Below are 57,671 nucleotides of genomic sequence, written 5' to 3'. Positions count from 1 at the left end.
TTATAATGCAATAAATAAGGGAGCAGTCGGAGTTGATATGGGCAGGAATATATTTCAATCTGAAGACCCGGTTGCGATGATACAGGCGGTGAGGGCAATCGTGCACAAAAATGTAAGCGTAAATGAGGCATATGAGATATTTGAGGAAAAAAGAAGGAAAAGTTATAAGGGTTGAGGTTGAGATGCTGGTTTTTGCAGATTACTTAACCATTTAACCATAATGCGTGTTGCAGTTTACTACAACAATAAAGATATAAGAATAGAAGAAAGACCCATACCAGAGATTAAAGAAAACGAACTGCTGGTTAAGGTGATTGCCAGCGGGATATGTGGTAGTGATGTAATGGAGTGGTATCGGATAAAGAGTGCGCCAAGGGTCTTAGGGCATGAGATTGCCGGTGAGATTGTTAAAAAGGGCCGAGATGTTAAAGATTTTCAAATAGGAGATAGGGTTTTTGTATCCCATCATGTTCCCTGTAATGAATGCAGATATTGTATCAAAGGTTATCATACGGTCTGCGAGACACTCAAAAAGACCAACTTTGACCCCGGGGGGTTTGCTGAATACCTGCGCGTTCCGGAAATAAATGTAAAATTCGGAACATTTTTATTACCCGAACAAGTATCTTATGAAGAAGGGACATTCATTGAACCACTCGGTTGTGTAATAAGAGGTCAGAGGTTTGCGGAAATAAAAACAGATGATACCGTGCTGGTGATTGGCTCGGGCATTGCGGGTATATTACATATAAAACTTTTAAAGGCACGGGGCGTTAAAAGTATAATTGCAACAGATATAAATGAATACCGCCTTCAATTTGCAAAAAAGTGTGGGGCAGAGGTTGTCAATGCAAAAGATAATGTAATGGAAAAGGTGAAAGAATTAAATAATGGTCGTCTCGCAGATGTTGTGATTGTAAATACAACTGCGCTCAGTGCCTTTGAACAGGCGTTTTCATCTGTAGACCGTGCCGGCACGCTTTTGTTGTTTGCACCTACTGCCCCTGAAGTGCGTATTCCCCTTCCACTTTTTGACCTTTATTTTAAAGGGGTTAAGATTGTTTTTTCTTATGCAGCAGTTAAGCAGGATATAGTTGAAGCAATTGATTTATTAAAAAATAAGAAACTAAATGTTGATGATATGATTACACATAGATTTGGCTTGGATGAAATTCAAAAAGGATTTGAACTTGTAGAAAAGGCTGGCTATTCATTAAAAATATTAATAGAACCTCAAAGGTAGATATTAGTAAATAAATAAGGCAGCAATTTTTTCTCTTGACTTTTAAACCTAATAGATTATACTATTTATATTTGTAAATTAGAAATGGCCCCTGAAGGAGGTTTTTTTATGAAGATTTTAGTTCTGGACGATAAGGCAGAAAATAGAATTTTATTGAAGGAAATTTTAAAAGAGAAGGGGCACAATATAGTAGAAGTCAACAATTGTGTTGATGCATTTAAACTTCTTTTAGAAAATGGGTTTGATTTAATAATCAGCGGTATTTTACAGCCGGTTCTTGATGGATTGCAATTCTGTTATCGGGTAAAAACAAATGATAAGACAAAAGATATCCCAATGGTAATTTGTGTTCCTGGTGTTACTGATGAAAAAGGGCAGGAGTATTTAAAAAATCTCGGGGCGGATGCCGTTATGAATACTACTATGCAAAAAGAACAATTCGCTCATAAATTGAATGATTTTATAAGTGATATCGTTAGTGGTTCGATACAGACAAATAGGCCTTCATTGCATATAGACAAGTCAGTTTTGCAGACTTACAGCGCACATTTTTTACAAAAGTTACTTGGAATATCAACCAAATATCAGACGCTATTTGACAGTGCGGGTGATGGTATTATGATTCTAAAGGATTATAAATTTGTAGAATGTAATAAAAGAGCACTTGAGATTTTTGGTTGCGATGAAAAAGACATAATTGGGAAATACCCTTACGAACTTTCTCCTGCGTTCCAACCCGACGGAAGTAATTCAAATGAAAAGGCAATACAGATGATGAAGGAAGCACTTTACGGGAAACCTATGTTTTTTGAATGGCAGCACAGAAGAATTGATGGTTCGTTATTTGATACTGAAGTAAGTTTGAGAAGATTTGAATTGCCCGATGGTGTATATCTTCTTGCATTAGTAAGGGATATTACTGAGAAAAAAAGAATACAGGGGCAGTTAAAAGAGAATGAAGAATTGTTCCGGACAATATTTGAGTCAGCAAAGGATTGTATATTCATAAAAAATAAGGCATTGAGATATGTTATGGTCAATAAATGTACGGCTGAATTATTGGGAATGAAAACCGAAGAAATAATTGGTAAAACTGATTTTGATATTTTTGGTCCGGATACTGCTAATACAATTATTTCCGAAGACCGGAGAGTTCTAAACGGAGAGGTTATTGAAAATTTTTCGGAAAGAAATATAAGAGGAAAAAGATTTAAGTTCCATACGATTAAGGTTCCTCTCTATAATGCAAAAGGTGAGATTTGGGGACTTTGTGGTATCGCGCGGGATATTTCTGAACAAGAGACAACGAAAAGTGAATTAATAAAGAACCAGGAACGGCTGCAACTAATAACAGAGAATATAACTGAGGTTATTTTTATCCTTGATATGGATTTGAAGTTTACATTTATGAGCCCTTCTATAAAGATAATTGGTTATGATACGGATGAATTGTTAAATAACGGGGTTGAAAAACTATTAACCCGACATTCCTACTCAGATGCAATGAAGGTGTTGAAAGAAGAATTAGAAATTGAGAGCATACCTACTTTAAACAAAAATAGATACCGCTCATTATTGCTACAAATTAAAAAGCGTGATGGAATGGAAATATGGGCACAGACGACTTTTAAATTTATAAGAGATAAAGAAGGCAAACCAATCGGGATTCTTGGTGTGGCAAGGGATGTTAGTGATGCATATAATGCACACCAGGAATTGAAAAAAAGTTATGAACAACTCAATAGACTACTTGAAGGTGCAGTAACCGCCCTTGCCTCAGCAGTAGAAAAACGCGACCCTTATACTGCAGGCCATCAGCGCCGTGTTGCGGAATTGACCTGTACCATTGCTGAAGAAATGGGTCTTTCAAAGGAAATTATAAATTATCTTCGTATCGCCTCTCTCCTCCATGATGTTGGTAAGATATATGTGCCTGCAGAGATACTTGCCAAACCCACCACATTGACACCGGCAGAATTTGAGATAATAAAAACACATAGCCAGGTTGGTTATGAGATTCTTGCTCCGGTAAATTTCCCCTGGCCCATACCTGAGATTGTTCTTCAACACCATGAAAAAATGGACGGTTCTGGTTATCCAAAGGGTTTGAAAGGAGATGAGATTATGATTGAGGCAAAGATACTTTGTGTCGCAGATATTGTTGAGGCAATGATGTCCCATCGTCCATATCGTGAGGCATTGGGTCTTGACCAGGCACTTAATGATATAAGCAAAGGAAGGGGAATCAAATTTGAACCCGAGATTGTGGATATCTGTATAAAATTATTTAAAGAAAAAGGGTTCAGATTTTCTAAATAATTTCTTTATCTTTTTTTACCAGTGCATAAAGGACACCACCAATTCCAATCGTTACTGCAACATAAACTATTACAATCCCCAGGAGCCATATCAAAGTTCCAAAAAAGCCTGCATTTTTTAGTAGTATCCCAATTATCAGTATAATCATTATCCCGAGCCAGCCGGTTGAAAACAGACCGATTTTATTATCTATATTCCAGTTCAATCCTGTACATATCCTTTCGCCAAGGACAACCGAGAATCCAGAGATACCAAAGAGCATACCAATGAATAGTGCGAGGACAAAGGCTGGGATTATAGGAATGCCTATAATGGAAATAACAAAGAGTAGAATCAATGGGACAAAAAGTATTTCAATACCGATGCCGATAGCGATACAAGCCCAGATATTCTTTTTTATTTTGTTGCCTATTTTTTCTATCGCTTTAGGGAAAATCAAAAGCAAGAGGAGATTCAAAATATACATTACAATGATAAATGCGATTGATGTAACTATGTGCAATCCAGATCCCAATATGCACGGATTTTGCCTTAATCGTAACAACCTGCTGAGCCTTGGCATAATTTTGTCAATCTTACCGATATCAACGGTAGTTATCTGTCCTTCAACAACTGCGAAGTCAGAGCGGTCAACACTCCCACCAACGATTGCTATATCACCCATAACGACCGAACCTGAATCAAGAATGACTGTCCCGCCAGCAACAGCAATGTCGCCATCAATTGTTCCTTTATTTTTTACCGAGCCACCAGCAACTGCCGCATCACCGGTGATCTTACCATAATTTTCAATCTCACCACCAAATACTGCAACATCACCATCTATGGTCCCATTAACCGTTACTGAACCACCCATCACCGCAAGGTCGCCATCAATCACACCATCAATCATAGCATTCCCACTGCTCACCGAGACATCTTCTCTTAGTGTATCACCTGATTTTAAATGATAATCACCGGAAAATTTATATGCACAGGGCTCTGATTGATATTGAGTATCTACCGTTAACAATATAAGAATTGTTATAAATTCTATCATTATGCCTCCATCGTTAAAGATTTTTTCCAGATATTGTTAAACAGGAGCACGAGCATTCCCGTTCCGAAGAATAAAACAACAAGGCGCACCAGAAAACCGAGATATGGAATTAATGAGACCAGACTTATTATTATTATGCCGACAAGGAATGAGATGAATGGTGAAATAGTTCCTTCTTTTTTTATCAATTTGATAAGGAACTCACCAAATCCAGTGGCAAAGACTATACCTGATAAATACACAAGGGTCAAAAAGACAAATAGACAGAATACTGAAACTGGAATGCCAATAATGGTTATCAGTGTTATAGCCATTGCTACAGGAATGATAATTATTGTAAGGAAACCAAACCCGAGTGCTTTCCAGGTAGAATTTTTCAAGATTTCATTTGTTTTTATAATAAATCGCTTGAACAGGGCAATTAATATTATGCCAATGATTAACTTACTTATGAAAAATATAGTTTTTAGAGCCGTACCCAATCCGCCTTTTCTTTGTTTTGACTCTCTTCCTTCTGCCCTTTGGTAATCAATTTTGCCTAAAATCTGTGCATCAGGGGCAATATTGGGTTCCTGTTTACCTTTGATCAGCAGGTCTCCAATAACAATTGAGCCTGATTTAATATTAGCATTATTTGCTTCAATATCTGCACTGCCTATTTTGCCGCTTAGATTGAATCTCCCCATACCACCTTTTACTTTGCCCTTGACTTCACCGTCAATATTTATTTCTCCACCAAATGCGAACAGGTCTTTTTTAATTAAATTCGTTTTTTCAGTTTTGATCTGCCCACCGAAAAACAAAAGGTTATTTTCAACATTACCATCAGCCTCAAGGGAACCGCAGAATGCCCATAAACTCCTACAACTTTTTGCATTGATCCTTATTTCAGAACCGGCAGTATAAATAGAGCCATTTATTTCGCTTTTTATATGTACTTCCTGGGCAAAGGCAAATACATCGCCGTTAACCTTTCCTTCAATCTTTACTATTCTGCCCGCAGCGATTAAATCATCATCAATGACTTCGTCGGGGCCAATGATTATTTCGTTACCCCTTTTGAATACCAATGCACCCCCCGGGTTTGTTAAACCAATGATTAAAGCAAAGATAAAAATAATTTTTGGTGTTTTCATAATACCTCCCTGGTTTTTAATATTTTCCCAATGGTGTAAAATATAAACAAACTAAGCAAAAAGCCAGTAAAGATTACAACCTGGTTAAACTTTAAAAAAGATGAGGCAAGGAGAAATAATCCGTTTCCAAATGGCTTTATCTTGTCAAAAATATAAACAAGCCCAGGTAATGTTAGAATCAGTTTTGAAAATAGATAATTGGGAAGTGGGGTGAATAATAGAATAGCAAGTCCAATTAAATATATGCTTCCGAAAGCAGGAATTGCTTTATACCAGATTTTATGCCTTTTGATATTTATCGCGGAAATAATACGGGTATTGAAATCAACCCTTGGGAAGAATTCGGTCAAGTTGAAGATATCTTGCTTTATCCTTTCCATTTCAAGATAAAATTCCCTGCATTGGGAACATCTTCTTATATGCTCAAAGAGCTCTTTTTCTTCTTCTGTTGTTATCTCTTTATCCAGTCTCTTATGGATAAGCCTTTCTATCTCTTCATGCCTCATCAATAAGTAATACGCAAAATCCTCAAAAAAGTTTCACCCCAAATCAACCCCATTGATTTTTGGCAGAATATCTTTATTATTATATGTGGCATATACTGAAAAATTTGATATTATTGTGGTTGGGGGTGGGCATGCAGGTATTGAGGCATCCCTTGTTTCAGCCCGCAGTGGTTTTAATACCCTTCTTTTAACCTTAAATATAGATAATATTGGTCAAATGTCCTGTAATCCCTCAATCGGTGGTCTTGCCAAAGGGCATCTTGTGAAAGAGATTGATGCACTGGGTGGAGAGATTGGTTTTCTCGCTGATAAAACCATTGTTCAGTTCAGAATGCTTAATCGTTCAAAAGGTCCTGCCGTATGGTCTCCAAGGACGCAGAATGACCGGATAAGATATAAGCAAGAGGCACTTAACACGCTCGTTAATCAAAAGAATCTTACGATAAAACAGGAAGAAGTAATTGATATTTTGGTGGAAAAAAAAGAGATAGTAGGGGTCAGGACAGGCATTGGAAATGAATATCTTGCCAGGGCGGTTATCATTACAACAGGAACATTTTTAAATGGTCTGATGCATATAGGACTTGAAACCTATCCTGGGGGGAGGCTTGGTGAACCAAAATCAGGCAATTTGAGCCAGTCATTAATAAAATTGGGCTTTAATCTTGGTAGGTTGAAGACTGGGACATCCCCAAGGGTAGCAAAGAATTCAATAGATATATCAAAGATGGATATTCAGAATGGTGAAGAACCAATTGAACCATATTCATACAGAAGTTCTGAAATAAGGATTAAACAACTGCCATGTTATATCACAAGGACGAATGAAGAGACCCATAAAATTATAAATAAAAATCTTGATCGTTCACCACTCTACACAGGCAGAATTATCGGAATAGGACCAAGATACTGCCCATCAATAGAGACAAAGGTGGTAAGATTTTCAGACCGTAATTCCCATATTGTTTTCGTAGAACCCGAAGGATATGACTCGGGCGAATATTATCTTAATGGATTATCAACATCCCTTCCCTATGATGTTCAGATTGATATGCTCCATTCAATAAATGGACTGGAAAATGCAATAATCACCAGGCCCGGTTATGCTGTGGAGTATGATTTTGTCTATCCGATACAGTTATATCCAACACTGGAGACAAAGTTAATCAAAAACCTTTATTGTGCTGGGCAGATAAACGGCACATCAGGATATGAAGAGGCAGGAGCCCAGGGATTTATTGCCGGAATAAATGCAGTCTTGAAATTGCGGGGTAAATTACCTTTCATATTAAAAAGGTATGAGGCATATATTGGAGTATTGATTGATGACCTCGTTACAAAGAATACCATTGAGCCTTATCGGATGTTTACATCCCTCGCCGAACATAGATTGATATTGAGGATTGATAATGTGTATGATAGACTTATGCATTATGGGGTTGATTTTGGACTTATCAATATTGATTTTTATAAAGAAGTTCAAAGCGAAAGGGAAATGATTGATAGAACGATTGAGAAGTTAAAAAAGTCAATAATAAAGCCGGAAATTATGAATCCGCTTTTGATTGCAAAAAATGAAATGCCTGTTCCTGAAGAAGGGGGAGGGATAAGCTTATTACAGATTTTGAAGAGGCCCGGGATTTCCTGGCAGGATATATTTGCCTTTTTAAGTGAACAGGTTGCAGAAAAAATTGGTTTAAGGACCGAGATTGAAGTTAAATATGAGGGTTACATAAAACGCGAACAGGAAATGATTGAGAAACTTAAAAAAATTGAAAATATTGAAATACCCGAAGATTTTGACTACAATGCAATTAAAGGTTTATCAAATGAGGCAAAAAGTAAACTCAACCAAACCAAACCAAAGAATCTTGACCAGGCATCACGGATACAGGGAATAAGCCCGGTTGATATATTGACAATTTTAATAAATTTAAAAAACAAAAAGGGAGAAGAATAGAAAATGAACGAAGAGATAATGCACTTTCTTGAAAAGAAAATGTTTATTGTTGATACAGCACAGGGTGTACAGTTTATTGCGTTTTATGGCAAAATATACGAACCACTTGAGCAGACGATTGAAGAGATAAAAGATTTTTGTTCTCAGTATGACTGCACTCCTTTATTCAGCCAAGAAGGTATGTATCATAAAGTGACTATAGGTGTTTTTCCTAAAATTGTTGATAAACCTAAGATATGGCTGAATGTTTTGTTATTTGTAGCGACAATTTTTACTACACTTCTTGCTGGCTCATTCAACAGCGGGGGTAATCCCCTGACGAACTTTTCAGATATTTTTTTGGGTATTCCATTTTCATTCTCGCTTATGGCAATCCTTACCTGTCATGAACTTGGACATTATTTTATTTCAAGAAGATATGGGCTGGTTACGAGTCTGCCTTATTTCATTCCTGTTCCATTCCATTTTTTAGGCACATTCGGTGCCATCATTAGAATGAAATCAATCGTTCCTTCAAGAAAGGCATTGCTGAGAATTGGAATGGCAGGACCATTATCGGGATTTTTCGTTGCACTGATTGCCTCAATAATTGGTATCATGCTTTCTGAGGTTAAACAAGCGCCAGCTACTGGAACTTATTTAAGATTGGGCGATTCATTATTGTTTTTTGTCTTGGGGAGAATATTTCATCCTTCAATACCGGAAGGTATGGATATATTTTTACACCCAATGGCATTTGCAGGCTGGATTGGATTTCTGGTTACATCAATGAATCTAATGCCAATTGGTCAGCTTGATGGTGGTCATATAGCCTATAGTGTTTTATTGAAAAATCAGAAAAAACTCTATTTACCTCTTATTATTGTACTAATTGGATTTGGAATCCTCTGGCAGGGATGGATAATTTGGGGCTTGCTTGCTTTTATACTTGCCCGCAGAGAGCCTCTAATACAGGATGCGTTAACACCGCTTTCAAAGAAAGAAAAAATATATGCATTAATCGCATTGATTGTATTAATACTTACCTTTATCCCCCAGCCTTTTTCAATATTTTAAAGGGGATTATTCTTTTTTTCTTATTTCCCAGTATGTGCCGACTAAAAACCCAATTACTATCAAAAATAATATTAATAATGTACGCCAGAACCCAACCGTGGCTAAAAATATTCCAAAAACACCAGCGATAATTGCACCGAGTATGCCTTTGTTCAATCTCTCCATCATACGATATTCTATTCAAATTAACATAAATGTCAAGGTAGAATGTATCTGAGTTCTCTCCATCTCTTATACAATACTTTTTTCAGGTTCAATAAAATCTATTGAAATTTCGTAAAGCTGTAGTGGCAGACCTTGGTCTGCAATAAAGATTGTTGTGGCAGAGTTTACTCTGAAATAATCAATGTTGAGCAATCTCAACCACTACAGGATGTTGGAATGATTGATGGTATTTGCGGTCTGCCGCGTTTTATGACGGATTGGTCTGCAAATATTTAAAAGCGGAGTGAACTCGGCTTCTACATTAATAATCAATCGCAGTTTAAAACTAAAAATTATTTGAACAAAAGTTGACTAAGGAAATGTAGAAGAAGTTTTACTTGCTTAAATCATAAAGATATGCAGATGCACCTGATGTGGTAAATGATGCAACCTGATTGCCGATTAGATTTAAATAACTTAAAAATATTTTCTCTTCATTACCCCCTAAATGTGTAGCGATGTGTGAAAATATAAACCAGACCCTTCTGTTGCCTTTTAATTTTTCCAAATCGCGATAATATCCAGTCCAATCATTCCGCGATTCAATCCCCAATATATAATCCTCGTGAAAATCTGAAAATCTGGTCTGATAATATCTGAATGCATTTACTGCCCCATAATATACATAAATTTTATCCTGTTCTTTCCTATTCTTTAAGAGGTATTCCAACACCGATCTTAACTCTTCGGGTGCACGGGGTTTGATAAGATGATAGCATGAATTCAATGCTGGGTAAATAAACAATATCAAAGAGATTGATGTTGCAATTGGTGTTGAACTCTTTTTTACTATGTTGTACATTAAGGTAACACCAGCACTAACAAAGATTGATAAAATTGGTGCGATAAATAGTATCACCCGACCTTCAAATGGATAGAGTCTAAGAATAGAACAAAGGATAGTAATAATAAAGGGAATAATAATGATTAATGAGGCGATTTTTTTGTTTCTATAAAAATAAATAATACCAATTATGAAAAATAATATTGCAAGGAAGATATCGTAAATAGAAAAACCCCCAGGATTTTTAAAAATTCTGACCAACATATAAATTATTTGATATACTTCAGCTAATGACTTAGGTGGGAATGGAATAAAATCATTTTGCCAGAAATCCAGTAATTCTTTATGTGTTGTATAGTGGCGGAGACAAAGAAAATAATTTGAAGTAAGGCTTAAAAAACCAATCGCTCCAGCTAACATAATAATCAAGAATGCTTTGTAATCTTTATTTTTTATTATGTAAATTAACAGGATGATGCCAGTGCCAATGAATACAAAGACTGCAGGAAAAGAAAGCCAGATGGTGATGGCACCGATAATCCCATAGATTATCAACATTGCAATATTCAGGTTATCTCTAATTGTAATTAATACAAGAAAGATTAGTAATAGAGAAAAGAATACATCGCTTGAATATGGTTTTACTTCCGAAGAAAAATAGATTAAATAATCATTTAAGACAAAAAAGGCAAGACCAAAAAGTGTGATTTTATAGTCGCCAATTATTTTTAAAATTTTGTAAAAAAGGAAAAGGGCTAAAATGCCAACAATTAGCGGGAAGATTCGTAATGCATATTCATTATTGCCAAATATATTCACACACAATTTCTCTATATAAAGAAAACCGATCGGCGCTGCCTGGACATAATCAAGGGGTTTAATCAATGTTTGATAAGAGCGTTCTATAATATTCATTGCCAATGGTGCTTCACCTTCAGTGAGAGAGCGGTTGAAGATATATTGTGCGAGACGGAAAATGGAACCGATTGTAATTAAAATACAGGGTATAAATTTCTTATATTTTTCAAATTTAAAATCCATTGGAAATTATAGTTAATCATATAAATATGTCAATCTATTTGTGCCACTAAATGAGATTTAAAACGACCGCCACATGAATTATTGGATACCCTGCAAGAAGTTAAAATACTTTATTGACTTTCTTAGTTGAATGATTAATATTAAGATAATGATTAATGGACACTTTTTTTTGTGGTTTTTCTGCATACTATTGAAAGGACAGGACCCATTAGGAAACGATATCTCGGGTGACCAGCAAATAGGCATAGTGAATCAGTTTTTGCAAAAACCGGTTGTGGTCCGTGTTGTTGATGAAAAGGGCAGAGGGGTTGAGAATGCAAAAGTGATCTTTGCAGTTCTCAAAGAACCTTTAGAAAATAATCTTACAAGTAAATTTGCGGTTATACATCCTGAGACTACATACACTGATAAAGATGGTTTTGCAAAAACTTTTATAAAACTCGGGGGTGCCCGGGGTGATTACTACATACTTGTTAGAAATAATAACGACGCTCTTATATTCCATTTTACGGGTATGGAACAAGACTGGGTATTGGTAATGATAATTTCTATAATTGGAGGACTCGCTCTTTTTATATTTGCCCTGAGTTATGGTAGCAAAGGGTTGATTCGGGGGCTTGGTTCCAAGACGCGAGATCTATTATTCAATTTCACAAATCGTCGTCTGACTGCTCTGGTAAGCGGATTTTTTATTACGGCTATTTTTGGTTCCTGTACTGCAACTGCATCATTGTTGATAAAGTTTGCCTCAGCGGGTGTTGTTCCAGTGATGTCTGGACTTGCGGTAATGCTCGGTGCGAATGTGGGTGCCACAATAACAATTCAATTTCTTGCTTTCAATATTATGAACTATTCACTTTTAATAGTTACTGCTGGTGTGCTCCTAAGATTATTATTCCCAAACCTCCGAAATCTCGCTCAGTTTATTTTTGGTATCGGTTTATTATTCTTCTCATTAAAGATTATTTCTACAGGCATTGTAAATGTAAAATATCTATCAGGATTTACTAAATCAATTGTAAGTTTGAATAATGCCCCGATTCTTGCAGTTTTGATCGGCACATTGCTTTCGTTCATATTTCGTTCGAGCACGGCAATTATTGGTTTTATTCTTGTTCTTGTATTTGAATCCGCGATATCTACCATTTCTGCATTTAATCTGGTGCTGGGAGCAAATCTCGGAACAACGATACTTCACATGCTCATTGCAGATTCAGTTAATGCGAGAAGGATTGCTCTGGGAAACTTCATCTTTAAACTGGTTGGTGTTATAATATTCGTATTATTAATTGATTATATCGGATTTATATCCTTCGGTGGCAATAGTGCAAGACAGATTGCGAATTTCCATACGATCTTTAATATTTTTATTGCACTTATTTTTCTGCCTCTCCTCAGTCCATTTAATAAGTTGCTAAATTATCTTGTTATTGAAACAAAGCACGAAATTTTAAAAACTAAAAAACTTGATCAGACATTCCTTGATACACCATCAATTGCAATCAGTCAGGCATTGAAAGAAATTATGGATATGGGTGATAAAACGGTTAAGATGCTTGAGGATTCAATAAAGGTCTTTGAAAAGAGGGATATTGTTTTAAGGAAATCAATTATTGAGGCAGACGATGAGATCGATCGTATAGATGAATTGGTAACTCCTTATCTTTCCCGACTGAATCCTGAAGAGATGGACCAAGAACTTAGAAAAATGCAAATTGGTTTGCTCACTGTTACTTCAGAACTGGAACATATCGGCGATACAATTTCAAAAAATTTAATGAACTACGCAAAAAAGCAGATAGATGAAGGCATGGAATTTTCTCAAGAGGGGTTGGCGCAAATCAAAGAATTCCACAAATTTGTTCTGGATACTTTGAGAATGTCAATTTCCAGTATGGCAACCAGGGATCGGAAATTTGCTCAGGAAGTTTTCTCAAGACGCGATAAAGGATTAAAAATGGCTAAGGAATTTGAGATAAAACATATTGAGAGATTACACCGCGGATTGAAAGAAAGTCTTGAAACTTCAACTATCCATCTTGATATATTAAGCGACCTCGAAAGAATCAACTTTCATGCAACTGAAATTGCTAACGCAGTTATGGGTATTTTATGAATACTAAAAACTATCTTTTAATGGCATTTATTTTGCTCTGTTTATTGGGCATATTTCTGATTTTCAGCATAATAAACAACCAGCGCACTATGCTTGCTTTTTTCAAAGACGAAGCCCGTTCATTTTTAACACTGATTGCACTTGCTCAGGAGCACTCCATCTTTGCGGAGGCAGAACTTGAAGATAAAATTACTGATAATCTCATTAGCATAATAAATTATCTCAACGAAATTGGTCTAAAAAAAGACAACCTTGATAAAGTACGACAGAATTTTAATCTAAGTTCAATAGTGATTTATGATTCAATAAGGAAAAAGGATTTATTAAAGTCGGGCAATCCATACGAAATTGATTACAAAAGTTTTAAGGAAGGGGATAGGATTAAATATTATTATTTCACAATACTTAACGAAAAATTTATTCGTTTTATTTATAAAACTGAAAGGGTTGTATTCCAGATTGAGTTATCCGCCGAGGAGATAAAAAAATTCAGTCAGGAGTATGGTATCGGCAAGATTCTCAATCAAATGGCAATAAATCCAATTATCAATTATGTTGCGCTTCAAGATTTACAGGGAATTATTTTTGCTACACCCAATGTTAAAGTAATGCCCAGGATACAGAGCGATTCATTATTATTGAAGGCATTTCAAAATGGAAAAGAAATATCACGTATAACAAATTTTGAAAACAAGAAAGTGCTTGAAATTGTCACCCCGTTTATCGTTGAAAAGGAAATTATTGGACTTCTACGCATCGGTATGAATTTAGATAATTATTATCAGTATCTTAATAGTACCTATATTCAATTGGGGCTTTTATTTGTGATATTGTTCGGTGTTGGTATTGCTGTATTTACAATTTTCATAAAGCATCAGGATTATCAGATGCGTGAACAATTCTTCTCTCATATACTCGGCGCGATTGATGAAGGTATTCTGCTTCTGGATGTTAAAGGAAATATCAAAGGTGCCAATAAAATGTTCGGTAAAATTACTGGTGTGCAGGAATCTGAAATATTAAATAAGCAATATAATGTAGTATTTAGAGGAGATCCTTTTTTACTGCAAATCGTTAAGGAAACAAATAATTTTGTTGAAGAGGAAAGGGAAATCTTCAATAAGGTTATAAAGTATGCCACATATCCACTTTATGATAGAAACAAAAAATTTTTTGGAACAATATCAATACTACATGATGTCTCAGAAATTCGAAAAAGAGAAAAAGAACAAAAGGAGAAAGAGCGATTGACTTTTCTTGGGAATCTTGTTGCAAACTTTGCACATGAGATAAAAAATCCATTGAATGGTCTGGCAATTGCAGCCCAACGCTTACATAGAGAATTTCCTTCACAGGGTGAATCTTATAATCAGCTCATTTCTGCAATCATCAAAGAAATTGATTCAATGACAAGAATCCTTAATGATTTTTTAAGCCTGGTGCGACCGCAGATAAAGGAAAGTCAGGAATTTGATCTGAGCCGATTAATAAAAGATATGGAGATTTTAATAAATGAACAGACAAAACAAAAAAATATTAAATTCAATATTGATATAGAAGAGGGGGTGATTATAAAGGGAAATATGGAAGATATAAGGCGTGCATTAATGAATTTACTACTCAATGCAATTGAGGCTGTTTCTTCTGTACCTAAAATTGATTCCCAGATCGGGATCTCTTTGAAAAAAGAAAATGGGCATGCTTTAATTAAGGTATATGACAACGGACCAGGAATACCTGCTTCTGCCCTTGATAAAATTTTTGAACCATATTTTACAACCAAAAAAGGTGGGACCGGACTGGGGCTGTTTATTGCGCACAAGATAGTAAGTGAACATAATGGCACCATAAATGTTGAGAGTAGCAAGGAAAAGGGCACCGTATTCACCATCAGGTTAAATATTTAAAAAGATATAGGAATTCTTGACTTTATTTTAAAAATATGGATAATAATGTGATTGCAAGGAGGCTATATTATGAAATATTTTCTGATTGGTTTAATGCTATTTACATTTGTATACGCTATGGGTGGTAAGGCTGAAGTGCCACAGAAATTTGATGAAATTGTGCAGGGTAATAATCGTTTCTGTTTTAATCTTTATAAGAATTTGACTGAAAATGAAACCGGGAATATTTTTTATTCACCATTCAGTATTACAATGGCAATAGCGATGGTCTTTGAAGGGGCAAAGGGTTGGGTTAAAGGTGAGATGTATGAAGTCTTTAAATTCCCTCTGGATGAGAAAAATCGTCGGGAAACTTTTCTATCCCTTTATAAACAAATTAATAAAAAGAATGCAAAATATAGATTACATATTGCTAATGCCTTATGGATTCAAAAAGACTACCCATTTTTACCTGAATATTTGAAGACGATTCAAAAATATTACGATGGTTATGCACGGAATGTGGATTTTATAGGAGCAACCGAACAAACGCGCCAGATAATCAACAAATGGGTAGAAGATAAGACCAATCAAAAAATAAAAGACCTCTTCCCACCAGGTTCAATTGACCAACAATCAAGATTGGTGATTACCAATGCGATATATTTTAAAGGGCAGTGGCTCAAGCAATTTGATAAATCATTAACAACCGAAGAAGACTTCTGGGTTAACGAGTCAAAGACAATAAAAGTACCGATGATGAAGAGAATAGACCCGGAGACCAGATTTAATTATGCTGAGACAGATGAACTGCAAATTCTTGAATTACCTTACGAAGGAAATGATTTATCAATGGTCATATTACTGCCGCGCAAGAATGATTTGAAATTAGTTGAGAAAGAGTTATCTCAAGAAAAATTTGAAGAGTGGAAAAAACTTTTGTCTGAGACAAGGGTTGAAGTATATTTGCCCAAGTTTACTTTCAAAACGAGATATACCCTTACACCCAACTTATCACAACTTGGTATGCCCAACGCATTTTCCCCTCACTGCGACTTTTCCGGTATAGATGGCACAAAAAATTTATATATCCGTGCAGTTGTCCATCAAGCTTATGTTGATGTCAACGAAGAAGGGACTGAAGCTGCAGCAGCAACCGGTGTAGTGGTTGGTATTACTTCAGTGGGTCCAAGAATTCCTGTGTTTCGTGCTGATCATCCATTTATTTTTGTGATACAAGAAAAAAATACCGGTAATATACTTTTCATTGGCAGGGTTGTTGAACCAAAAGCATAATGTTAGATGTTAATTTTAAGAGAGAAAATTAATATTGATGAAATTAAACGAATTGCTCAGGAGACATTTGGAACTGTAGTGAAAGCAGTTGTGGATGTGGAAAAGGGTATAATGGCTATCGGAGCTGAACTTCACGCCGATGAAGAAGCCGAGTTGCTTGCGATTGGGTCAAAACAAGAAAGTCTCTGGGGCATAAATATCTATCCTGATGCCGAAAGCGAAAGTTTTATTGAATTTGATTCGTTGATAAAATTGCGGCCTTCACAGGGTAACAAAACGCGCGGTGTTGATAATCCAGAAATAAGAAAAAGAATAATTGAGATTGTAAATAGTTTGATAGCAAGATGAACTACCAGCATAAGGAACTTGCTCAGGGGAAATGGTTCCAATTTTCTTTTATTGAACAGATGGCACATATTGGTAGTGAGGTTAATAGAGCGATTAACTGGCGTGAGAAAAACCGTGAATACAGTATAAAAGCGACAGAAAGGGCACTGGAACTTATTGATTTGACGATTATTGATCCTAAAAATAAAAGACGTTTAAAGGAATTAGTACGATTGCGTGAGGTGCTTGTTGATTATTTTTATTTTGATAATCAATATGGTTCTTCTGATGAGTTGTGGCAGAGTTATTTTTATCCGTTTTTTTATGCTGCAAGAAAGGGAAAATGAAGGTTGGAATAATCATTGCATCAGAAAGGAAGAATGGTAATTGTGACTTACTCGCAAGGTACTCGGAAAAATATTTAAGAGAAAAAGGGGTTACGCCAAATCTTGTATATCTAAAAGATTTTGAGATAAAACAATGTCAGGGATGTATGTCCTGTGTTTTTAAGAACGCAAAATGTAAAATTGATGATGACCTTTATAAACTTGCCGAAAAGATTATAAATACTGATGGTTTAATCTTATTTGCACCAACCTATGTATTAACAATTCCGGGTAAATTAAAAATTTTTCTTGATAGATTTTTGTGCCTTTACCCATTGATTAAAGATAGACCTGAATGGCCCGCAATAAGTATTGGTGTGGCATCACCGATTGACTGGAATCAATTCCAGCTGTCTTTGATGAATATTTTCTTGCTGGCATTGGGTTGTCGGATTGTTGGTAGTTTTTTCATATACGGTGCAGGACAGGGAGAGGTATTGCTGGAAGATGGGATAACCAAGATTGAAAAATCAATTAATAGACTGATTGATTTTAAATGCGAGCCTTTTGCTTCAGTCGTTTCAAAATACTGCCCAATAGATTTTTGTGATATTTTCCAGCGTATAAAAGGTGATTTATATCGCTGCCCGGTATGTTTGACGACTGCGAAAGCGGTTGAAGATGGATTTTATTTTGATGCAAAGGATTTGAATAAACATCGCTGGACCAAAGAAAAAATGGAAGAACATTTCAAAGATTGGATTCTCAATACAAAAGAAAGATTCCGTAAATTGCTTCCGGAGATTCATAAGAAGAAAAGAAATTTAGGGCTCTGTTAACCGGGATAATGACCTTGGTGATTTAGCAATATAAAATTACACACTTAAGTCTGAAAGTAACAATTGACATATAAAAAATATTGACTATAATTAAACAAGTGTTATAAATAAAAGGAGGTTAAATGAAACGCAACATTATAACGCTATTCGTTGTTATTGCTCTGTGCACTGCTTATTCTAATAATCAGGGTGCATACGGGCTGTTTCGTACTGAGTCTGCCTGGAATGGCGGTGCCGGGCATTTTCACATCGGTTGGTTCGCACGCTATTTCACAGAGACAAGGGATGTCGCAATTATCGGGGAACCGGCAGGCGAAGCGGTTCATGGAGGTGGTGATATGTTTTTTGGTCTTGGTTATGCGATTACCGATAACCTGGCATTCAATATTGCGACTTCATTACATGGAGACGGTGTTAACTATACCGCAACCGATTACAATCGGGCAAGTTTGGGCTGGGGTGATACAAAGCTTGGTTTGAAACTGAGCCTTGGTAAAGAAAACTTTGCCTGGGCAATCGGACCGGTTTTATCATTGCCTACCGGTTCAGATCGGGGGACAAGTCTTGAACAGAAAAACTATCCCATTTTCGGCGAAGCCTATGGCAATGATGGTGGGGTCTTTCGTTATTTCTCGAGCGGTGCCATAGATTACGGTGTATTGATGGGACTTTCTTTTAAGTCAAAAATGATGACCCTTGATTTGAATGGTGGTTATATTGATAAAAATAAGAATGATGATGAAATGGGCTGGCGCAATAATTACACTATTTATCGCGCGGCATTGAGCTGGGATCTCGGCAAAATTACTCCGTTTATTGAAGTCGGTGGAATTGATTTTTGTGGTGAAGACCAGTTCTTTACATTTATTGATGATGATGCAATCTTTGGCGCGAATGAGGTCTATTATACCCCTGGTATCAGTTTCCGACCTGGTAGATTCAGTTTGAATCTTGCAGTTGATATTCGCGCCTGGGAAGGATTAAATGACCGCGCATTCCCAACCGCATTGACCGACAGCACAAATATTACCACCGGCTGGGGTGTTGCACCACCCTGGGCAGTGATTGCAGGATTTTCTTATTGTGTTGATTTCAAACCAGAAGGTCCCAAATTGGCTACTATCGCCGGAACCATTGTTAATGATAAGACAGATGAACCCCTTATTGCTAATATATCATTTTACCGCGATGGTTCTCTTGTTAAATCCATTACTTCAAATACCTTTGGTCAATTTGAATTAAAGGAACTTGAACCCGGTAATTATCGCATTGTCGCATCACTTGATGGGTTTTATGATGAGTCAATTGAATTACTGGTCAGCGCCGGAGAAAAAATACCTTTGAGTTTGAGATTGAGGCCGGTACCGACAGAAGGTGAACTGACAGTTAATGTGATTGACCTCTCAACCCGCCAACCAATGGTTGCAAAAGTTACTATCGGTGATGTTGTAGAAGAAATGACATCTTCAATGACCAAGACATTAAAGGCAGGCACATATACGATAAAAGCAAGTGTCACCGATGAGAATTATCTACCTTATGAGAGAACGGTTACAATAGAAGCGGGCAAAAAATTAGAACTGGAAATTGCACTTGTGAAGAAAGAATTCAAAATTGTATTGCCAGAAATTTATTTTGAAACGGCAAAGTCCGAGATAAAACCTGAATCGTATCCAGTCCTTGACGATGCCGCGAAAACAATTGCCAAGATCTTTGCAGGGAATGCAACCACAACTATTGAAGTTCAGGGTCATACCGACAGCAGAGGTTCTGATAGTTACAATCTTAAACTATCTCAAGATAGGGCAAACGCAGTCAAAGATTATCTCGTGACCAATCACAATCTGGATGCGAATCGTTTAATTCCCAAGGGATACGGTGAATCCAAACCGGTTGTGCCGAATACTACACCTGAGAATATGGCAAAGAATCGCAGGGTTGAATTTGTGATAATTAAATAATAATCCACTCATATTTTACAAAAGGGGAGGTATAATACCTCCCCTTTTTGTAGTTTAAATTCCAAGGAGGTTCTATGTTTTCTGAATTCAAAAAATTTGCAATGCGGGGTAATGTCATTGACCTCGCCGTCGGTTTTATTATGGGCGGTGCCTTTGGCGCGATTGTAAACTCGCTGGTGAATGATATCATTATGCCGCCTATAGGGTTGCTGCTGAATAAAGTAGACTTCTCAAATTTATTCATCAATCTTTCTGGACAACCGTTTGCGAGCCTTGCTGAAGCAAAAAAGGCGGGTGTGCCAACAATAAACTATGGTCTGTTTTTAAACACGGTAATTAATTTTATAATCGTTGCTTTTGCATTGTTCTTAATGATTAAGCAGGTTAATCGCTGGACTGCACCTAAACCCCAAGCACCTCCACCCCCGACGACCAAGGAATGTCCATTTTGTTTTACGGCTATCCCCATAAAAGCAGTGCGCTGCCCTAATTGCACATCTGAATTGAAAGAATAAAATTGATGTAGGACAAGGCTCCAGTAATTTTCTCCGTAGGGCAAGGCTTTCTTCAAGAACCGATGGTTCTTTCAGAACCAGAGGTTAGCCTTGCGAACAAAGGAGCTATTTATGCTTAAACATTCATTAAAAACCGGATTTAGTTTTGGCTCAACATCAGGAATAATAACAACCCTTGGGTTAATGGTAGGACTCCATTCAGGAACCCATTCAAAAATTGTGGTTATTGGTGGTATCCTGACAATTGCAATTGCCGATGCATTTTCTGATGCCCTCGGTATTCATATTTCTGAAGAGTCCGAAAATAAACATACTACAAAAGAGATATGGGAATCAACGATAATGACATTTTTTGCCAAATTCTTATTTGCCCTTACATTCCTTGTTCCGGTTTTAATCTTCCCTCTTACAACAGCAATCATTGTGAGTGTACTCTGGGGATTGTTTTTGATTTCCCTTTTCAGTTTTATGATGGGCAGGGAGCAAAAGACAAATCCCTGGTCTATTGTTGGTGAGCATTTATTGATTGCGGTGGTGGTCATAGTAATTACACATTTCATTGGTGACTGGATCGCGACATTTAAATGAAAACACCAAAAATGGCGAAAAAGGACTAAAGAGGTCAAAAAGGCGAAAGATGACTAAAGGGCAGAAGGCGATAAAAAGGGTAAAAAAAGGAAAAGAAGGGTAAACAAGGGTGAAGAAGGGATGTTGAATTTAGGTATTTAGGAATTTAGGCGTTTAGGTATTTTTTTCTAAAGGGGGTTACATGGCCACATTCATTTTATTTTTGACCCTGCCCTTACCACAACCTGATACCTTATGGCAGGTAGAGCGGAGATATATTTTTGAAGGTTTGGCTCTCTTGAATCTTTCAAAAATTGACTTAGAATATGATAAACACTGGATACAGGATAGTTTTCGGCTTTCGGTTGTTAAAAATTTAATGGATAAACCAATGTCGGTTCCTGATTATGTTTTATATTCGGGAAACACAATAAAAAATTTAAAAACCCCATCGGATTATATAAAATTTTGTGCTGGAGAGATTATTGGGCAAAATTTATCACGGACATTCAATGTAGGGCAAGGCTTTCTTCAAGAACCGATGGTTCTTTCAGAACCAGAGGTTAGCCTTGCAGAACTTAAATCGGATGATTTTATTACTTTAATAAAAGAGGTTTATACCCTCACAAAAAAACATCTTGATAAGGCATTTATCAAACTCACACCCGAACAAAAAGATAGTCTAATCTACACCGCCCCATCACTCTGGGCAGATGAGGCCGATTCTATTGAGCGTGGATATGCAGGTGCCTTACACAAAGAATTTGGAATTGAGCGTGACACCGTCACCACGCTTGAAACTGTTCAATTATTAAAATTAGCCAAAAAGATAGATATTTGTGAAATACATTGTGCTGGTATCATTCTTGCCCAAGGAATTGAAAAGATAAAAGCGATTGCTGAAAAATTATCTAAGCAAGAAAATCTATCTTACAAAGAGATATCCGGGGTCAAGGGATTTGTTTACGAGACCTTTGAACTACCCGGCGGATTTAAGGGTGTTATTGGTGGTGTTGATGACAATATCTACTACAATGATTTTGCAGTAATCATTGATCTGGGCGGTAATGATACATATCTTGGTCGGTGTGCCGGTGCGGTTGGAGAATTGAATACTCCAGTGAGCTTTGTCATTGACCTTTCTGGAGATGATGTCTATAGGAATTATAACAAACTTGTCAATCAGGGTGCTGGTTTATTTGGTGCAGGGATACTATGGGATATATCCGGGAATGATACATATACTGGATTCCATATCAGTCAGGGTGCAGGATTATTTGGAATCGGTATACTCATTGACGAAGATGGTTTTGATAATTTTCGTGGTGGTTACTTTGTTCAGGGGGCTGGAAATTTTGGCTCAGGGATTTTAGTTGACTATAAAGAAGATGACATTTATCATTCATATTGTTGGGCACAGGGGATGGGCGGTACCTGTGGCTATGGGTTATTATATGATAGAGAGGGTGATGATTTGTATTATGCTGGTGGGAAATATCTCCATATGCCCTTAGACCCTGACCAGTTTCGTTCATTTGCTCAGGGGTTTGGTTTTGGTTGGCGGGATGTAGCATCAGGTGGGATTGGATTTTTGTATGATTGTTCTGGGAATGATAAATATATCTCTGAGGTTTATGGGCAGGCAACCTCATACTGGTTTGCACTCGGTATGCTACTTGATGAACAGGGAAATGATTTATATTCTGCAGCACAATATTCCCAGGGTGCAGGGATTCATTTATCAATTGGTGGACTTGTGGACTTAGAAGGTGATGACCATTATTTTAGTAGATTCGGTCCTGCCCAGGGTGAAGGACACGATGTCGCAGTTGGCTGGCTTTTAGATAAAGATGGTGATGATGTATATTATGCATCGGGTGGACAGGGGATAGGTCTTACAAACTCTGTTGGAATATTTGTTGATACCAGGGGTAATGATGACTACTGTTCAAGGGAAGGAATGAGTCAGGGTGGTGCAAACTGGTCACGGGGGACTGGTGGGATAGGTTTGTTTATTGATTTGCAGGGTGAAGATAGATATGCAGAGAAAGACAAGGGCAAGAATAATCATATCTGGACTTCCGGCACTTATGCCTTAGGAATGGACCTTGAGGCAGTGGAACCCAAAAAAGAACCCTGGGAAGATACCATTACTACATTTCCCGAAATTGATACAATGCAAAGTGATTCGGCAAAGATGGCAAGGCTTTTTTATTATGGCTCTTTGTGGGAGGTCCGGGCGGATATTCCTAAAGCGAAGACCGGCAGAAGAATCATGATAAACGAATTCAAAGAAAGGGCAGTGGAATATATTTTTAAAAACGAAATGCGGACATTTGATGGTCTCAAACTGCGGGCGATTGAAGAAGTTTTCAAGGCATTCAAGGATACCGCTGCTTTTTATTTATACCAGGGTCTGCATAATGAAAATGATACAATTGTGAGGAATTGCATATATCTATTTGGACAACTTGAATACACAAAGGCAAAGGATACATTGAGATTAATGCTTGAAAAAAAGCCCGAAGATAAGGTTGCTGGTGTTTTGATCTATACACTCGGGAAATTGAAGGATACCCTTGCGATTCCAATTTTTAATCAATACTACAGACACAAGAACGAAAGAATGAGACTGCGTGTGGCTGAGGCATTGCAGAATATTAAAGATACCACCGGTGTCCCAATCTTAATAAAACTGCTCACCGATTCTTCTTATGTTGTAAAGATTGCTGCAATGGAAGGAATGGCACAACTTGGAAAGTACGCATTGGATAGGGTAGAAGCAGAACTGAAGAAGGCCAAAAATGAACAACACATTGCCATAATGATAAAAACAATGGCGAAGATATACGCAAAAATGGATAACAAGGAAAAGACAACCGAGTACAAAAAACATCTGACCGAAATTGTAAGACGGTATTTGAAGTCTGATTATCCTGTCTTGAAAAAAGAAACTCAGAAATTCATTGACCTGATTGAAGGTAGGGGAATGCTGGAGCCCGAAGAATTATTTCTTCTGCCAGAAGATATCATGGATTAGAGAATAAATAATGTAGGGCGAGGCTTTAGCCTCGCAAAAATAAATAGCAAATTGTCGAGCAAGCTCGACCACTACAAAACACAAAAATGGAATTAATTGGTAGTCGCAGGCTTTAGCCTGCGGATAAATATGTCTAAATCTCAAGGTATTTCGCACCTAACCCCTTCCCCTTGACAAATCTCAAATTATGAATATAATATTAACATAGAAATGACCTCGGAAAGAGTTTTGAAACAAAAGAATTAAAAGGAGGTCTTATGGCTTGCATAATTGGTATGTTAACCTTAAGTCTCTTTAATGCGGATTTTGCTATAACCAATCTTAATACAATTGAGGTATATCCCTGTGTTGCCTTTGCCAACAATCAATATTATGTCTTCTGGACTGATTATCGTAATTCTTCTTCCTATATGTACGCTTTATACGGGGCAAGGGTTTCGGCAACCGGTACTGTAATAGATTTAAACGGAAAGTTCCAATTTCAGGATAGTTGCTTTACACCGGCAGTAGCATATGATGGAACAAACTTTCTGGTGGTCTGGCGCGAAGGATGTTGAAGTTATGGTGATATCCGCGGAGTGCGTGTCACTCCGACTTGTGACCCATTAGGTTCAGCATTTTATATATATTATGACGGTCCTATACCTGCTCAATATGCTCCAGAAATAACTTTTGGGGGTGGCAATTATTTTGTAGTCTGGCATGACTATCGGAACAATATTTATCAGATATACGGCGCCCGGGTTACACCCGGTGGTTCGGTTCTTGACCCAACAGGAATTCAAATTTCAATAGGCACAAGTCAATACTACTATTATCCTTCAGTCACCTGGGGCGGGACGAGATATTTTGTGGTTTGGGGCGTTTATACTCCAGCACCTTATCATGTCTATGGACGTTTTGTAAATCCAGATGGATCTATGGCGAGCGATACCTTGCAATTAGCCAGTGCTTCAGCAGCTATCTACAATGTAGATGTCGCATACAGTGGAGCTAATTTCATGGTCATCTGGAATGAAACGAGTTCACCATACACTTTGAAAGGTCTGTTAGTTTCAAATACGGGTACCCCTATTGGCAGTCCATTTACAATCGCTTCCCCGGTTTATTATTTTAAGTCTTCGCGCGTTGTGTTTGACGGGATAAATTATCTCGTTACCTATTCGTACCAGGTAGGCGGTATCTATCAGCTTTGGGGTGTCAAATACAATACCAGCGGTCTTCAGGTTGGTTCAGCGTTTAGGATTTCACCGTCAACAAATAATATATACTATGCTGATGTCGTTCCCGGTGCCAATAATCGTTATCTCAATGTCTGGAGTGAATATATTTCATCACAGTATGATATCCGTGGCAATATTGATATTGAAATTGTTGGGGTTGAAGAAACAGAACAAGAAGGGATATCAAAAATAAAGATACCGAGCATTATCAAAAAAGACATAGTGCTCCCAGAATTTTCAGGAAAAACTGTATATCTATATGATGCCAGTGGCAGGAATATTGCCCACACCGATAACGGCTATTTTGACTGTTCAAAATTGCGTTCAGGTGTCTATTTTATTCGATTGCCGGAAGCAGGTACCCACAAGGTAGTTAAGATAGAATAGGGTAAGAGATTTAGATAGATAGAAAGGAGGTGATGGATAACAAAAATAAACATAAAAACTGATAATTAAAGTTTGAAAGGGGGTTTAATGAGAGGAATAATAACAATCCTGTTGTTTATTAGTGCAGTTTCTGCTCAGAATCTCATTACCAATGGAGATTTCGAGCAGGATATAAGTGTAGGGTGGACTAAGGATACTTCAGGTTATTATATCTACATCGACCGTGCTACCACCTATGAACCAGACCCTGATTATGAGCTGCGTGTAGAAAAACAGACGGGCAGTGGCTATGCCCGGGTGAGGCAGATTGTTGATATTCCATCGGTGAATAATGTTACCTTTTCGGTTAAGGCAAAAATTTATGCTTATGATAATAATGCCGATACCCTGACTTTTGCGGCCGCCGCAGTGATAATTGGCTATCGTAATTCAAGTGGTGTTTTGTTAGGTGAGACGCGTATTTGTCAGTTTACTGCGCCCTGTCCATGGCAGAATACGCCAACCTGTCATTTGATTATGGTCAATGATTCTCTATGGCATACTCATTCATTCAGTTTGGCAAGTGAACTGCAGAATTTACCAGGTGTTAATCCAGCAAATGTTCAAAAGATTGAAGTAGCATTTTATGATACTACCGCCCATACTTGCTGAGGGGCTGCACAACTGGCGAAGGTCTTCGCCGATGATGTACAACTCATTTATTTAAGCAATAAACCATTTTTGACCTTAGATAGCACCAAGGTTGTAAACGACAACAATGGCAATGGCAAACTTGACCCAGGAGAGAATGCGGGAATAGTTACCTACATAAAAAATGTGGGAACTGTGGCGGCAACCAATGTTCAGGGGAAATTGCGAACTACTTCTCCTTATATTACAATCACCGATTCCACCTACACCTATGGCACAATGAACGCAGGGGTCAGTGCCAATAATATTTCAGACCCTTATGATTTGTCTGTTCATGCATCAACACCACCGGGTCATATTGCTGAATTCCAGCTTGTACTTACTTCTGCCGAGTCAACCTGGGTAAGGACTTTTTCCTATAGTGTTGGTATGGCACCGGGTACAATTATCTGGGGTCCGAAATATCTTCCCAATTTTCCAAGCACCCAGTTCATTTATGGCCTTGCCTATGACCGACTGGGCGACAGGATATATGTCCTTGACTTTTACTCCAATCAGATAAGGCAGTATTCTTCGGATAGTTTTGTTACATATATGGGCGTAATTACCGGTCCTGAAGATAGTGTGGTTGATATATCCTATAGCAGATATGATGACCGACTATATGTCTGCAATTATCCCCAGAAAATGGTGTGGAAGATTAACAAATCTACCGGTGCAATTCTCAGACAATTCAGTAATCCTGCCCAAGATTATCCTGTTGGTCTTGCTTTTAAACCACCTAATACAATGTGGTACGCAGATAGAAGAACCGCACTTGGTGCAACACAACTGATTTATATCGGTGATACGCTTGGTAGTGCAACTCAATATAACAGTCCGATTCAGGGATATTTGAATACCCGTTGCCTTGCGTATGATTCACTGGGCAATTCTTTCGTCAATGTTCAAACCTGGTTCAATGCAAGCCAGACACTTGATAGTGTCGGTGTTGTTGAATTTCAAGGTCCGCCACCGATATTCACAGGCAAAAAATTCCTTCTCAATTATGGTTGGAACATTCGTGGAATTGAATTTGACCCGAGGGATGGAAATTATTGGGTAACAATCGCTCAAATAAGTGGTACCTATGTCAATCAGGTTGTTAAGGTAAAAGGATTTTATACACCGCTAACTCCAGTTGAGGAGTCAGAAAAAGAGAATGTTGCTTACAGCCGGTTACTGAAAGTCGTACCTAATCCAGTGAAGGATGTTGTAACATTTGAAATTAATGCTACCAATCTGAAGACTAATTACTTGAAAGTTTTTGACATTAATGGCAGGCTTGTTGCAAAGATATCAATCAAAAAAGGTGATAATATACTCAACTGGAATCCACGTGCTGAAGCACTTTCTGATGGTATTTATTTTGTGGTTCTTGAAAAAGATAATGCTATAATAACCCAGAAATTCATCCTGACCCGGTAAAAAAACATATAAATCAGGGCCCCGGCTTAATGCCGGGGCTTTTTATTGTTCAACTTATTTATTGCACTGAGAGATTGGAAAATTAAAAGTTTTTACCCCAGATATTATATGAAACAATTTCTTTTAGATCCTTTCTTGGTCTTGGTTTTATCCCACCGATACCATCTGGTGTAGAAGGCTCTGCAGGATACCCCATTACAACGAGCATTGCAACACGGTAATGGTCAGGGATTTTTAAAATTTTCTTTAAGTGCTTTTCATTGAACCAGCCAATATAACAGGTACCTATACCAAGCTCGGTTGCCTCAAGAACCATATGGGTCATTGCAATTGTAATGTCGATTAAATGATTTTCTCTTCCATAAAGTCCTGCCACGAAATGGGTTACTGCCTTTGTGTAGCAGCCAACAATAACAAGCGGGGCATCTTGGATCCATGATATGATACTCTTCGTGCCAATAACAACCTTTTCCGGGATTTGTTTTATTAGATTTTCGTCATCTACAACTATAAAATGCCACGCCTGGCGGTTGCTTGAAGAAGGGGCAAGCCTTCCAGCCTCAAGTATTTTTAAAATTTTTTCTTTTTCTATCTTTTGTGGTAAAAACTTTCTTACGCTCCTCCGCCATTTGATTGCTTCAAAGACATCCATATTAAAGGTTTATCAATATATCCAAGACATCAGTTAAAGATTTTTCTAACACTATTAATACTCTAATATTCTGATTTTGCAATATTCTATTTCAAAACTATGGCTTTGTTCTATCCATTATCAACTTTTTGAATACCTTAGATGGTTTAAAGAAAGGAACATATCGGTCTGGTAGGGTGAATTCCTTACCCGATTTAGGAGCCCTTGATGTTCTGCCCGGTCTTTTTCTTAATTCAAATGTGCCAAATTTTCTAATTTCCACCCTTTTTTCTTTTATCAAAGTATCTATGATAAGATCAAGGAATGCATCAATAAGTTTTTCAATATCAATCTTAGGGTATATAGAACCAAATTTTGCCGATATTGCTTCAATAAGATATTCACGGCGCATTTTAACCTCCTGTTTATTTACAACCTGCACAGGTTGTTCGCTGACATCCAGTACAGGAACTTCCTGTACTTATCGTTTTGCCATTTGAGCCTGTGCTACGAAAACCAAAAACAGAAATTAATTTTTCTATTTCTTTTCCCTGACATTTGGGACATTTTATATCATCCAGATCACTATTTTTGAAAACAAGTTCTTCAAATTTATTAAAACATTTTTTGCATTTAAATTCAAAGATTGGCATTCAGATTCCGATTTGTTTTTTTCTTCTTTTAAATTTACGTCTATCAGTCCAGGAGCGGCGGTCATTTTTGCTTACTTTTCCTTCCTCAATCAATTTGCGAAATTCATCTTCGATTAGCAACTTTCTTCTCTCGCCTTTTCTCCTCTCTAACTTTTTTCTTCTTTCCATCAAAACCCCTTTTTATTTAAATAGCGGGGGCTGGATTCGAACCAGCGACCTTTGGGTTATGAGCCCAACGAGCTACCGCTGCTCTACCCCGCGATAGCATATTATAATTAAAAAAAAAAGAATGTCAAGGGTTGTATCTTTTGTTATTTTGATAAGTATTTTATTTCTTCAAATTTAAATCGCGAAAAAAAACGAAAATTGACAACAGAATTCAAGTTTTTTTTCATAATTATTAAACCTGCTAATTCACTGAACACCATTGACATAGCAACGCCGCTGCTTTTAAATAAATAACCAAATATAAGCATTAAAATCAAATTTAAAATGGCGATTATAACAATGACATATAAAAATTTCTTTTCATGGTTGAGGGCAATTAATGCATAACCCCAAATGGTATTAAGGGGCGCAATTATAAAATATAGTAATAAAATTCGTAATACCACTGAGCCAGGTACAAAATTAGGACCATATATCAATGTAATAATATTTTTCGCAAATATAAATCCAATAACCGCAATAAATAATGTAATACCTAAGATGAGTTGAGAGAAAAACACAAGGCTTTTTTCTAATTTTGGGGGGTCTTGTTTCGAAAAGGTGGGGAAGAGGAGATAATAAAATGCCCGTTCTATGATTAAAAGTAAAAGTATTATCTTGAATCCAGCACTAAAAAGTCCAACTTCACTATCACTATGGAATATACCCAGAGATATTACGGGGAAGTTGATCACTGCTTGATAAATGATTGTAGCAATACCAATGGGCAGGGCGGCAGTAAGGATTTGATGAAACCGGTGAAAATTGATAGAAAAATATATTTTTTTATATTTGTGTAAAAAAATTACAATCAAAAATAATGTCGCTATAATATAACCACCCAAAAACGAAAAAGGAACGGCAAGAATTTGATTTTTATCTTTAAATAAAATCAATAAAAAAATAAAATAACCTAAATATTGAATTATCCTGCCGCCGGCAACATATTCCATTTCTTCTCTTGCCTGAAATACAAATTCTAAATAAAAGGCATAAGGAAATCCGGCAAAAATGTATAACAAAATTACTTTTTTCGTTATTGGATTACCTGGAATGATAAAGAGGAAAGATAGAAATATACTATAAAGGATTAGTGTTAAAAAAAATCTTACTCCAGTTATTTCGCCGATTATCTGTGTATTGTTGTGGTCCCGCGCGACTTCTCGTGCACCCAATGTGGGTAGACCCATAGTACTGAAAAGTAATAGATAAGTCAAAAATGCAAGACTGTAATTTATTACCCCGAAGCCATCTACACCCAGTTTACGGGCTATATACGCATTAATGATAAAACCCATAAAATGGCTAAAACCTTCTCCAAAAACTAATATGACAAAGTTTTTTGATAATTTTTTAATCATTTACAAAATTTTCCTGGATGCAATTTATTTTTTAGATGTTTTATTTTCGTAAGGACATAGGTTATATATATAGCAGGAAGAACAATTGGGATTTTTTGCAGTGCAGACATATCTCCCAAATAATACGAGTCCATTCGCTATAAATTGCCAATCATTTTTCGGAAAAATTTTTGCCAGATCCTGTTCAATTTTATCAGGGTCTTTTGCCTTGCTGAGTTTTAATCTTTCCGTTGCAACCCGTATTACATGGGTATCAACCACAATTGCAGGTTTATTGAAGGCATTTACCAGGACTGCAGAAGCGGTTTTTCTGCCTACACCGGGCAATTGAACAAGTTCTTCAATTGTTGCTGGAATTTTACCATTAAATTTTTTACATATCGTTTCCGCACATTTCTTTATGAGCTCAGATTTTCTTTTAAAGAAGCCGAGTGGCTTGATTATTTTATATAAATCATTTATATCCGCCTGTGCAAGTTTCTGGGGTGTTGGATATTTTGCGAACAACTGTGGTGTGACTTCATTGACTTTCTTATCGGTAGTCTGGGCAGATAGAAGGACTGCGATCAAAAGTTCAAATTCATTTCTATAATTTAGTTCAATCTTGGGATTTGGAAAATGCCTTTTTATTCCGTCAATTATTTTTTCTGCAAATATTTTTTTATCCTTTTCCATCTTTTTCCTCCATTTCAATTAAACATTGTAATATCTCAAGTTCATTTTTATCAAACCAGATTAAATTACATTCATTACACTCGTCAATCTCAATATGGTATACATAACTATACAATTTACGCACCATCGGTTTACCACATTTTGGGCATTTTCTCTTGTTAACGGTCTCTATGAGCAATTTGAAATTTGGTTTTTTCTTTTTGGCTTCAGCAAGAATAAAAGATGCGATACGTATGGTCTCTTCAGAAAATTCTTTTTCTTCGCGCACAATTATTCTCGGCAGTTTTTCTCTTTCCACAAGTAGCCCATCGCAAAATGCACAACGCCAGACATACAATCCCTCATATTCCTGGACTATTAACCATTCATTACATACCGGGCATATACGTCGCATCTTCCACAGAGGAGTATTTTTTATTTTAAAATAATGGTCTAATGCAGGAATTGATTCTGCCTTTACTATCTGTTCGGTACCTTTAATTTTAACCTCGGTATCAGGGGTTAAAAAGTCTAAAGATTGGAGTTGAAGCAATGTATAAGGTCCAAGCCATCTTTCTTCTTTTTTTATAAAAATTTCAGACTTGGTTGGTTTTGTCTGTTCTTCACTTCGTGGTATTTTATAAATCTCTTCGGTAATCTGGCTTAAGTCAGCGTGCGCCTGGTCAAGGATTAGTTGAAGCCTTTTTGTGAAAGGGGGGTGGGTGGAGAATAAGTTTGCAAAAAAATCTTCTCGCTCTTCAAGTGGATTTGCCTCAGGACTTAAGATAAAAATTGGTGCCAGATAACTTGCAGTCCCACGATAATGGGTTGCTATTTTATAAAGGGCACGGGCGAGACTCAAAGGATTTCTGGTATATTTTATTGCGTTCACATCTGCCCGATATTCTTTTTCACGCGAGATAAAAACATATAGAAGTTGGGATAAAAAACTCATTATTAAAAGACAGATAAATACAGGTAGGAAGACCAAACCGGCCGCAGCGGCATTCTTTTGGCTTTTACTAAAAGGAATATCTTCGTCAGCCCGATTCATTTTGCTGATATTATTTACAATGCCGTTGAGCATTTCATTATATACTCCAAATAGTGAACTTGCTACAGTTGTTAATAATGAATCATTTGATACAATATGTGCCATTTCATGGGCAAGGACTGCCTGGAGTTCATCTCGATTTAATCTTGATATGAGCCCTTCGGTTACACCTATGACATTTCTACCATAAATATCCTGGAGTGCAAATGCATTCATTGCTATAGTTGGAACGATATAAGGTTCAACCGCTATTTTACCTGCAGCAATGCTGATTTCTTCCACAATATTTTTGAAGACATAATGATAACGGTCGTTTTTATCCGGTGGCTTCGCATTAAGCAATTTTAAAATTTTTTCAACAACATTACGATTTGTGTAAAACCAGTGCATGATTGCAAGTATGAGGGCAATAATAAATACGATTAATGTATCCGAGCCGAAGAGATGGAAACGGATATGAGGATTTTCCAGTTGAAGCCTTACATAAATTAAAAGTTTAAATATAGTCCAGATGATAAAAAAAGAAAAAAAATAAAAAAATACAAGAACTCCAAAAATTGCATATATTACAGTTGTCTTTTCTTTTTCAATATCCCAGAATGTTTTTGCTGTAATAGACATTGATAAAGATTAATCAATTTTAGTGTAAAGTCAATAGCAAAAAGGTGCAGGCAACTTTTTGTGTTTCTCTTAAATGTATTTTTTAAGTTGGCTCTTATATATTATTAAAATTTGTAATCACACAGAAAGTTGCCTGCAAATTTTCAATAAATCTGTGCCTGCTCTCTTAAAGCCTGATAGAGTTTTTTGTTTTCTTTTTTCAACCTTTTTTCAACATTCTGGAGACATTTTACAAGGTTTTCAAATGTTAATTCTTTTTGTAAAACAGACACAAGATTTTCTTTGGCTGATTGTATTGCAGATGCTTTTTCTTGGGGAACTACATCCTTTATGATTTCCCATCCGCCATTTGCCGCGATTACTTTTGCCATTAACTGCTTCATTTCTTCTCTTAATAACTGCCAGAGTTCTTTTCCTTGAATATGGGCAATCATCCTGCCCATCGCCAGTGAAACTGAGAGTATCGCATTCATTCCGAGATTTCCTTTTCTCTGCATAATTTCAATGACTTCATCCTGGGAAGCGTTCTTTTCGAGTTTACCTCTGAGGATTGCGGTCTCTTTTTCAAGGTTTAACAATATCTTATCAATCATTGATATTGACTTAAATTCCGAAACCTTTTTGCCGATAAAGTGCGGGGCAATTATTGTCAGGATATTATTGACCGCATTGAGACAGCCTTTCCCTTCATAACGTTGCACTTTCTGCCAGAGCGCTGTCAATTCAGAATCATTCTTCGCAAGGATATCAGATTCTTTGAGCCCTTTCTTGAATTTAAATGTTTTATCAGGTTGGGGAGTAAATAAATCTGAATATTTATCAGTCAGAGAAGAGCGTTCAATTGTACTGTCAACAAGATGGATTGCTTCACCGGTTCCAGCCGATGTACCTAATGGCGTTGAACCCGTCATTTTTAGTATCTTTTTGTATGCTTCGCTGCCTGGAATACCGGCATAAATATTAACACCAACACTTGGAATACCTGCATTGGTTGGCTCCTCATAGGCAATAATATCTGTTATAACGAGATTGTTTAAGAAATTCCTTACATCACCATACTCTTTTTCATCAAACTTTTTATCGCGCGCGCTTTGAAGTTCTTTCATTATTTTAGTAATTGAGCCATATTTGAAGAGGCGCTCGGTGTTAGCACCACCACCTGCTTTTAATCCCATTGTATTTGCGGAAAGTGCAATCTGTGCCTCCATATCATCATTAGGTGATTTAGAACGATGAGATACAAGTAAATCCATCCCTTTGCCTAACGCAACAAGCATTGCGATTAAAGTTTCAGAGAGGGTTCCGATCTGATTTGCCTTTATGAGAGAAACATTCATCAATCCGTCATCTGCACATTTTTCAATTGTAGAGTCTTTTGTGGTTACGATGTCATCACCAACAATAAAGATTTTATCGCCAAGTTCCTTCATCACAAGACGCCATCCTTCATAATCATCTTCTGCAAATCCATCCTCTAACATAACAATAGGAAGTTCTTGAACAGTCTTCTTGTATAAGTCAACAATCTGGTCGCGCGACATAACGACTTTCTCTTCTCCACGCCAGAAATAATACATTCCCACTGCATCCGGCTGATTGAATTCCTCGCGATATGCATTGCTCAATTCACTTACCGCGGGGTCAAAGGCAAGGGCGATATCTTCACCCGGTTTATAACCAATGTCTCTTATTGCCTGAACCGCCATTCTCCACATTCGTTGTTCTGGTACAATGTCATTGGGATCCTTACTTATATAAGGTGCGAGTCCACCTTCCAGACCGATTCCCATAACCCGTGCACCTTCGCTCTTCTCAATAATCTCTTTCAATCGTGTCTGGAGCGCAACCGTAATCATCTGCGCTTCTTCGTAATTTTTGGCACAAAGTGGAACAAACATCATCTCCTGCATACTTATGTTACTCTCGGGATATTCTTTCTCAGTATGCCTACCACCCATCCCACAATTCCGATATTGCCAGGGCGCACGGAGTTTTTCACCATCCGGAAGTGTGACTTCCTGAATTCTTTTTGTCATCATCATTTCTTTTACCTGTTTGACCTTATTTAGCCAGCTTTCTTTAGAAATTTCAATCTTTTCAGCCTTCATTTTCGCCCTTGCTTCCCTTTCTTTGAATTCGCGATATTTTCCGGGGTCAGCGAGTAGAAAATCAAGTAATCCTACAGTTCCGATACCAAGGCACAATCTGCCAATATAGGTGAGAATGATATGGTCGCCAATGAGTCCAATTGCAAGCAGGATTACTGCAATCGGCAACATCACAAGTGCCATATTACCACTGATTTCAGGACCTGCCGCCGCAACGCTTAGATTGAATGGGGCTTCTGGATAATATGTCAATCCTTCTTTCTTTACTCCCGTGAATTTTCCATAAGGTATTTTGATGAACATTTCTAAATACCAGAATAGTTTACTTAATCCTGGGCTTTTATATCTTTTTTGGGCTGCCGGCAAAATATTTTCATTCAGGGCATTTAATTTAACCGCCCTCAAATAGTGCCCCATCTCGTGGATAGCGATCCCGGTATGGAAACTTATAAACCAGAAGAGTGCCGAGATTATTGTATCAACACTTGTAAAGACAAATCCTAATACCTCCTTTCCCTGCAAACCTTTTGGAATGCACAAAACAGAAGAGATAAAGGCAACATGGAATGAAACCAGGATATGGTTGGCAATAACCCAACCCGAATGTAACTTTTGTTTTAGGTAATCTATAAATATCTTCATGTTTTTAGTATATTAAAATTCTTTTGTGTGTCAATATGGAATCACCAAGAGCTTTATAGAATGTATCGCAAAATGCCTTACGCATTTCTTCAGGGTTTTCTTTGCCTTTCAATGCCTTAAAAAAATATTTGCGGCATTTATCACTACTGTTTTTATACCAAGTTTTTTTAATATAGCGGTAACCTGTTCTGGTTCGTTCTCTCGCATTAAACCATCATCAATAAAAAGTGCAATCAGCCTATTGCCTAAGGTCAAATGGTCTTTATAATTCACAAAAATGAAGATGAATTTAAATATAAATATTAAGGATATTGAATGAAAATACAAAATAAATATAATTAATTAGATGAAAATAAAACGATTTTTGGGTTTTTGCGGAACAATTGTTTTTTTTACCATAATTGTTTTGGTATCAATTATTTTTGTAAAAAATTTCAATTTTATCGTAAATGATCCGGAGGCAGTTAGAGATGCAATTCAGCGCTATGGTCTTGTTTCCTATTTTATATATTTCCTGCTTTATATTTTCCAGATTTTCTTCGCGCCGATTCCGGGACAGGTTTTAAATATTGCATCTGGCATGTTGTTTGGCCCATTGAAAGGATTTTTAGTATCATGGCTTGCAGTAATAGTTGGCGGTTTTTTAGCGATGCTTGTAGCACGGGTTTTTGGTAAAAAGATACTTTATCTATTTGCCGAAGAAGGAACATCGCGTTTAGAGCAAATGATAACTAAAAAAGGCTTGCCGCTGGTATTATTTTTAGCAATATTTCCCAACCCTATCGGTGATGGACTTTTTTATCTGGCAGGACTGACTATGATCCCCTTGAAAGTTTTGATTGTTATTATTGGGTTCTGCCGAATCCCCGGGATACTGATTTATGTAGTGGCTGGGGATCGGATTATGGCAATGGGAATAAAGGGTTGGGTTATGGGGGGAGTTGGATTTTTAATTGCGTTAATACTTTATTTTTTGTTGAGAAAAAAAGTGGAAGAATTTTTTGAGAAACATATTAATAAATTTAATATTTATTCAAATTAGTCAGCAAACATTGCTTCAACGAATTCTTCGGGTTTGAATTCAATAAGGTCTTCAATTTTTTCGCCGACACCCAGGTAAAGCACCGGGATTTTTAATTCTGCACATATAGGAATTATTGCCCCACCTTTTGCGGTGCCATCAAATTTGGTTAAAATCAAGCCATTGATTCCCAGTTCCTGGGTAAATATCTTTGCCTGCTGAATGGAGTTCTGACCCAGTGTGGCATCAATAGTCAAAAGGGAAAGATCAGGACCTGAAGGTTTGAGTTTGGTTACAACCCTTTTGATTTTTTTTAATTCTTCCATAAGGTCGGTTCGGGTATGTAATCTTCCGGCAGTATCAATCAAGACTGTATCATTATTTCTTGATATTGCCTTATTTAGTCCATCATAGACGACGGCACCCGCATCTTGCCCTTTCTGGGAACGAATGATTTCAACACCGACTTTCTGTGCCCAGATATCAAGTTGTTCTGATGCAGCATCCCTATATGTATCCGCACTGACCAGAAGGACGTTGCCTTTTTTTTGATACATATAGGCAAGTTTTGCCACGGTCGTCGTTTTGCCCGAGCCGTTTACACCGCAAATTATTATGATTAAAGGCTTTGTTGGATTTAAATTTGGTGGTTTGATATTAATCAGTTTTAGGATTTCCTCTTTAAGTTTTGCCTGATTATAATTAATTTTTTCGAGCAACATATTTGTATATTTTACTCCGACATCGGATTCAAGTAAAACTTGTTCCAGATTGGATATATCGGGTTTTTTTGCTGGACTAAAAATACCGGTCAATTTCCCAAGGAATTTGCTGAGATAGGGTAGAGGCATGGATTTCTGCTTACTGTTCTGTTAATTCTACTGGTTCCAAATCTTCCAGACGGGTTGATATAATCTTACTCTTGCCGGGTCTTTCCATGGTAAGTCCATATATGTAATCGGCATATTCCATTGTAGCGCGGTTATGGGTTATTATAACCACCTGGGTATGTTGTGCCAATTCTCGCAAGAACTTATTGAATCTCACAACATTGACATCATCCAGCGGTGCATCAATTTCATCAAGGATACAGAAAGGAGCAGGTTTGACAAGGTAGAAAGCAAGCAACAGGCTGACCGCAAGCAGTGTTCTTTCACCCCCAGAAAGCTGGTTTATCCTTTTTATCCTTTTGCCTTTCATACGAACAACAATGTCAACATCGGAAGTTAATGGGTTTGCTGGATCAGTCAAAATAAGGTCCGCCTCTCCACCTTCAAAGAATTTTGCGAAGACTTCGTTAAATTTTCCCTTCACTTCTCTAAAGGTATCAATGAATCTTTCTTTCGCCCTGGCATCAAGTTCGGCAATGGATTTTAAAAGATTTTGCTTGGCAGCAATTATATCATTTCGTTGATTTAAAAATTCATCAAGCCTTTTCTTTTCCTGTTCATAAGCACTTAGACTTAATGGATTTATTTCTCCAAGGCGTGCCATTCTTTCTTTGACCTCATTTAATTTTTGTTCGGGCTCAGGAATATCTTCTAATACATAATCTTCTAAATTAGTTTGGAATTCTTCTTTTGCCTTTTTATTAAGCTCTTCTTTCTTATGATTCAGTTCAAAAACTTTAAAATTAACCTGCATTATTGCATTCTGAATTTCATCTTGTTGCCTTTGTAATTGAGCAATCTCATCGTAGATTGAATCAAGATTTTTTGATATTTCCTGAATTTTCTGCTCAGGAATTTGATTTTCCAGATTCGCACGTCTTTCTTTCTTTTCCTGTATGGATTGTTTCAGTTCCGTTATTTTCTGTTCAATGGCGGCAAGTTCCTCACTCGCCGATAATTTGCCAATTTCTTCTATTTCATTAGTGAGATTTGTAATTTCAACCTGGGTGTCGTTTAAATTTTTTTCTGTTACAGATTTGACTTCGTTTAATATCCCAATTTTAAGGATAATTTGATTTAACTCTTTATTCTGGCGTTCAATCTTTTTTTCCAGATTATCAAGTATATTTTTCAATTCTTCAGATTCAGTTTGAGTTTTATTAAGTATATTCTCGTTTTCAGTAATTTGATTTGTAAACTCGATAAAATATTTATTCAATTCTTCAATTTCCGTCAGCAGTTTATTCCTCTCATTATCAACTTCTTCTATATCCTTATTTAGATTATTTAACTGATTTTTCAATGTATTTACTTGCATTGAAAATTCGGATTTATTTATATTCAAAGAAAATAGTTTTTCTTTATTTTGTTCAAGACCATTTCTTATCTGGTTTAGTTGTTCTAAGAGTTTCTTTTTTTCGTCATTCATAAACACTATTTCATTCTGAAGAGATTCGGCTTTTGATTGATATTCACTTAACCTTTGATTTATCTGGAAATATCCGAATTCACCTTTTTGAATTATAACCGAATTATTATTAAATAAGCAGCCTTCAAGTGTTAAAAATCCGAAATTCGGAAATTTTTTTGAGTATCTTAATGCTTCTTCAAATCCATTTGTTAAAAAATATTTACTTAAAAATGCCGAAAAAATTTCCTTATTTGCTCTTATTTCAACAAGTTCAGTCAAAGATTTCAGAGCCTTTAATTCGTCGGGATTTTCCTGTGCTATGTTTTCTTCCTTCAACATAAAACCATATCTACCTTCCGGAAGGTTATTAAAATCATTCGGTGAGATGTCATTGACTATAAAAAAGTTTAAGGCATCATACAGACAGAGGTCAACAATCTGTTCATATCCGGGACGCACGATTAAGAAATCCCGGAATATACCCACAAATCTTTCTTTAAATTGCTGTTTAATGAATTTTATATTTTCAACTTTACCCAGCCTGTTTTGTAGTGTATCGATCAACAACCGACAATCGTTCAGTTCTTCCTGACGTTTAACAATATCCTTTTCAATTTCTTCTATTTTAATTTCAATGTCTTCAATTGTTTTCTGTTGCTCGGAAATGGATTGACTTATATTGTTCTGGTTTTTGATTATATTATTTAATTCTTGTTCATAATCAGCCTTTTCTTTAAATTTAACTGACAAATCAGACTTTAATTCTTCCTTTTCTTTTTCTATTTGAATGAGGATATTTTCTTTATTGGTTTTGCTTATTTCCACGCGGGCAAGGTCATTTTTTAGTAATTGGATTTTAAGCATAATGCCATCAATTGTCTTTTGTTTTTCTTCTATAACTCTGGTGATTTCAATAAAATCGTTAGAAAGTTTCTCAAGATTATTTTGTTCAGTTAAAAGTTTTTCATTCCAGAGGGCAATCTCATTATTTACTTCATTCAATTTTCTTTCGTTTTCAATAATTTTATTATTCAGATTTTTCAGGTATTCTTGTTTTTCTTTAAGGGATGCAGTCTTTCTCTCATATTCAATGCTAAATTGCCTTGTTTCATTTTCAAGATTGTTCAATTCCTGTTGTAGATTATCGATTTCATTATTTAGATTGGTTATTTCAGTTACAATGTCTCTCTTTTTTGTTTCCAGTTCAGTAAATTCATTTTTTAATTTCTGCCGCTCTTCATCAAGATTATTTAACCTGATAAGAACATTTTGTTTCTGCTGATTTAGGTTATGTAGTGAGGTTTCTACCTCTTTTAATTCATTGATAGTTCTTTCGTAATCTGATTTAGTTATGATAAGCGACAATTTTTTATATTCTTCTTTTAATTCCTGATATAATTGTGTCTGTCGTGCCTGCCTTTTTAGACTGCGAACCGTTCTTTCCATTTCACTTATCACATCTTCAAGACGTAGAAGATCCTGCTCAGTCTGTTCCAATCTTCTCTGGGTCTGTTCTCGGCGTTCCTGATATTTTAAAATTCCCGAAACATCGTCAAACATCTCTTTTGTGTCTCCGCTGATAATCCTTTCTATCTCGGATAGTTCTAAGAACGAATAGGTAAGAGTCCCTGAGTTCAGAAATAATGCCTGGATATCCTGCAATCTGCATTTTACACGATTTAAATAAAATTCACTTTCTCCGTCTCTATAAAATTTTCTTTTTATTTCAAACTCACTTCCGAATTGAGGGAAAAAGTCTTCATTTTCTATCGTCACCGTTACTTCGGCAAAATTTGAATCACTCTGCCCGTCTGCGGAAATATGAATGAGGTCTTCGTTCTTTTCACAGCGTAGTGCCTTCATACTCTGTTCACCGAATACCCACCTTAAGGCATCAAAAATATTCGATTTACCGCTACCGTTGGGACCAACAAAAGCAGTAATTCCAGGATTTAGTAAAAATTTAGTTTCTTCCTGAAATGATTTGAACCCGTAAAGCTTGATTTCTTTAATTTTCATTTTGAGGAAATATTTTTATTAATCTTCAGTGCCAAGGTATATTACCCTTTCAAGCAAGGGATGATATTCACTCCAGTCGCTGAGTGTCCCTCTGTTCTTTTTTATTTCATCACGCATCATTTCAAGTTTTGAATCAAGGTTATCTATAAAATGTAAGACAAGGGCTTCAGGAAAGACAGGTAGAATGGGTGAGCCATATTCAAGTTCACCATGATGAGAAACAACCATATGCAACAATTTCAGTCTTAATTCGTTGGGAAAGTTATCAATTTTCGCAATTTTTTTAGCGATTATTTCACAGCCAATAACAATATGTCCCAGCATCCGTCCATCTTTAGTATGGTCAATCTTTTTATGATATGTATATTCATCAATCTTGCCAATATCATGGAGAAAACTCCCAGCGATGAGCAGGTCGGAATTGAGAAAATCAAATATTTCGCATATCTTAATGCCTAAATTCATTACATTGCGTGTGTGAACAGCAAGCCCGCCGATACTGGCATGGTGAGCCTTCTTTGCTGCCGGAGCTTTTCTGAATTTTTCCATAAACTTGGAGTCATTAAGAAATTGCGTAATTAGATTTTTTAAAAAATGATTTGTTAGTTTATTTAATATTTCTTTTATTTCATTTATTACCTTTTCAATGTCTTCATCAACAACATTGAGGAAATCCTCGGCTTCTATTTCATCATCAGGAACCCGCGCAATGGAATTTACTACTATTTGCAGTCTTTCATTATATTCATTTACATTGCCGGTTATAAATACAAAATCACCAGATGATATATTTTTGAATTCGTCACTGATATTATCCCAGGCGACCCCTTCAATAGTGCCCGTTCGGTCACTGAGTTCTATCTGTGTAAAAAAACCGCCATCCTTTTTTTCCCGTAGTACTTTTTTGGTAAGTAAAAATTTCTCCTTTACAAGCTGCCCAGCCTTTAATTCGTTAATATACTGACTCTTCATAAAATTTGGTTATTCTTATCGGCGTTAATTTTCTACTTCTTTGTTTGTTATGCAGGGCTCTCAAGGTGCAGAATTTTCTTTTTGATTAGATCAAGTTTCTCCCGGAGCCTTGCTTCTTCTTTTTTCTCTGCCTCAAGGGCATTCATAATTTCTTCTCTTTTTTGCGTCAGGAGATTGATTTCATTGTTTAATCTATTTTCTTCAGTCTTTAAGACTTCGAGTTTTTTCAATAATTCGGACTCGGTTTCCCTGAGTTTTTCAACTGATTGAACAACGGGGCTCGATTCAAATTCCTTCTTTCTTGCTTGATATTCTGCCTCAAGTGTTTTTATCTTATTTTCCCCTTGAGCAATTTTTTTGTTTATTTCTTCAAGAACTTTTTGTGCTTCTGTTTGCTGTTTTTTCAATTCTTCAATTTTAGGAAGAAATACCTCTTCCTGACGAAGATTTATATCCTCAACGAGGTGCGATTCAAGTCCCGAAGCCATAGAAAACATAATGATAAAAGTGATTATTGCTACTGCAATACCCACAATCAGAATTATCGGGTTTGGAGAAGTAGCCACCTTTATTTCAGGGACTTTGGGCTTTAACTGTATATAAAGTGTTCCGAGAGAGGTAGTTCCTAAATTAATGCTGAATCCACCCTCATAAATACCAGATTTTTCAACAATTTTACTTGAACTACCAGGATTAAAAGGGGCATAGTCAGTTCCATGTAAATTTGCATTAGAAGAGGCAATTATTTTATTTTTGCTATCGGTGAAGTTTACGCTTAAAATCTCAGGTTCATCTTGTTTTAGAGATACAATGATTTCTGATAATTTTGCATCATCTTTTTCAATCATTGCGTCTTGGACAAATGTTGAGCGGACAATAAAATTGCCAAGATTGGTAATTCTTTTGTTTATCAATTCTGCCAATGCCTCCTTACCATTTGCCGGTTTCTGTCCCAGGAATTGAGGACTTAAATAAAAGAAAACCGACAGAATGATTATAAGGATGGCGGGTATTATACCGAATGTTACACGAGACATTTTAACCTCCTATTCTTATTGTTAATCTATGTGCCTGTCCCAGATTAAAGTATGGGGTATATGAGTAATTGACATTTATTTTATTCTTTTTTACTCCAAACCCCAGCGTAATTCCTGCAAGAAAATCAAGACCTGTATCAGTTTTAACCTGAGACAAAAGGCTATTGTATGAGATACGGAATGTTAAGTATTCTGTGAGATCATATCCACCACCAATTCTAAAACCAAGATTTAATAGGGCGGGTTTAACAATATCAAGTCCAATCCAGCCCTGATTAAATTTTTTAATGAGACCCAAATTGATTTCATAAGGTAATAATTCTTTATCGTTAATAAATGGCTTTATACCCGTCCCAAGATTTTTTACTGCGAGACCCAGCTGGATATTTTCTTGAGACAGAAGGTATAGGGCTCCCATATCAATGCCAAAGCCCAAAGAATATAATGTGTCAATAAGTTCATACACGAATTTTCCCGAAACACCTAATAGAATATTGCTCATTGTAAAGCCCTTACCGATATTAAAATCAATAAAATTTGTGCTGAAATCTCCTAACTCCTGCCCAGAGGCATCGGTTTTTTTCATTTTCCCACTATAGAAGTATCTAATACCTGCACCCAATACATTGCTTTCGTAATCAACATGACCAAAGTGAGTCCCCCCAATATAATTCAGATAAGAGAATGAATAACTTACTCCTGTATTAAGTATAATTCCTGCTGGATTATAAAAAATATTATGTCCGTCACCAACGACGGCATAACCCATTCCTACCCTCTCTGCAACCGGATCAACGAGCATATATTCATATCCTATGCTGGCAATAAGTAAAAATAAAATCATTTAGCCCCCAGTATGTCAATTATACTAAAAATTATATAAATGTCAATAACCATTTTGACTGAGTCCTCTCCATTTTTTCGATATTAAGAGATCGTACCTGAATTTTTTTCTTAAAATATCAGAAGTTTGGTTTTTCTTTCGATAACCCCATTGTCCCCTTTGTAAAAATATAATCCCCCATTATCCCCCTTTATGAAAGGGGGAAAGAGGGATTGAGATTTTTCATTTTTGCGAAAAGTTGTAATATTGAATAGTGGAAAAAGAAACATATATTGATACTTAGTATGAAAACTTAAAATTTCAAGAAAAGAAAAAATGGAGAGGACCCAGCCATTTTAATCGAGTAGATACCTCTTTACCTCAGAAAATAGTCGGTGGTTTATGGATATTAATTAATATGGTAATAGTGACTAAATTCTCTATTGCCTAATAGATATATCAAAAGCGTTAGATATTGGGTAAATAAAAAAAGATTTTTTTAACCTTTATTCATTTCTTTAATTATACTTTCAAACTTTTTTGCCTCATCCTTACCAATCCACTCAAGGCGAACACGGTCTCTGGATAAACCCAAAAGTTCGATGGTTTCCTTTAATATCTTCTCCCTTGTTCTTGCTTTAAAATTACCTTTTACATAATGACAGGCATCGGGATAACAGCCTCCGATAAGCACACCTCTGGCACCTAAGTTCAATGCCTGAATTATATGGTTCGGTTCTACTGCGCCACTACAGGGGACTCTGAGAATCTTGATATTTTCTGGATACTGAACTTTCATATATGCCGCAGTTTCGGTGGCATTGTATGCAGACCATTTACATAGGAATGCGATTATATCACCGGGCTTTGTAGTTGTTTTGACCCAATCAGAAATTTCCCGAACAGTAAATTTTTCAAGACGGCTTGCAGCTGCTGGACAGGCACTGGCACATATTCCACAACCCATGCATAAATCAGGATGAATTTTTATTTTATCGTTCTCAATAGTAATTGCATTATAAGGGCAGACGCTAATGCAGGTTTTGCAAACACTACAGTAGTCTTCGTTTACATAGACAATGGGTTGGCTGGATTCAATAGTATCGTTTTGCAATAGACTGAAGATTGAGAATGCGGATTTTCTTGCGTCAACGATTGTCTCAAAAACCCCAGCCGGAAAACTTGCTGAACCCGCAACAAATATTCCTCTGGGCATTTCAATATTTCCAAGTTTGCCGCTTTCGAAGATAACGGGGAAATTTCCATCAATTTTTACCCCAAGTTTATCAAATGTTTCTTTATCGGGAACAAAACCGCCGCTAAGGACAACTGCATCTGCATCAATCTCAAGAAGTTCATTTGTGTAAAGGTCTTCAACTCTTACGACGAGGTTGCCGTCTCGCTGCATGACTTCGGAAGGTTTCCCTTTTATGAAAGATACACCTCGCTCGCGTAATGTTGCATAGAAATATTCAAAATTCCCATAACTACGCATATCCATAGCACAGACAAAGACGCGCGTTTCAGGATAACGGTCGGTAACGAGTTTCGCTTCTTTCAATGCCAGAAAACAACAAATCCTTGAGCAATAAGGTAAATGGTTGTTGTCACGCGAACCGGCACAGCAAATTAATACAACATTACGAGGGGCAAAAGAACCATCAGTAATCTTCCGTTCAAACTCTAAAACATTCATAACATTAGGATATTTACCATATCCGTATTCCTCAACTTTTTCCAAGTCATAAAATTTTAGACCGGTTGCTACCGCAATCGTTCCGGTATTAATTTCAATAATCTTTTCTATTTCATTGAGATCTATTTTCTTTGGACATACTTTTACACACTCACCACATTTATTACAGGAATTAAAGTCAATCGCATAAATATAAGGATATGTGTTGATTGTATATATTGCTTTGCGAATTCTTCCATTATCCTGTACAGTAATAGGGCACACCGCAACACACGCACCGCAATTGTTGCAATCAACCACACCACGGGGTTTGTTCTTCAACTGGATCTTGTAGTCTCCTAATTCGCCTTTTATTTCCATTATTTCAGTGTTTGTGAAAATTTCAACATTTCTATTTTTTACTACACTTGAAATCAATGGCAGGACTGTATGACTCCAGGGTGTGCCTTCGGGATAGAGCCTGTCCAGTTTTGCAACTGTGCCACCCAAAAATGGCTCTTTTTCGATAAGATATATTTTTCTCCCCGCCTTTGTTAATGCGTTTGTCAGATCAAGCCCGGCAACACCCGAACCAATTACTGCAGTAGATTTTGATCTAATTGTAAATATTTTTTTCTTCAGCCCCATACCTGATTTGGATTTTTCAATCGTTGCTTTAAGCAGTGACTGTGCCTTCTCTACTGAATGATTCATTAAAAATATGTGGTCCTTGAGATTTACAAACTCAACATCTGCATCGGGGAATAAACCTTCCATTAAAGATGGGGAGCATCCTCCGATTACCACCTTCTCGCCAGGGTCAATCTTTACTTCCTGTTTACAGAGATCATCATATCTTTCAATTTTTACATCCGGGCCAAGATCCAAATCAGGAATATTGATCAAACCATTACAATGGCAAATAATTAATCTCATTTTACACTCCCTTTATAATTTTGAGATAATATTATCTGGTTTAATGCGATTGAATTTCAAACCACAGGCATCAGGTGCTAAACCAAGTGCAAGTCCTAAAAGTTGTGGGTAATACAGCACGGGGAGATTGTATGTGATTGTGAATTTTGTTTCTACCTTCCGTTGATTATCCTCGTACATTACCGTGCAGAATGGACAGATTGAAATCAATGCATCAGCATTATTGTTTTTTGCTATGGAAAGTTTTTGGTTTGCCATTTTTAAAGCGAGTTCTTCATCTACACCCAATACCGAACCACCGCAACATAATTTCTTTTCTTGATAATCTATTATTGTCGCACCGGTCAAGCCAACAAGTTGCTCAAGGGTGTGGGGATTTTCAACATTATCAAAGGAATGGAGGTATGATGGTCTGAGATAATGGCAACCATAGTGTGAAATTATCCTTAAGTTTTTCAAGAATTTTTTTATTGCCTTCTCTAAATTTTCCACACCTATATCTTCATAAAGCATGCGAACAAAATGACGGACTTTTATTTCACATGGGTAGGTAAACCCGAGTTCAGTAAACTTCCTACGAAACTCGCTTTCTTTTAATTTCAACTGGGCATCTGAGAGCATAGCAGTGCAGGAATTGCAAAGTGTGACGACATCAAGGCCTAAATTGCTTGCCAGTCCAACATTCCTTGCTGCCATTAATAAAGAAGTTTCAGCATCAAGTGCTTTTAAGGGAAAACCACAGCAGGAGCCCTCTTTTAAATCAACGAATTCAATACCGAGTTCTTTGGCTACATTTCTTGTGGCAAGTTCATAATGTTGTGCCCGAACCGGCACTGTGCATCCAAGAAACAAAGCATACCTTTTCATTTTGCAATCCTTTCAAAAATTTTTGTTGATTGAAAAATTCTGGCGACATCGGCGATCTTTTTGGCTATTTCAGGTAGCCCCATTCTCTGTCTCTTTCTAAGGTCAAAGTCTTCAAGTTCATACAACCTGCCTGAGTTATTTAGTAAATTCAACTGCACTTTCAGACCTTCAGGGCAATATCCACTTTTTACGGCATAGTTTTTTATTGCATTGATAACTTCGGCAACACGGATTCCCTGTGGGCATCTTTCGGTACAGGCATGGCAATGGGCACAGAGCCACAGGAATGGTGAAGAAAGGACTTCGTTTTTCATCCCTAAAAGTGTGAGCCTGATGATTTTTCTTGGGTTATATCTATCATCCAGATATCGCACCGGACAACTTGCAGAACAGTCACTGCAACCAAAACATTTTAGCAATCCCTCTCCGCCTTCCTGTTTAATAATGTTCCACTTAAAATTGATATCGGCATTTTTTAAATCAATCATTTTGCCTCCATAAGTGTTTAAATTATATATATTAATCGCAGAAAATCAAGAGTGATATAGAAGGGTATTGATTTTTTATTCTAAATGTGTATAATTTTTAATCACTATGAAGAAATATAAAATTTTGATTATTGATGATGAAAAAATTGTTAGAGACGCACTCAGTGAATGGCTTGATAATTTGGGATATCAAGTAAAGGCGGTTGAAGATGGTCTAATAGCCCTTGAACAGATAGAAATTAATGATTGGGATGTTGTCCTTGTGGATTTGAAGATGCCGAAGATTGACGGGATTGAGACATTGCGGAGAATTCATAAGATAAGACCGGATTTGCCGGTGATAATAATTACCGGACATGGAACAGTTGATAGTGCGGTTGTTGCAATGAAAGAAGGTGCAGTAGACTATGTTATGAAACCATTCAATCCTGAAGAGATAAATATCATTCTTAAAAAATTACTTGAACATCAGGAAATTATTAAGGAGAACATCCTGCTACGCAGAGAGCTTGAAAAACGATTTAGATTAGAGGATTTGATAGGTAAGAGTCCAAAGATGCAAAAAATTTTTGAATTGATAAAGACCGTAGCACCAACAAGGTCAACTGTTCTTATCAGAGGTGAAAGTGGAACTGGAAAAGAACTTGTCGCAAGGGCAATCCATAATTTAGGTCCACGCAGTAAAGGCCCTTTTGTTGCAACTGCCTGTGGGGCAATGCCAGAGACACTTCTTGAAGCGGAGTTATTTGGTTATGAAAAGGGTGCGTTTACCGGTGCTTTAAGCCAGCATAAAGGTAGAATTGAAATGGCAGACCGGGGGACTCTTTTTCTTGATGAGATTGGCGATATCAGCCTTAAAACGCAGGTTGACCTTTTAAGATTCTTGCAGGAGCGCGAATTCCGCAGGGTTGGCGGTAAAGAGCTCATTAAAGTAGATACAAGGGTGATTGCTGCGACAAATAAGAAACTTGAAGAAATGATACGGGAAGGAACTTTCAGGGAAGATCTGTATTACCGATTAAATGTTATTACAATAGAAATTCCTCCTTTGCGCGAAAGAAAAGAAGATATTCCACTTCTCTTAGAACACTTTTTGAAAAAATTCAATTTAGAAAATAAAAAAGATATTTCGGGAATCAGTTCGGATGCGATGGAGTTGTTGTTATCTTACGATTGGCCCGGTAATGTCCGTGAGCTTGAGAATGTTATTGAACATGCGGTAGTAGTAACAAAAGGCAGGGAGATAGGAAAAAAAGACCTGCCCAAAAATTTAGTTGATAAATTTTTAATTCCCCAGTTTACCAATAAGGATTTACGCCTTGATACAATGGAAAAAGAGCATATTTTAAATGTGCTAAGAATTTATAATTGGAATATAAAGAAGACAGCCCAGGTCCTGGGTATCAATCGTGTAACATTATATAATAAAATGGAAAAGTACGGATTGAAGAAGGAGTAAATACGAAAAATCATTTCAAGATTTAAACTTTTAAGCAAATTTTTACTAAAATTTACATTTCTTGACTTCCCATTTGATTTTGATATAATTTAAAAGGAGATTTTTGGATGGCACTTTTTCATCTTAACTCTTTAAGGACCAAACTCGCTCTGAGTTATGTACTTGCAGTTGGACTTGTTGGGATTTTATGTTCTATTATAGGCATCGCGACAATCAACCGGGGAATTATCAATCAGGCGCAGAATCGCGTGAGTGCGGATTTGAATTCTGCAGGAGAAATATATGACCAGTTTGCAAACCAGGTGTTGAATGTCTGTAGATTTACCGCAACGCGATTTTTCCTAAAAAAAGCATTATTAGAGAAAAAAAATCTGGATATGATACAGGAGTTGGAGAGGGTTCTGAAAACCGAAAATCTTGATTTTCTTTCGGTTGTTGATACAAATGGAGTAGTTCTTGCTCGAGGGACCAACAAAGATAATTTTAACGATACTGTTTATAATCCCTTGATTGAACACACAATGAAAACTAAATCTCCCACATATGCTACTGAGATTTTGACTGCCGAAGGATTATATAAAGAGAACCCCGTACTCAAAAAGAAAGCAGAGATAAAGATTTTACCTACCCAAAGAGTCAAATTCCAGCGTTCAGGCGTTGAGACATCAGGTTTGGTAATAGTCGGTTCTGCACCAATCCTTGATGATTATGAAAATGTGATTGGTGTGGTTTACGCAGGTAAATTAATAAATAACAATTTTGATATCGTTGACCGTATAAAAAATACTGTCTTTCTCAATGAACAGTATAAGGGACGGGATATTGGAACATCAACCATATTTATGAAGGATTTACGGGTATCGACGAATGTAAAGAATGTTGATGGAACACGGGCAATAGGAACACTGATTTCAAAAGAGGTTTATGAGGCGGTAATTGAGAAGGGACAGACCTGGTTGGCAAGGGCGTTTGTAGTAAAAGATTGGTATATAACCGCCTATAGACCAATCAAAAATTTTCTTGGTGAAACGGTAGGCGTTCTTTATGTTGGTATTCTGGAAAAGAAGTATACAGATATGCGCAATCAAATTGTTTTATTTTTTATCGGGTTAACTATCATAGCAATACTTGCCGTGACAGGGTTCTCTTATTTACTTTCCGGCACGATTACAAAGTCTATCGGAGAGATCGCTCGCGCTGCGCGCGAAATTGGTAAAGGTAATTTCCCCGAAAGAATTAACATTACAACGCAGGATGAGATAGCAGATTTAGCAAGGGCATTTCAGTATATGATAGATTCTATCAAGAAACGCGATGAAGAGTTGAAAAGATATGCCCAGCAGACGATCGCCGAAGCAGAAAGATTAGCGATAATTGGTCAACTTGCTGCAGGTGTGGCACATGAAATAAACAATCCTTTGACCGGTATATTACTTTATTGCGATTTAATGCTGAAAAATTTTCCCGACGATTCACCATACAAAAAGAATTTGATCCGTATAAACAGTGAGGCACAGCGTTGCAAAACGATAGTTAAGGGTTTATTAGATTTTGCAAGGGAAAAAAAGCCCGAGGTAAAAAAGGTATCAATAAATGATTTGATTGAGTCAACATTAAGTTTGTTGAAGACCCAGGCAATCTTTCTTAATATAAACACAAAACTTGAACTCGATAAAAATTTACCTCAGATAAACATTGACCCCGGACAGATTCAGCAGGTTATTATTAATATAATAATGAATGGAGTTGAAGCGATGGAAGGAAAGGGTGAACTCACAATAAAAACAGCGTTTTCTGAAGACAAAAATTTTGTAGTTATATCAATATCAGACACCGGTCCTGGTATAAAACCTGAGCATATTAAGAAAATTTTTGAGCCATTTTTTACAACCAAAGAGGCAAGTCACGGAGTTGGACTTGGCCTTTCAATAAGCAAAAGAATCATAGATGACCATAATGGAGTGATAGAAGTTTATAGTGAATTTGGTAAGGGAGCAACTTTTAAAATTAAATTACCAATTAATGTTTAAAAATGCAACATAAAACTAATGAAAAATCGTTTACAATATTGATGTTGAAAAAATATACACTAATTTATTTAGCAGGCTCGTTTTTGTCAGAAAAATCAATTGAAATTTCAAAACTTTTTTTGACTCCGCCGGGCACGAATTTTGCATATTAAATTAAGTGATGAAATGTCCATTCCTTGAAGAGATTGTTGTAAACTATTGTGCGGTTGCCCCGGTTCGTAAAATGATTCCCAAGGGTAAAAGTAAAGAATTGTCAAAATGCGAACAGGAATATTTCGCCTGTCCGGTCTATCAGAATTATTTAACGAAAAAGAAACAGGAGAGCCATAAAGACAACAAAAAGAAGGAAAAATGAAGTCTGATTTTCCTAAGATACTTGTAATCGATGATGAACCAACGATCTGTGATGCCTGTTGCCAGATTCTCACTGATAAAGGTTATTCAGTAGAGCTCGCAAAAAATGGTGAAGAGGGATTAAAAAAGTTTGAAGATTTTAACCCTGATGTAGTATTTATTGATTTGAAGATGCCCGGGATAAGCGGAATGGATGTGCTGAAGGCAATTGTTGATAGGAAAACGAATGCGATCCCGATTGTTATCACGGGCTATGCCTCAATTGAAACCGCAGTTGAATCAATGAAAAATGGCGCTTTTGATTTTCTTCCTAAACCGTTCACTGCTGAAGAGTTAATTGTTATTACTGAGCGAGCAGTCGCGAAAAAAAGAGACCTTGATGAAAAGAACAAAATTGAGAAAGAAAAAGAAATGATGCGACAAAACTTTATTTCCCTTGTTTCTCACGAATTACGCACTCCGCTTGTTGCTGTCATACAATATCTTGAAGTCCTTTATGGTGGAATGGCAGGTCAGATTTCTGGACAGCAGAAACAGATTATTGAGAGAATGAAGATAAGGTTGAATGAACTCCTTGATTTGATAAATAGATGGCTGAAACTTGCTCGTATAGAAGAATTGAATATTAAAGATAATTTTCAGGAATTTAGTTTGGAACCGTTGATTGATGAATCGGTAGAATTGATAAAGCCGCTTGCTTTGGAGAAGGGAATAAAGATCGAAAAAAAGTTCGCAAATGAAATTTATGAAGTCTTTGGAGAAAGGGATTTGATAAAAGAGGTCCTTATAAATTTAATTACAAATGGGGTTAAATATAATCAAAGTCAGGGTTCGGTTGTTATAAATTGCAGAAAAAATGGAGACTATATCGCAGTCGATATAACAGATACAGGAATTGGTATTTCAGAGGATGAACTCAAAAGGCTCGGTGAAGAGTTTTATAGGGTAAAAAGAGAAGGCGTTGCAAGTGGTTCTGGTCTGGGGCTTGCGATTGTGAAGAAAATTCTTGATATCCACAATGGCAAGCTTGAAATCAGAAGCAAATTGAATGAGGGGAGCACATTTACAATTTATTTACCCATTTCAAGTAGTATGAAAGGGAATGAAAAAAGGAGTGAGTAATGAAGAAATCAAAAATTTTATTCATTGATGATGACAAGGATTTTGTTGAGGCAAACAAAATCATTCTCACTAATGCAGGATACGAAGTTATCACTGCTAATGACGGAAAGACTGGAATGCAAAAGGCAATGAGTGAAAAGCCTGATTTGATAATTCTTGATGTTATCTTGCCCGATATTAATGGCTTTTCGGTCTGCCGGGAACTGAAGGAGAATGCTGATTTACAAAATATTCCGGTGATACTCTTTACGGCTATCGGAACCAAAACAGGCGGTTATCCTGAAAATATCGGGAAGCAGCATAAGGCAGATGCATACATTGAAAAGCCGGCGAATCCAAATTTGCTTTTAGAAAAGGTCAATTTTCTTTTGACCACTGCGACACCGAAGCCGAAAACAGAAGGTGAGAGACCCAAGATTTTACTTGTTGATGATGACCCGGATTTTCTTGAGGCAACAAAACAGATTCTGCTGGCAAATCGCTTTGAGGTGATAACTGCGAAAGATGGCGAAGAAGGTATCCAGAAGGCGAAGATTGAAAGTCCAGATTTGATATTCCTTGATGTGATTATGCCGGGAAAGGATGGGTATACGGTATGTTATGAATTGAGGAAAAACCCGCAAACAAGGCCGATTCCAATCATTATGCTTACCGCAATCGGACAGCAATTATCCAAGCCCGAATATGCTGTGGATATTGCCATTGACCACCTTGCAGATGATTTCATTGATAAACCAGTTGATACGCAGACCCTTTTGAAGAAGATAGAAAAACATCTGTTATTCAGGTAAAGGGTAAAATGGCTCAAAAAGACTCAAGAGGTAGAAAAAGGCACGAATGGCAAAAGGGCAAAAAAATGGCTTTAAAACAAAAGGGGGATTATGAGCGGTATTGATCCAAAATTTAAATACCGAGTTGCCCAGGAACCGGGTGGTGAGAAGATAAAATTGTGTTTTGCCTGTGGTATCTGTACGGCAAGTTGCCCGGTGCGCGAGATTGATGATAGGTACAATCCGAGAAAGATAATAAGGATGATTCTCTTAGGAATGAAGAAAAGGGTTCTGGAGAATGATTTTATATGGTTTTGTTCAAGTTGTTATGCCTGTACTGAACGGTGTCCACAGGGTGTGCGGTTTACGGATGTGATGAACGCAATTAAGAATATTGCAGTAAAAGAAGGTTATGTGCCCAAGGCATTTATCCAGCAAATTGAACTACTGAAGAAACTTGGCAGGCTCTATGAAATAGATGAATTTGATAATAATAAACGTTCAGCACTTGGACTACCAAAGGTCTCAAAGACAAAGGGATTTACCGAGAAGATTATGGCGGTGACAGGGATTGATAAACTTTTTAACCGAGAGAGCAATGACAAATAATTTAATGGTAATTCTCCAAATCTGCATATAATAATGAGCGATTTTAAACGAATACTAAAAGATGGTTTAAAGGTTGGGGTTTGGAAACACGATTGGTTTTTGTTTAAAGGTTTGGTAAAGTGTTTTGTCAACAAAACCAACAAACCAAACCCTATCACATTTCTAAACCTAAAACTACACCTTTTTGTTCAATGTTGTTTTGGATTTCGTGCTTCGGATTTTGGATTTGCTTGTCCACTTCGCCATTACGATAAAATTTCAATTTTACCCATCAATATTTCAGATTTTAGCAAAACAAGGGGTGAGGTCTTATGAAGTATGCATTTTTCCCGGGCTGTACGGTGTTGGGTCGTGGAAGAAATTATGAACTGTCAGCGAGGGCAGTTGCATCAGCGCTTGGTATTGAACTTTTTGACCTTGATGATTTTGAATGTTGCGGATTCCCACTTAAATCTGTTCACTATGATACATATTTCTTGATGGCAGCACGAAACATTCTCGTTAGCGAAGAGAAAGGATTGGATATCTGCACTCTTTGCAGCGCCTGCACTGGTTCATTGACCGAGGTGAATAAAGATTTGAATGAAGATTTTGACCATAGGGCAAAGATTGTAGCACTATTGAAGAAAAGTGGTATTGATTTAAAGATCGGCAAACCAATTAAAGTAAAACACTTTGTCAAAATTCTTTATGATGAGATTGGATTGGAAAAGATAGAAAAAACTATAAAGAAAAAACTGGCGAACCTTTCTCTTGCGCCCCATTATGGATGCCACTATCTGAAACCTTCTGATATTTATGAGAATTCGGAAGACCCAGAAAATCCAAAGTCGTTAGATGAATTGATTGCGGTCACTGGGGCAAAGGTGATAAATTACACGGAAAGATTAAGATGTTGTGGAGCAGGTATTCTGGCGGTAAATGAAGATACTGCATATTCATTGACCCGTCCGAAATTGAAAGAGCTCTCAAAAGATTCTGTAGACGCAATGGTTTTGATGTGTCCTTTCTGCAGTGTGATGTATGATGATAATCAAAAAAAGATTGAACAGAAATTTCAAGAACAATATAATCTTCCAGTGCTTTATTATCCACAGGTATTAGGCTTAGCAATGGGATTGGAACCAAAGACACTCGGGCTTCAAATGAACAGGGTATCAACGAAAGCGCTTTTGGATAAGGTAAAAACAATATAGAGGCAGGATGCAGGAAGTAAGTTATAAGAAAAATATCAATTCTAATTTCAAAATGAGGAATCTTGAACAAATCCTCTGTGATAGTTTAAAGGTTTGGGTTTGGAAACAGGATTGGGTTTCGTTTAAAGGTTTGGCAAAATGATAAATCAGAAGATTGGTGCAGTCTTAGTCATCGGTGGTGGCATCGGTGGTGTCCAGGCAGCATTGGACCTTGCAGATTCGGGATTTAAAGTATATTTGTTGGAAAAGACACCGAGTATTGGCGGGGTGATGGCACAACTTGATAAAACATTTCCGACCAATGATTGTTCAATGTGTATATTGGCACCGAAACTGGTGAGCGCGGGAAGGCATCCTAATATTGAATTGATAACCTATGCAGAACTTGAAGGTATTACCGGTGAGCCTGGCAATTTTTCGGTGCGTATTTTAAAAAGGTCACCCTTTGTTGATTGGGATAAATGTAATGGCTGTGGTGTATGCTGGGAAAAATGTCCAATTAAGGTTGACTCTGATTTTGAGTGTGGTCTGGGAAAGAGAAAGGCGATATATGTTCCATTTCCTCAGGCCGTCCCAAACAAGGCGGTGATTGATAAAGAACACTGCACATATTTTTTGAAAGGTGGCAAATGCCGTGTTTGTCAGATACTATGTCCGGCAAAGGCAGTTGATTTTAATATGTCCGATAAAATAATTGATATAAATGTAGGTAGTATTATCATTGGTACTGGTTTAAAAACATTTGACCCACATTTGAAGTCGATATATGGTTATGGTAAATATGCAAATGTAATAAAATCTATTGAATTGGAAAGAATCTTGAATGCCTCGGGTCCTTTCCAGGGGCACCTTGTGAGACCTTCTGATAAAAAAGAGCCGCAAAAGGTTGCATTCATTCAATGTGTCGGCTCCCGTGATACAAAATCGGGAAATGTTTATTGTTCTTCAGTCTGTTGTGTCTATGCGATTAAAGAAGCAATCTTGATGAAGGAACATAACCGCGCCCTTGACTGCACAATATTTTATATGGATATGAGGACATTTGGCAAGGGTTTTGAATCATACTATAAAAGGGCAAAAGAGAAATACGGCATAAAATTTAAAAGGGCAATGATTGGTGAAGTCACAGAGCTGAACGAGACCAGAAATTTATTACTCAAATACGAAGATGAAGATGGCAAACTTAATAAAGAAGAGTTTGATATGGTGGTCCTGTCTGTTGGTTTGAGACCCGATGAAAATATAAAAAGACTTGCGGAAGTTTTGAATTTAGAATTGTCCGATTTTAATTTTATTAAATCCATACCATTTTCTCCAATTGAGACACTTCGGCCTGGTATATTTGTATGTGGAACCGCATCCGCACCTAAAGATATTCCGGAAACCGTCACGGAAGCGAGTGCCGCCGCAGAGAAGGCAATAGAATTGATAAAAGAAGAAAGACATAAACTCACCGAAAAGATTGAATATCCTGAGGAAACTGCTGTTGCAAGTGAACAACCCCGTATCGGTGTCTTTGTCTGCCATTGTGGCATAAATATTGCCGGGACGGTAAAAGTAATGGAAGTTGTTGAATATGCAAAAACTTTGCCCAATGTAGTATATGCCGAAAATAATTTATATTCATGCTCTGATGATTCCCAGCAACACATTAAAGAGATGATTGAGAAATATAAACTCAATAGGGTTGTGGTTGCTGCCTGTACACCCAGAACACATGAGCCATTATTCCAGGAGACGATAAGAGAGAAGGGATTAAATAAGTTCTTATTAGAGTTTACAAATATCCGTGACCAGTGCTCTTGGGTCCATTCTCAGGAGCCAGAACTGGCAACCGAAAAGGCAAAAGATCTGGTCAGGATGGCGTGCGCACGGGCAAATCATTTAGAACCCCTACCCACGATTACGATTCCAATCAGCCAGAGTGGACTCGTAATCGGTGGTGGTATCAGTGGGATGAATGCGGCATTGAGCCTTGCCAATCAGGGATACAAAGTTTATCTTGTAGAAGAATCACCAGAATTGGGTGGAAATGCAAGGCATATCAATCAGACCGTTGACGGCCGGAATGTAAAAGAATATCTAAGTTCGTTGATAAAAAATGTGGAAACAAATTCCAATATTAAAATTTATAAGAATAGCAAAATTGAATCGGTGAATGGATATATTGGTAATTTCCGCACAAGGATAAAA

General features: G+C 36.9%; 51 protein-coding genes and 1 tRNA gene (1 of these 52 running past the window's edge). 29 read left to right on the top strand and 23 right to left on the bottom strand.

Translation table 11 applies throughout. The features are described from left to right. The 3 genes from lsrF to ABIL69_04525 form a co-directional block, all read left to right on the top strand. Nucleotides 1-175: the end of a 3-hydroxy-5-phosphonooxypentane-2,4-dione thiolase gene (gene lsrF / locus ABIL69_04535; protein MEO0123253.1), read on the top strand. The gene continues 623 nt to the left of window position 1, outside the view; the window shows 175 of its 798 coding nt (coding positions 624-798); its start codon lies beyond the left edge, outside the window; it ends in the stop codon at nt 173-175. Nucleotides 176-220: 45 nt separating this feature from the next. Further along, nucleotides 221-1,243 carry a zinc-dependent dehydrogenase gene (locus tag ABIL69_04530; GenBank protein MEO0123252.1) on the top strand — a complete coding sequence of 341 codons (1,023 nt, stop codon included), beginning with the start codon at nt 221-223 and terminating at the stop codon, nt 1,241-1,243. Between the two features lie 108 nt (nt 1,244-1,351). After that, nucleotides 1,352-3,562, top strand: a complete 2,211-nt coding sequence (locus tag ABIL69_04525; GenBank protein ID MEO0123251.1) for a PAS domain S-box protein — start codon at nt 1,352-1,354, stop codon at nt 3,560-3,562. Here ABIL69_04525 and ABIL69_04520 read toward each other — a convergent pair. Genes ABIL69_04520 through ABIL69_04510 form a run of 3 tightly spaced genes read right to left on the bottom strand, consistent with a single transcriptional unit; the run spans nt 3,555 to nt 6,243 of the window. Then, the gene (locus ABIL69_04520) at nt 3,555-4,601 is read right to left on the bottom strand and encodes a polymer-forming cytoskeletal protein (protein ID MEO0123250.1); all 1,047 of its coding nucleotides are present in this window, start codon (nt 4,599-4,601) and stop codon (nt 3,555-3,557) included. The two genes, ABIL69_04525 and ABIL69_04520, sit on opposite strands and share 8 nt — an antisense overlap. Next, nucleotides 4,601-5,737: a hypothetical protein gene (locus ABIL69_04515; protein ID MEO0123249.1), complete on the bottom strand. Its 1,137-nt coding sequence runs from the start codon at nt 5,735-5,737 to the stop codon at nt 4,601-4,603. The genes ABIL69_04520 and ABIL69_04515 overlap by 1 nt, the downstream gene beginning before the upstream one ends. Next, a complete protein-coding gene (locus ABIL69_04510; GenBank protein MEO0123248.1) occupies nt 5,734-6,243 on the bottom strand; it encodes a zf-HC2 domain-containing protein in 510 nt (169 codons plus the stop codon). The genes ABIL69_04515 and ABIL69_04510 overlap by 4 nt, the downstream gene beginning before the upstream one ends. An 85-nt stretch (nt 6,244-6,328) precedes the next feature. Between ABIL69_04510 and mnmG the strand changes: the two genes are divergently transcribed. Further along, a complete protein-coding gene (mnmG, locus tag ABIL69_04505) occupies nt 6,329-8,203 on the top strand; it encodes a tRNA uridine-5-carboxymethylaminomethyl(34) synthesis enzyme MnmG (protein MEO0123247.1) in 1,875 nt (624 codons plus the stop codon). Nucleotides 8,204-8,206: 3 nt separating this feature from the next. Further along, nucleotides 8,207-9,259 carry a site-2 protease family protein gene (locus tag ABIL69_04500; GenBank protein ID MEO0123246.1) on the top strand — a complete coding sequence of 351 codons (1,053 nt, stop codon included), beginning with the start codon at nt 8,207-8,209 and terminating at the stop codon, nt 9,257-9,259. 6 nt (nt 9,260-9,265) lie between these two features. Here the strand turns inward: ABIL69_04500 and ABIL69_04495 are convergent, their stop codons facing one another. Further along, nucleotides 9,266-9,427: a DUF2273 domain-containing protein gene (locus ABIL69_04495; protein ID MEO0123245.1), complete on the bottom strand. Its 162-nt coding sequence runs from the start codon at nt 9,425-9,427 to the stop codon at nt 9,266-9,268. Nucleotides 9,428-9,556: 129 nt separating this feature from the next. Between ABIL69_04495 and ABIL69_04490 the strand changes: the two genes are divergently transcribed. After that, nucleotides 9,557-9,700, top strand: coding sequence for a hypothetical protein (locus ABIL69_04490; protein MEO0123244.1), 144 nt, complete (start codon nt 9,557-9,559; stop codon nt 9,698-9,700). Nucleotides 9,701-9,797: 97 nt separating this feature from the next. On the opposite strand, the gene ABIL69_04485 is transcribed toward ABIL69_04490, so the two are convergent. Next, nucleotides 9,798-11,288, bottom strand: coding sequence for a glycosyltransferase family 39 protein (locus ABIL69_04485; GenBank protein ID MEO0123243.1), 1,491 nt, complete (start codon nt 11,286-11,288; stop codon nt 9,798-9,800). 130 nt (nt 11,289-11,418) lie between these two features. Here ABIL69_04485 and ABIL69_04480 point away from each other — a divergent pair, with 130 nt between their 5' ends. The 14 genes from ABIL69_04480 to ABIL69_04415 all read left to right on the top strand — a co-directional run bounded on the left by ABIL69_04480 (nt 11,419) and on the right by ABIL69_04415 (nt 27,868). Then, nucleotides 11,419-13,404 (top strand): Na/Pi cotransporter family protein, encoded by a 1,986-nt coding sequence (locus ABIL69_04480; protein MEO0123242.1) that lies wholly within the window; start codon nt 11,419-11,421, stop codon nt 13,402-13,404. Then, complete coding sequence (locus ABIL69_04475) at nt 13,401-15,311, top strand: ATP-binding protein (protein MEO0123241.1); 1,911 nt, start codon at nt 13,401-13,403, stop codon at nt 15,309-15,311. Before ABIL69_04480 ends, ABIL69_04475 begins: the two co-directional genes overlap by 4 nt. Before the next feature lie 69 nt (nt 15,312-15,380). Next, nucleotides 15,381-16,586 carry a serpin family protein gene (locus tag ABIL69_04470; protein ID MEO0123240.1) on the top strand — a complete coding sequence of 402 codons (1,206 nt, stop codon included), beginning with the start codon at nt 15,381-15,383 and terminating at the stop codon, nt 16,584-16,586. Nucleotides 16,587-16,592: 6 nt separating this feature from the next. Continuing rightward, nucleotides 16,593-16,934: a DUF5674 family protein gene (locus tag ABIL69_04465; GenBank protein MEO0123239.1), complete on the top strand. Its 342-nt coding sequence runs from the start codon at nt 16,593-16,595 to the stop codon at nt 16,932-16,934. After that, nucleotides 16,931-17,260 (top strand): hypothetical protein, encoded by a 330-nt coding sequence (locus tag ABIL69_04460; GenBank protein MEO0123238.1) that lies wholly within the window; start codon nt 16,931-16,933, stop codon nt 17,258-17,260. Before ABIL69_04465 ends, ABIL69_04460 begins: the two co-directional genes overlap by 4 nt. After that, on the top strand, nt 17,257-18,078 hold the full coding sequence (locus ABIL69_04455; protein MEO0123237.1) for a flavodoxin family protein: 822 nt from the start codon (nt 17,257-17,259) through the stop codon (nt 18,076-18,078). Before ABIL69_04460 ends, ABIL69_04455 begins: the two co-directional genes overlap by 4 nt. 122 nt (nt 18,079-18,200) lie before the next feature. Then, nucleotides 18,201-20,039 (top strand): OmpA family protein, encoded by a 1,839-nt coding sequence (locus ABIL69_04450; GenBank protein ID MEO0123236.1) that lies wholly within the window; start codon nt 18,201-18,203, stop codon nt 20,037-20,039. 74 nt (nt 20,040-20,113) lie between these two features. Then, nucleotides 20,114-20,554 carry a large conductance mechanosensitive channel protein MscL gene (gene mscL / locus ABIL69_04445; protein MEO0123235.1) on the top strand — a complete coding sequence of 147 codons (441 nt, stop codon included), beginning with the start codon at nt 20,114-20,116 and terminating at the stop codon, nt 20,552-20,554. A gap of 111 nt (nt 20,555-20,665) precedes the next feature. Next, on the top strand, nt 20,666-21,142 hold the full coding sequence (locus tag ABIL69_04440; protein MEO0123234.1) for a VIT1/CCC1 transporter family protein: 477 nt from the start codon (nt 20,666-20,668) through the stop codon (nt 21,140-21,142). Nucleotides 21,143-21,323: 181 nt separating this feature from the next. Continuing rightward, complete coding sequence (locus tag ABIL69_04435; protein MEO0123233.1) at nt 21,324-24,161, top strand: HEAT repeat domain-containing protein; 2,838 nt, start codon at nt 21,324-21,326, stop codon at nt 24,159-24,161. A gap of 257 nt (nt 24,162-24,418) precedes the next feature. Further along, nucleotides 24,419-24,718, top strand: a complete 300-nt coding sequence (locus tag ABIL69_04430) for a hypothetical protein (protein MEO0123232.1) — start codon at nt 24,419-24,421, stop codon at nt 24,716-24,718. Between the two features lie 21 nt (nt 24,719-24,739). Next, the gene (locus ABIL69_04425) at nt 24,740-25,771 is read left to right on the top strand and encodes a hypothetical protein (GenBank protein MEO0123231.1); all 1,032 of its coding nucleotides are present in this window, start codon (nt 24,740-24,742) and stop codon (nt 25,769-25,771) included. A gap of 87 nt (nt 25,772-25,858) precedes the next feature. Next, nucleotides 25,859-26,422, top strand: a complete 564-nt coding sequence (locus ABIL69_04420) for a hypothetical protein (protein ID MEO0123230.1) — start codon at nt 25,859-25,861, stop codon at nt 26,420-26,422. Nucleotides 26,423-26,491: 69 nt separating this feature from the next. Further along, nucleotides 26,492-27,868 (top strand): T9SS type A sorting domain-containing protein, encoded by a 1,377-nt coding sequence (locus ABIL69_04415; GenBank protein ID MEO0123229.1) that lies wholly within the window; start codon nt 26,492-26,494, stop codon nt 27,866-27,868. Nucleotides 27,869-27,950: 82 nt separating this feature from the next. On the opposite strand, the gene ABIL69_04410 is transcribed toward ABIL69_04415, so the two are convergent. From ABIL69_04410 to ABIL69_04365, 10 genes are all read right to left on the bottom strand, one after another. Continuing rightward, nucleotides 27,951-28,520 (bottom strand): nitroreductase family protein, encoded by a 570-nt coding sequence (locus ABIL69_04410; protein ID MEO0123228.1) that lies wholly within the window; start codon nt 28,518-28,520, stop codon nt 27,951-27,953. Nucleotides 28,521-28,617: 97 nt separating this feature from the next. Then, the gene (locus ABIL69_04405; protein MEO0123227.1) at nt 28,618-28,911 is read right to left on the bottom strand and encodes an HU family DNA-binding protein; all 294 of its coding nucleotides are present in this window, start codon (nt 28,909-28,911) and stop codon (nt 28,618-28,620) included. A 13-nt stretch (nt 28,912-28,924) separates the two neighbouring features. Then, the gene (locus tag ABIL69_04400) at nt 28,925-29,152 is read right to left on the bottom strand and encodes a zinc ribbon domain-containing protein (protein ID MEO0123226.1); all 228 of its coding nucleotides are present in this window, start codon (nt 29,150-29,152) and stop codon (nt 28,925-28,927) included. Continuing rightward, nucleotides 29,153-29,320 carry a hypothetical protein gene (locus ABIL69_04395; GenBank protein ID MEO0123225.1) on the bottom strand — a complete coding sequence of 56 codons (168 nt, stop codon included), beginning with the start codon at nt 29,318-29,320 and terminating at the stop codon, nt 29,153-29,155. 21 nt (nt 29,321-29,341) lie between these two features. Further along, a tRNA-Met gene (locus ABIL69_04390) sits at nt 29,342-29,413 on the bottom strand. A 50-nt stretch (nt 29,414-29,463) separates the two neighbouring features. Next, the gene (locus ABIL69_04385) at nt 29,464-30,720 is read right to left on the bottom strand and encodes a flippase (GenBank protein ID MEO0123224.1); all 1,257 of its coding nucleotides are present in this window, start codon (nt 30,718-30,720) and stop codon (nt 29,464-29,466) included. A gap of 24 nt (nt 30,721-30,744) precedes the next feature. Further along, entirely contained in the window at nt 30,745-31,395 is a 651-nt protein-coding gene (nth, locus tag ABIL69_04380) for an endonuclease III (protein MEO0123223.1), read from the bottom strand. Beyond that, nucleotides 31,382-33,049 carry a zinc metalloprotease HtpX gene (locus tag ABIL69_04375; protein ID MEO0123222.1) on the bottom strand — a complete coding sequence of 556 codons (1,668 nt, stop codon included), beginning with the start codon at nt 33,047-33,049 and terminating at the stop codon, nt 31,382-31,384. The genes nth and ABIL69_04375 overlap by 14 nt, the downstream gene beginning before the upstream one ends. A 143-nt stretch (nt 33,050-33,192) precedes the next feature. Further along, nucleotides 33,193-35,799 (bottom strand): hypothetical protein, encoded by a 2,607-nt coding sequence (locus ABIL69_04370; protein MEO0123221.1) that lies wholly within the window; start codon nt 35,797-35,799, stop codon nt 33,193-33,195. Between the two features lie 108 nt (nt 35,800-35,907). Then, nucleotides 35,908-36,072 carry a hypothetical protein gene (locus tag ABIL69_04365; GenBank protein ID MEO0123220.1) on the bottom strand — a complete coding sequence of 55 codons (165 nt, stop codon included), beginning with the start codon at nt 36,070-36,072 and terminating at the stop codon, nt 35,908-35,910. 73 nt (nt 36,073-36,145) lie between these two features. Here ABIL69_04365 and ABIL69_04360 point away from each other — a divergent pair, with 73 nt between their 5' ends. Continuing rightward, entirely contained in the window at nt 36,146-36,841 is a 696-nt protein-coding gene (locus ABIL69_04360; protein MEO0123219.1) for a VTT domain-containing protein, read from the top strand. Here ABIL69_04360 and ftsY read toward each other — a convergent pair. The 8 genes from ftsY to ABIL69_04320 form a co-directional block, all read right to left on the bottom strand. Then, complete coding sequence (gene ftsY, locus ABIL69_04355; GenBank protein MEO0123218.1) at nt 36,838-37,671, bottom strand: signal recognition particle-docking protein FtsY; 834 nt, start codon at nt 37,669-37,671, stop codon at nt 36,838-36,840. The genes ABIL69_04360 and ftsY overlap by 4 nt on opposite strands. Before the next feature lie 10 nt (nt 37,672-37,681). Beyond that, the gene (gene smc, locus ABIL69_04350; GenBank protein ID MEO0123217.1) at nt 37,682-41,140 is read right to left on the bottom strand and encodes a chromosome segregation protein SMC; all 3,459 of its coding nucleotides are present in this window, start codon (nt 41,138-41,140) and stop codon (nt 37,682-37,684) included. 18 nt (nt 41,141-41,158) lie between these two features. Continuing rightward, nucleotides 41,159-42,112, bottom strand: coding sequence for an HD domain-containing protein (locus ABIL69_04345; protein ID MEO0123216.1), 954 nt, complete (start codon nt 42,110-42,112; stop codon nt 41,159-41,161). A 47-nt stretch (nt 42,113-42,159) separates the two neighbouring features. Next, nucleotides 42,160-43,149: a hypothetical protein gene (locus ABIL69_04340; protein MEO0123215.1), complete on the bottom strand. Its 990-nt coding sequence runs from the start codon at nt 43,147-43,149 to the stop codon at nt 42,160-42,162. Between the two features lies 1 nt (nt 43,150). Next, a complete protein-coding gene (locus tag ABIL69_04335; GenBank protein MEO0123214.1) occupies nt 43,151-43,993 on the bottom strand; it encodes a hypothetical protein in 843 nt (280 codons plus the stop codon). A gap of 478 nt (nt 43,994-44,471) precedes the next feature. Continuing rightward, nucleotides 44,472-46,583 carry a hydrogenase iron-sulfur subunit gene (locus ABIL69_04330; protein ID MEO0123213.1) on the bottom strand — a complete coding sequence of 704 codons (2,112 nt, stop codon included), beginning with the start codon at nt 46,581-46,583 and terminating at the stop codon, nt 44,472-44,474. A gap of 12 nt (nt 46,584-46,595) precedes the next feature. Next, on the bottom strand, nt 46,596-47,450 hold the full coding sequence (locus ABIL69_04325) for a CoB--CoM heterodisulfide reductase iron-sulfur subunit B family protein (protein MEO0123212.1): 855 nt from the start codon (nt 47,448-47,450) through the stop codon (nt 46,596-46,598). Beyond that, nucleotides 47,447-47,938 carry a 4Fe-4S dicluster domain-containing protein gene (locus ABIL69_04320; protein MEO0123211.1) on the bottom strand — a complete coding sequence of 164 codons (492 nt, stop codon included), beginning with the start codon at nt 47,936-47,938 and terminating at the stop codon, nt 47,447-47,449. The genes ABIL69_04325 and ABIL69_04320 overlap by 4 nt, the downstream gene beginning before the upstream one ends. Nucleotides 47,939-48,044: 106 nt before the next feature. Here ABIL69_04320 and ABIL69_04315 point away from each other — a divergent pair, with 106 nt between their 5' ends. The 8 genes from ABIL69_04315 to ABIL69_04280 all read left to right on the top strand — a co-directional run. Next, complete coding sequence (locus tag ABIL69_04315) at nt 48,045-49,397, top strand: sigma-54 dependent transcriptional regulator (protein ID MEO0123210.1); 1,353 nt, start codon at nt 48,045-48,047, stop codon at nt 49,395-49,397. A 107-nt stretch (nt 49,398-49,504) separates the two neighbouring features. Further along, nucleotides 49,505-51,427, top strand: a complete 1,923-nt coding sequence (locus tag ABIL69_04310; GenBank protein MEO0123209.1) for a cache domain-containing protein — start codon at nt 49,505-49,507, stop codon at nt 51,425-51,427. A gap of 157 nt (nt 51,428-51,584) precedes the next feature. After that, nucleotides 51,585-51,782: a hypothetical protein gene (locus ABIL69_04305; protein ID MEO0123208.1), complete on the top strand. Its 198-nt coding sequence runs from the start codon at nt 51,585-51,587 to the stop codon at nt 51,780-51,782. After that, nucleotides 51,779-52,903 carry a response regulator gene (locus tag ABIL69_04300; GenBank protein MEO0123207.1) on the top strand — a complete coding sequence of 375 codons (1,125 nt, stop codon included), beginning with the start codon at nt 51,779-51,781 and terminating at the stop codon, nt 52,901-52,903. The genes ABIL69_04305 and ABIL69_04300 overlap by 4 nt, the downstream gene beginning before the upstream one ends. After that, nucleotides 52,903-53,694, top strand: coding sequence for a response regulator (locus tag ABIL69_04295; protein ID MEO0123206.1), 792 nt, complete (start codon nt 52,903-52,905; stop codon nt 53,692-53,694). Before ABIL69_04300 ends, ABIL69_04295 begins: the two co-directional genes overlap by 1 nt. 90 nt (nt 53,695-53,784) lie before the next feature. After that, nucleotides 53,785-54,282, top strand: a complete 498-nt coding sequence (locus ABIL69_04290) for a 4Fe-4S dicluster domain-containing protein (GenBank protein MEO0123205.1) — start codon at nt 53,785-53,787, stop codon at nt 54,280-54,282. Between the two features lie 311 nt (nt 54,283-54,593). Further along, a complete protein-coding gene (locus ABIL69_04285) occupies nt 54,594-55,478 on the top strand; it encodes a CoB--CoM heterodisulfide reductase iron-sulfur subunit B family protein (protein ID MEO0123204.1) in 885 nt (294 codons plus the stop codon). Nucleotides 55,479-55,616: 138 nt separating this feature from the next. Next, the coding region (locus tag ABIL69_04280) for an FAD-dependent oxidoreductase (protein ID MEO0123203.1) at nt 55,617-57,671 on the top strand (2,055 nt) is incomplete at its 3' end.

The organism is candidate division WOR-3 bacterium (assembly GCA_039802005.1).
GTDB lineage: Bacteria > Hydrothermota > Tepidihabitantia > SM23-42 > JAOAFX01 > JAOAFX01.
The sequence above is the reverse complement of the archived record's forward strand: the minus strand, read 5'-3'. Positions and strand labels throughout refer to the sequence as shown.

Coding starts and splice junctions, on each gene's coding strand:
- ABIL69_04530 (MEO0123252.1), top strand. CDS start 221: ATGCGTGTTGCAGTTTACTACAACAATAAAGATATAAGAATAGAAGAA.
- ABIL69_04525 (MEO0123251.1), top strand. CDS start 1,352: ATGAAGATTTTAGTTCTGGACGATAAGGCAGAAAATAGAATTTTATTG.
- ABIL69_04520 (MEO0123250.1), bottom strand. CDS start 4,601: ATGATAGAATTTATAACAATTCTTATATTGTTAACGGTAGATACTCAA.
- ABIL69_04515 (MEO0123249.1), bottom strand. CDS start 5,737: ATGAAAACACCAAAAATTATTTTTATCTTTGCTTTAATCATTGGTTTA.
- ABIL69_04510 (MEO0123248.1), bottom strand. CDS start 6,243: ATGAGGCATGAAGAGATAGAAAGGCTTATCCATAAGAGACTGGATAAA.
- ABIL69_04500 (MEO0123246.1), top strand. CDS start 8,207: ATGAACGAAGAGATAATGCACTTTCTTGAAAAGAAAATGTTTATTGTT.
- ABIL69_04495 (MEO0123245.1), bottom strand. CDS start 9,427: ATGATGGAGAGATTGAACAAAGGCATACTCGGTGCAATTATCGCTGGT.
- ABIL69_04485 (MEO0123243.1), bottom strand. CDS start 11,288: ATGGATTTTAAATTTGAAAAATATAAGAAATTTATACCCTGTATTTTA.
- ABIL69_04480 (MEO0123242.1), top strand. CDS start 11,419: ATGATTAATATTAAGATAATGATTAATGGACACTTTTTTTTGTGGTTT.
- ABIL69_04475 (MEO0123241.1), top strand. CDS start 13,401: ATGAATACTAAAAACTATCTTTTAATGGCATTTATTTTGCTCTGTTTA.
- ABIL69_04470 (MEO0123240.1), top strand. CDS start 15,381: ATGAAATATTTTCTGATTGGTTTAATGCTATTTACATTTGTATACGCT.
- ABIL69_04465 (MEO0123239.1), top strand. CDS start 16,593: ATGTTAATTTTAAGAGAGAAAATTAATATTGATGAAATTAAACGAATT.
- ABIL69_04460 (MEO0123238.1), top strand. CDS start 16,931: ATGAACTACCAGCATAAGGAACTTGCTCAGGGGAAATGGTTCCAATTT.
- ABIL69_04455 (MEO0123237.1), top strand. CDS start 17,257: ATGAAGGTTGGAATAATCATTGCATCAGAAAGGAAGAATGGTAATTGT.
- ABIL69_04450 (MEO0123236.1), top strand. CDS start 18,201: ATGAAACGCAACATTATAACGCTATTCGTTGTTATTGCTCTGTGCACT.
- mscL (MEO0123235.1), top strand. CDS start 20,114: ATGTTTTCTGAATTCAAAAAATTTGCAATGCGGGGTAATGTCATTGAC.
- ABIL69_04440 (MEO0123234.1), top strand. CDS start 20,666: ATGCTTAAACATTCATTAAAAACCGGATTTAGTTTTGGCTCAACATCA.
- ABIL69_04435 (MEO0123233.1), top strand. CDS start 21,324: ATGGCCACATTCATTTTATTTTTGACCCTGCCCTTACCACAACCTGAT.
- ABIL69_04430 (MEO0123232.1), top strand. CDS start 24,419: ATGGCTTGCATAATTGGTATGTTAACCTTAAGTCTCTTTAATGCGGAT.
- ABIL69_04420 (MEO0123230.1), top strand. CDS start 25,859: ATGAGAGGAATAATAACAATCCTGTTGTTTATTAGTGCAGTTTCTGCT.
- ABIL69_04410 (MEO0123228.1), bottom strand. CDS start 28,520: ATGGATGTCTTTGAAGCAATCAAATGGCGGAGGAGCGTAAGAAAGTTT.
- ABIL69_04405 (MEO0123227.1), bottom strand. CDS start 28,911: ATGCGCCGTGAATATCTTATTGAAGCAATATCGGCAAAATTTGGTTCT.
- ABIL69_04400 (MEO0123226.1), bottom strand. CDS start 29,152: ATGCCAATCTTTGAATTTAAATGCAAAAAATGTTTTAATAAATTTGAA.
- ABIL69_04395 (MEO0123225.1), bottom strand. CDS start 29,320: ATGGAAAGAAGAAAAAAGTTAGAGAGGAGAAAAGGCGAGAGAAGAAAG.
- ABIL69_04385 (MEO0123224.1), bottom strand. CDS start 30,720: ATGATTAAAAAATTATCAAAAAACTTTGTCATATTAGTTTTTGGAGAA.
- nth (MEO0123223.1), bottom strand. CDS start 31,395: ATGGAAAAGGATAAAAAAATATTTGCAGAAAAAATAATTGACGGAATA.
- ABIL69_04375 (MEO0123222.1), bottom strand. CDS start 33,049: ATGTCTATTACAGCAAAAACATTCTGGGATATTGAAAAAGAAAAGACA.
- ABIL69_04370 (MEO0123221.1), bottom strand. CDS start 35,799: ATGAAGATATTTATAGATTACCTAAAACAAAAGTTACATTCGGGTTGG.
- ABIL69_04360 (MEO0123219.1), top strand. CDS start 36,146: ATGAAAATAAAACGATTTTTGGGTTTTTGCGGAACAATTGTTTTTTTT.
- ftsY (MEO0123218.1), bottom strand. CDS start 37,671: ATGCCTCTACCCTATCTCAGCAAATTCCTTGGGAAATTGACCGGTATT.
- smc (MEO0123217.1), bottom strand. CDS start 41,140: ATGAAAATTAAAGAAATCAAGCTTTACGGGTTCAAATCATTTCAGGAA.
- ABIL69_04345 (MEO0123216.1), bottom strand. CDS start 42,112: ATGAAGAGTCAGTATATTAACGAATTAAAGGCTGGGCAGCTTGTAAAG.
- ABIL69_04340 (MEO0123215.1), bottom strand. CDS start 43,149: ATGTCTCGTGTAACATTCGGTATAATACCCGCCATCCTTATAATCATT.
- ABIL69_04335 (MEO0123214.1), bottom strand. CDS start 43,993: ATGATTTTATTTTTACTTATTGCCAGCATAGGATATGAATATATGCTC.
- ABIL69_04330 (MEO0123213.1), bottom strand. CDS start 46,583: ATGAGATTAATTATTTGCCATTGTAATGGTTTGATCAATATTCCTGAT.
- ABIL69_04325 (MEO0123212.1), bottom strand. CDS start 47,450: ATGAAAAGGTATGCTTTGTTTCTTGGATGCACAGTGCCGGTTCGGGCA.
- ABIL69_04320 (MEO0123211.1), bottom strand. CDS start 47,938: ATGATTGATTTAAAAAATGCCGATATCAATTTTAAGTGGAACATTATT.
- ABIL69_04315 (MEO0123210.1), top strand. CDS start 48,045: ATGAAGAAATATAAAATTTTGATTATTGATGATGAAAAAATTGTTAGA.
- ABIL69_04310 (MEO0123209.1), top strand. CDS start 49,505: ATGGCACTTTTTCATCTTAACTCTTTAAGGACCAAACTCGCTCTGAGT.
- ABIL69_04300 (MEO0123207.1), top strand. CDS start 51,779: ATGAAGTCTGATTTTCCTAAGATACTTGTAATCGATGATGAACCAACG.
- ABIL69_04295 (MEO0123206.1), top strand. CDS start 52,903: ATGAAGAAATCAAAAATTTTATTCATTGATGATGACAAGGATTTTGTT.
- ABIL69_04290 (MEO0123205.1), top strand. CDS start 53,785: ATGAGCGGTATTGATCCAAAATTTAAATACCGAGTTGCCCAGGAACCG.
- ABIL69_04285 (MEO0123204.1), top strand. CDS start 54,594: ATGAAGTATGCATTTTTCCCGGGCTGTACGGTGTTGGGTCGTGGAAGA.